Below are 57,671 nucleotides of genomic sequence, written 5' to 3'. Positions count from 1 at the left end.
CCTTTAGCTAAGGCTTGATTTCCTAAATTTACAACAAATAATTTTTCTTTTTGCACAATAATAGGATTTGCCCCTTTTAAAACAAGAACACAATCATAATTTTGCGAAAATTTTCTAGCGTAAAAAAAGCGATTTTTTTGCAATGTTTCTATATCTAAATCCTTATCAAAGCACATTTTATAAAGTCTTATAAATTCTTTTGGATGAGGGGTTATAACAACATCTTTTCTGTTTAAATACCAAAGCAAAGCTTCACTTAAAAAACAATTTGCATCCAAGATCAAAGGAGTGTTTTGCAAAATTTCATCTTTTAGGAAATCCAAATTTTCAAGCCCCATGCCTAAAGCAATAGCACTTGCATTATTTTCAATTTTTTCTTTTGACATCAAAAGAGGCGAGAAGCTTTTTTGTGCTACTAAAGAAACAAGACCTGCTCCAAAATTTAAGGCACCAAGTCCTGCTAAAGTTCCAGCGCTTGCATTGGCAACTATATAAATATGGCCAAAATTTCCTTTATTGGCATTGATTTTTCTATCTATAATTTTTAAATCTTTTTTTTCAAGCAAAAAAGCTTGAGAATTAGGGTGAAATTTCTTAGAGCTAATGCCTAAATTGGCTATTTTAATCTTTCCTACAAATTCCTTAGCAAAATCCTCAAATAAAATTTCCTTTAAAGCTCCCATACAAAGTGTAATATCAGCTTTAAAACAAGGATAAAATCCCAAATTTGTAGGTATATCACAAGCTATTTTTAAAGCCTTGCTTTGATTAACTTTTTGAATTATTAAACTTGTTTTTTCATCTAAACAACGATTTGAACCTGTGCCTAAAATACAATCAATGATAATATGAAATTTTTTAAAATTAGGCTCTTTTTGACAAAATTTAAAAGCATAATTTTGTAAAATTTGCTCTTGTTTTTTAAAAAGAGTATTTTCTTTAAAGCCTATTTTATAAGCTTTGGTATGTTTTAAATTTCTTAAAGCCACCAAGCCATCTGAAGCATTTTTACCCCCACCTAATAAAAAAAGTATTTTTACTTTTTTAATCTTGCGTTGAATACGGATCTTTTTAGCTTCTTTTTTAATCAGTTTAGCTAAATTTAATCCCGCATTTTCCATTAAAATAAGCTCATCTAAGCCTTTATTTATAGCATTTTGTTCTAAAATTTTTATATTATCAATAATAGCTTTCATAGTCTTTTTTCACCAAAAAATATATATTTTTTTCTCTTTCTTCTTCAAATTTTTTCATTTTGGGTAAAAATTTCTGGATCAAAGCGCGAAAATTCTTAAAACCATAATTTTGCGGATGAAAATCCGAGTATTTGCGGTTCATATTAGTGCGGATTTGTGCGTATTCAGCACGCCCTTTTTCATCGATGAGTTGTTCGGTGATATTGATTAAAGCTCTTAAATAATCCTTGCTTAAAATATCTTCTTTTTTACTCTCGTCTTTATCTAAATAAAAAAATTCACTAAAAGCATTTACATAGGATTTTATAGATTTTTCAAGCCCCATTCCTATAATTTGTTTTTTATTTTCTCTTAATTTTTGAATGAGTGAAGTATAATCACTATCGCTTGAAACAATAACAAAAATGTCTATATTTTTTTCATAAAATATAGACATGATTTCAGTGATTAAATACATATCGCTTGAGTTTTTGTTGGCTGCAAAATTAAATTGTTGCATAGCGATTAAAGAATATTCAGCAATTTGCTCTCTCCAACCTTGTATATTTTTTTGAGTCCAGTCTCCATAAATGCGTTTAATGATAACTTCTCCGTAATCTGAAGCAATATCAAAAATACTTTTAGCGTATTTTGCAGGGATATTTTCTGCATCTATAAAAATAGCTATACTTTTATTTTCCATTTTAATTCCTTGCTCTAAAGCTTAAAGCTTCTAAAATATGGGTTTTGTTAATATTAAGACTTTGTTCTAAATCTGCTATACTTCTTGAAACTTTTAAAATTTTATTGAGTGATCGCAAAGAAAGATTATAACGTGAAATTGCTAAATCTAGCGTATCTTTAGCATCTTTTTCCAATACACAAAAACGACTCAAATCTTCATCTTTTAATTTCCCATTAAATTCTTTTTGCCCCCGTTTTTTACCAAAAATAAAAGCTTGTAAAATTTTTTCACTCATTTCTTTAGAACTTATACTTACTTTATCATCCTTGCTGATCTCATCCATAGCTACATAAAGATCAATCCTATCCATAATAGGAGCTGAAATGTGATTTTTATACTTTTTAATCTCATTTTCGCTACAAACGCAAGAAAGATTTTTGGAGAATAAATTTCCACAAGGACAAGGATTTTGGGCAGCTATAAAGCTAAATTTTGTTTCATAAGTGATTTTAGAATTTACTCTTGAAATATGAATTTTATAATCCTCCAAAGGTTCTCTTAAACTCTCTATGATTTGCTTGTTAAAATGTGGAAATTCATCAAAAAACAATACTCCACCATTTGCAAGTGCTACTTCTCCAATTCTGGCATTTTTTGTTCCTCCGCCAAAAATACTTGCTCTTGTAGAAGTATGATGAGGATGGCGAAAAGCACGAATTTTAGTAAATTCACAATCTTTTGAATCTAAAGACATATAAGCATTTTGCATTAAAATTTCACTTAAACTTTGAGGGGGCATGATATAAACAAGGCGTTTGGCACACATGCTTTTACCACTTCCTGGACTTCCTTCAAATAAGATATTATGCATACCTAAAGCAGCTATCATACAAGCTCTTTTGGCTTTTTCCTGCCCTTTGATATCTTTAAAATCAAGTTTAAAATCCATATTTTGTAAAAAAATTTCATTTTCTATTTGTAAAGGGTTTGCAAATAAAGGATGATTGTGAGAAAAGCGAAAATTTTCATAATTTTTTTCTTTAAAAAACTCTATTGCTTCATTTAAATTTTCAAGTCCATAAACCTCTAAATTTGGTATCATGGAAGCTTTTTGTGCTATACTTTTTGGAACAACAATCTTAGCTTTTTTAATTTTAGTAGAGAGAAACAAAAGCAAAGAAAAAAGCTCATTTGTGCTTTTAATACTTCCATCAAGTCCTAATTCTCCTACTACAAAAAAGTCATCTAATTCTTCATTTTGCAAAAGGATTAATAAAGCGATAGCCAAATCAAAATGCGATCCCTTTTTTGGGATGCCTGAAGGACTAAGATTGATAGTGATTTTTTTAGCAGGAAAAGCAAAATCACAACTTAAAAGTGTGGCTTTGATGCGTTCGACACTTTCCTTAATCGCTGTACTTGCAAGCCCTACTATGCTTAAATTTGGCAAACCTCTTGTAAAAGTGGATTCTACCTCTATAATGTCTAAGCCTTCATGAAAGCTTATGCACTTTAGTTTTTTCATTTCTCTTTTTTATGATTTTTCTTCTTTTTCTTAAATTCTTTATCGAATTTTTGACGCTTAGCAAAGGAAATTTTTTCTATAAATAAATGTCCATTTAAATGATCATTTTCGTGTTGAATAGCCACAGCTAAAAAACCTTTTGCTTCAAGTTCTTTAAATTCTCCAAAGCGATCTTGATATTTAAGCAAGACATGATTATAGCGTTTCACTTCTTCAAAAAAATCTGGCACACTCAAACACCCTTCTGTGCAAGTGATCATTTCTTCATCTAAAGGAATAATTTCAGGATTGATAATCTCTAGCAAATCTTCTTTTTTTTGTTCATCGTTTTCATCAAAAATATTTACAAGTAAAACACGCAAAGGAATATCCACTTGAATAGCTGCTAAACCTACTCCATTACTTGCTATCATAGTTTCATACATATCATCAAGCAAGGTGTGAAGTTCTGTATCAAATTTATTTACAATTTCAGAGTTTAAAAAAAGTCTAGGATTGGGATAGGTGATAATTTTTCTAACCATTAAAAAACCTTTGTTTTAAATGATCTCCAAAGAAATCATTTAAAACTTTTTTCCAAAACCTTATCAATCAGCCCATATTCTTTAGCTTCTTGTGCTGACATGAAAAAATCTCTTTCTGTATCTTTTGCTATTTTTGCAACTTTTTGCTTAGTATTTTTTGCCAAAATATCATTAAGTATAGTTTTGAGTCTTAAAATTTCTTTGGCTTGAATTTCAATATCTGTGGCTTGACCTCTAGCTCCACCTAAAGGTTGATGAATCATAATACGTGAATTAGGCAAAGCAAAACGTTTTCCTTCTGCGCCACAACTAAGCAAAAATGCTCCCATAGAAGCAGCTTGTCCTATACAAATCGTACAAACATCAGGTTTGATATAGTTCATAGTATCATAAATACTAAAACCACTTGTAATTACACCACCTGGAGAATTGATATAAAGATAAATATCTTTTGTAGGATCTTCAGCTTCTAAAAAAAGAAGTTGTGCTACGATAGAAGCGGCAAGTTCATCATGAATTTCACCACTTAGCATAATAATTCTATCTTTTAAAAGGCGTGAATAAATGTCATAACTTCTTTCACCACGACTAGATTTTTCAATAACATAAGGAATAAACATTATTTATCTTCTTTCTCTTTTTTGCTCACTTTTTCCGATTTTTCTGTTTTTGGCATAAAAATATCATTAAAAAGTTTTTCTTCAATTAAAGCCATTTTCACAGCAGGCAAAGCTCCTTGTTTTTTATAGTTTTCTAAATGCTCTTTTGGATTCATACCATAGCGATATGCTTCAAAATAAATCGCTTGAATCAATTCTTGATCATTTACTTCAATCTTACGCAATTTTGCAAGTTCATCAATGATAAAAGTAAGTTTTACACTTTTTTGTGCTTCTTCTTTAAAAGAATCACGTTTTTCTTGATATTTTTCTTTACTTGCTTTAAGCTCTTCAATTTCTTTTTCGCTAAAAGTATTAAAAGCCGCACGCATCTGCATATCAGTTTCTTGTTCTACTATGCCTTTAGGTAAATCAAAATTATATTTTTCAATCAAAGCATCTGCAAATTTGCCTTTTAATTCATCATTTACAAGTTTGAAAAGTTTTTCATTTTTGATTTGCTCTTTTAATTTTTCATCTAAAACTTCAACACTAGCTTTTTCTTCTCCTGGTAAAAGTTTTTTAAGCATTTCATCATCAAGTTCTGGAATTTTAAGCTCTTGAATTTCATGTAGTTTTACTTTAAATACTGCATCTTTACCCGCTAAATGCGCTGCGCCGTATTCTTTAGGGAAAGTTACTTTGATATCTTTTTCTTCACCTATTTTCATTCCCACCATACCATCTTCAAAACCTGGAATAAATTGCTTAGAACCAATTTCTAAAACATAATTTTCAGCTTTACCACCTTCAAAAGCTTTATCATCTACAAAACCTTCAAAATCAAATTTTGCAAAATCACCTTCTTTTAAAGCTCTTTTTGTTTTTATAGCTTCAGGAGTAGCAAAACGCTTTAAAAGTTCATCTTTTTTCTCATCAATTTCTTTTTTACTTACTTTTGGAGTTTGATATTCAGGGATGAGTTTTTCATAACCCTCAAGTTTGATTTCAGGTTTAAAAGAAAGTATTAATTCAGCAATAATTTCTCCATCTTTACGATCAAATTTTTCAAAATATGGCTCACCTACAAGCTCTTTATTTTCTTTTTTAAGTTCTTGTAAAGCGCTATTTACAGCGGATTTAAAAAGATTTTGTTCTGCATCTTGAGTGAGCTCTCTTTCATATCTTTTAAGTACGGCACTTACAGGAACTTTTCCTGGTCTAAACCCATCCATTTTTACACTTTTAGAAGCTTTTTTTGCTAAATTTTCTACTTCACTTTTGATCATTCCTGAAGGAATTTTTACACTAGCAGTCGCATTAACAGAATCTAGTTGCTTTGCCTTTACTTCCATAGTTTTTTTCCTTATAAAATAAAATTTGCCTTCAATGATAGCAAATTTTTCCTTATTACTTGCATAAAATTTTAAAGTAATTTATGATAAAATTGCAATATTACATTATTATTAAAATATAAAAAATATTTTTGGAGAAAAATTTGCAAAAAAAATTTGAAGATTGTGTTAAAACCATACTTGAAATTATAGGAGAAAATCCAAATCGTGAAGGGCTTATTAAAACGCCAAATCGTGTTTTTAAAGCTTATGAATTTCTTACTAGTGGTTATACGCAAAATGTCAAAGAAATTTTAAATGACGCTTTATTTGAAAGTTCTAATAATGAAATGGTTTTAGTGCGTGATATAGAATTTTACAGTCTTTGCGAACATCATCTTTTGCCTTTTTTTGGGCGTGCTCATGTAGCCTATATCCCTAATAAAAAAGTAGTAGGTTTAAGCAAAATTCCACGCCTTGTAGAAGTGTTTGCAAGAAGACTTCAAATTCAAGAACAACTTACTGAACAAATCGCACAAGCTTTAATGGAAAATGTTGATGCAAAAGGTGTAGGTGTAGTCATAGAAGCAAGACATATGTGTGTTGAAATGCGTGGAGTGCAAAAAGCTAATTCCACCACTACAACTTCAGCTTTGCGTGGAATTTTCTTGAAAAATGAAAAAACCAGAGAGGAATTTTTTTCTCTCATAAACTCTGCTAAAGAGGTAAGATTTTAATGAATCTTGAAAAACTACGCTCCAAACTTGGTAAAGAAAATTTAAGTGCTATCTTTGGAGAGATTACAAAAATTTCTGCTACGAGTATAGAAATTCGTGGGCTTAAAACAGGGGTTGGAGATATAGTGAAGCTAGTTTCCAATGAAAATGAAAATTTAAACACTCTAGCTATGGTCGTAGAAATCAAGGAACAATTTAGCTATTTAAGCCCTTTTTCTTTTATAGAAGGTTTCAAAATAGGCGATCGTGCTTTCATAAGTGATGCAGGTATGCAAATAGGCGTTAGCGATGAACTTTTAGGCAGAGTAGTAGATCCTTTTATGCGCCCAAAAGATGGTAAAGGAGCTATAGAAGTAACCAAATATATGCCTATAATGCGTGCACCTATTGATGCCATGAAAAGAGGGCTTATAGAAGAAGTTTTTCCCGTGGGTGTTAAAACCATAGACGCGCTTTTAACTTGTGGTGTAGGACAAAAACTTGGTATTTTTGCAGGAAGTGGGGTAGGAAAATCCACTCTTATGGGAATGATAGTTAAAAATTCCAAAGCTCCTATAAAAGTAGTGGCTCTCATAGGAGAAAGGGGGCGTGAAATTCCTGAATTTATACAAAAAAATTTAGGCGGAAAGCTCGATGATACAGTGATTATTGTTGCTACAAGTGATGATAGTGCTTTGATGCGTAAATACGGTGCTTTTTGTGCAATGAGTGTGGCAGAATATTTTAAAGAACAAGGTAAAGATGTACTCTTTATCATGGATAGTGTAACGCGTTTTGCTATGGCGCAAAGAGAAATAGGACTAGCTCTTGGGGAGCCTCCTACAACCAAAGGTTATCCGCCAAGTGTTTTAAGTCTTTTGCCTCAACTCATGGAAAGAACGGGTAAAGAAGAAGGTAAAGGCACTATAACAGCCTTTTTTACCGTTTTAGTAGATGGAGATGATATGAGCGATCCAATCGCCGATCAAAGTCGTTCTATCTTAGATGGACACATTGTTTTAAGTCGTGAATTAACAGACTTTGGAATTTATCCTCCTATTAATATACAAAACTCCGCTTCAAGGGTAATGAGCGATATTATAAGTCCTGAACACAAACTTTGGGCAAGAAAATTTAAGCGTTTAAACTCGCTTTTAAAAGAAAATGAAGTATTGCTTCGTATCGGTGCCTATCAAAAAGGAAGTGATAAAGAACTTGATGAAGCTATTTCTAAAAAAGAATTTATGCAAAAATTCTTAGGACAAAATCCTGAAGAAAGCTTCGAATTTAATCAAACTTTAGAGCTTTTAAGTCAAATTGATGCACCAAATACTCCTTTGCTACCAACTCAAAATATAAATGTAGGAAGTGCAAGTGCAACCTTGCCTAATCCTAATTTAAAATAAAATTATTTAATAAAATAATCTCCATCAAAACTGATTAAAGAATATTTTCTTTCATCGCCTATGCTTTGAGTTAGCTCTTCTATGCTTAAAAAACTTAGCGTATCAGCTTCTACATATTCACGCACTTCTTCAGCATTTTTATTTGCGCTGATAAGTTCTTCAAAAGTTGGAGTATCTATACCATAAGTATCAGGAAATTTGATCTCAGGACAAGCTATGGCAAGATGGATTTTGCTCGCTCCTGCAGCACGAAGTAAGGAAATTATTTTTTTAGAAGTAGTGCCACGCACCAAGCTATCATCAATAACTACGATTTCTTTACCTTCTAAAACTTTACGCATAGGGTTGAGCTTTAGTTTTACTTTTAAATTTCTAAGCTCTTGAGTTGGCTCTATAAAAGTTCTTCCTACATAATGATTTCTTACTATTGCCATTTCAAGAGGGATTTGTAAATATTGAGCAAAACCTATAGCTGCACTTACTCCACTATCTGGCACAGGCACGACAAAGTCTGCTTTATAAGCAAATTTTTTAGCTAAAGCTTCGCCCATTTTTTTACGCACTTCATACACGCTTTTACCTTCTACTATGCTATCAGGTCTAGCAAAATAAATGTATTCAAAAGCGCAAATTCTAGGAGTTTGAGAAAAAAGTTCTATGCTTTCAAATTTATCATTTCCCTGAGTAAAAATAAGCATTTCCCCTGGTTTAACATCACGAATAAATTCAGCCTCTATAAGATCAAAAGCACAAGTTTCACTAGCAACTATATAGCCTCCATCTTTTAAACGCCCTAAAGACAAAGGACGCACCCCATGAGGATCTCTTACAATATAAAGTTTATCTTTGCTTGCTAAAACAAAACAATAAGCTCCTATACATTCTTTTAAACTCTCAATAAATCTATCTTTTAGACTTTCTTGCTTACTTCTTGCGATAAGATGAACAACATTTTCTGTGTCCATATTGGTTTGAAAAATAGCCCCATCTTGAATAAGTCTTAATCTTACTTCTTCTTTATTGACTAAATTTCCATTATGCGCTAAAGCAATATCACCTAAAACCGAAGTGGCTGCTATGGGTTGGGCATCGTTTAAACTTGAATTTCCTGCTGTAGAATAGCGATTATGCCCTATAGCGATTTCACCTTCTAAAGTTTTTAAATTATCGGGATTAAAAATTTGACTCACTTCACCTTTAGCTTTAATAGTCTTAATATTTTTACCATTACTCACACTAATACCACTTGCCTCTTGCCCACGGTGTTGCATAGCAAAAAGCGCATAATACGCATAAGTACTAGCATTTTTTGAATTAATAACTCCTACAACTGCACACATTTTAAATTCCTAAAAAATCATTGATTGAATACATTTTTGCTTCTTGCTTACTAAGCCAAATAGCGATTTTAATCGCACCTTTAGCAAAAGTCGCCCTTGAAGTAGCGGTATGATTAAGTTCTAAAAATTCTCCATCTTCATAAAAACCTACTGTATGACGTCCTACTATATCGCCACCCCTTAAACTCATCACGGCAATTTCATCTTTGCTTCTTTCACCTATAATACCATCTCTTCCACTTACTCTTACTTTTTCAAGTTCTAAATTTCTAGCTTTTGCTACACTTTGAGCTAAAGTCATAGCTGTACCACTTGGTGCATCTTTTTTATGGCGATGATGCATTTCTAAAATTTCTATATCAAAATTTCTTAGCATTTGACTGGCTTTACTAGCAAGATAGTTTAAAACCGCAACACCTAAAGACATATTGGTCGCATAAAAAATCGGCATCACTTCACTAGTACTTTGCATCAAATGTAAAATTTTCTCATCAAGCCCTGTTGTACCTATTACCAAAGGTTTAGGTATAGTTCTTGCATAATTTAAAAGCTCATGAGTTCCACTTGGGGAAGAAAAATCAATAATCACATCGCTTTTTTCAAAAAGCTCTCCTAAATTTCCACCCTTATCATAAAGTATCGAAATTTGTGCTTGTGTTTCGCTTTTTAAACATTCTTCAATCTGTTTTCCCATTCGTCCTTTAGCGCCATAAATTCCTATTTTAATCATCTTTTTCCTTGAAAATAAAATATTGATTTTAGCATTTATTTTGTAAATTTTAAATAATAAAATTAAGCTTTATGGTTTTTTAATTTATATAAATTATCTAACAATTTTGCTTCTTCTCCTAAGCCCTTGCTATGATAAAATTTTAAATTTTTACTAAGATATTTTTGCTCTACCCAGCCACCAAAATCATGTGGATAAAGATAGTTTTGTTTTTCTTGATGATTGTTGTTAAGATAATTAGGTATTTCTAAAGCTTCATTATTTTTTACATAGTTTAAAGCTTCATTGATAGCTTTGTAGCTTGCATTAGATTTGATTGTGCTTGCTAAATAAACTACGCATTGGGCTAGGATAATTCTTGCTTCAGGATAACCTATATTTTTAACAGCCTCTAGAGTCGAAACCGCTAAATTTAAAGCATTTGGATCGGCATTTCCGATATCTTCACTTGAAAAAATCACCAAACGCCTAGCGATAAAATCCGCACTTTCTCCTGCATCAATAAGTCTTGCAAGATAATAAATAGCTGCATCAACGTCACTTCCGCGTAAACTTTTTATCATTGCACTTGCTAAAATATAATGTGTATCTTTTGAGCTAACACCTTCACTATTTATGGTGTTGCGAAGTTTTTTAAGATTTTCAAGACTGATATGTTTTTCATCTAAAACCAAGACAAATTCAAGCAAATTTAGCATAGCTCTTGCATCAGCACTTTTCAGTAGAAAATCTTTAGCTTCTTTATCAATACTAAATTTCATTTTTTCTTGTACACGCAAGAGTAAAGTTTCAAGTTCCTTTACCCCTAAAGATTTAAATTCAAAAAGCATGGAACGACTTCTTATACCAGAACTTAAAACAAAATAGGGATTTTCAGTGCTTGCGCCGATTAAAATTAAACGGTAATTTTCCATAGGAATTAAAAGCATTTCTTGTTGGGTTTTGCTAAGGCGGTGAATTTCATCAATAAAAATTAAAGGCTTATAAAGACTATTTTTATAATTATCTAAAATTTTTCTTAGTTCTTCGAGTTTAAAATTTCCTCCATCAAATTCATAAAAATCTAAGCCAAATTCTTTGGCTACAACTCTAGCAAAAGTTGTTTTTCCAGAACCTGCCGTTCCAAAAAAAATACTATGAGGAAGTTTTTGTAAAGCAGTAAATTTTTTGAAAATTTCTATAAGCTCATATTGTCCTAAAATATCATCAAAATTTTCAGGGCGAAAGGTCAAAGCTAGGCTCATTAATTTAAATCCATATTTGAAAATTCACTACCATTAATTTTTAGTTGAGGATTGGCTAAGCTATCATAAGATAAATTTAGAAAAAAGTTATTATTTTCTTTTAAAAAATATTGATTTAAACCTCCATAATCTTTTGTCCAAGGAAAAATTTCATCGGGCTCATCTGAACTGATAACTTGTAATTTTGCTTGATAAGAGTTGTTAATATTTAAATTGCCTTGTAGACTGATATTTTGTTTATTTTTTTCAAGAATTAAATTTTGTATTTCTAGATCAATATTTTTTTGAATAAAATGAGAGATATTGAAATTTGAGTTAAGAAATTTATTTATGGTTATATTAAATTTTGTTTTGTCAAAATTTAAATTCTGACCCAATAAAGATTTAAGATCAATATCAATTTCATTGGATTTTCCTTGTATGTTTAAGTTTATTGTTGAATTTTCTTCATTAAAATTTACTAGATTTTTGCTATAAAAAGAATTGATTTTATTGTTATCTAACACAAGATAATCAAAGTTGATTTGTTGTTGGCTTTTGCTAAATAAATTTAATTCATAAAATTGTACAGGATTGTTAAAAAATTGTTCGTAATTTAAATTTTGCAACACAAATTTAGTATAAAATTGAGAAAAATTAATCATATCAAAATGTATTTTAATGTTTTTAATTTCTAAATTTTTATTCATTAAAGCTTCAATATATCCGCCGTTTATGATGGTATCTCCACCTTCATTGCTTAAATTTATATCTTTAATATTTAGAAATATTTTAGAGTTGTTATCGTGTAATTTGAGAGTAAAAGTTCCTAATTTATTGTTTTTTAACACTTCATCTAAAAAATCAAAAGGATTTGTAAAATTTCCTTTTATAATTTTATTTAAGAAAAAATAATTATTAAATTTAAGGTTGATTTTGGTTGAAAGCTGTGTATGAGAGTGATTTAAAGTAAAACTTCCTTTAGAGGTTAAAAAACCTTTTTTGAAGTAAATATCTGTAATTGTATAATCAGGATTGCTGTTTTTAATAAATTTATTAAATAAAAGTTCGTTAGTGTATCCTATATAAAATATATGAATAATAAAACCTAATATAAAACAAAAAACAATAAAAATCCATTTTTTCATTATTTGCCTTAGATGAAAATATAAGTGTTATTTTATAAATTGCTTGTTAAAAAAGAGTTTAAATTTTTATTTAAGAGTAATGAAGTAGTTTGCCGAAGAATGATTTTTATAAATCCCTTGTTAAGGGATTTATATTAATAAGCTTTTTTATAACATTGAATTTCAATTTTTCTAGCTACTGGAATAGCCTGAGTATTTGGTGTAGCAGGTATTCCATAAGAAATTTTACTTTCTAAAAAATTTCCAACCTGTAAATCTTTAAAAGTTCCATCTTTATCTGTTCCAAAAATACCACAATCATCCATTTCTATTTCGGTATTTGGTAGAACTTTTATAGCCATTTGTCCGCCATAAATAGAGTCAATAAGCAAGGTTTTATTGTTATCATAAATTTGTGCAATAGTACCTTCAAGTTTTAGACTATCTGCAAAAAGCATTGAGCTAGCTAAAAGTGCTGATGCGAATAAAATACTTTTTTTCATAATTATTTCTCCTTAATGTAAAGTGATGACATTATAAAATTTTTAAGTGAAGTGAATGTGAAATTAAAAATTTTTGACTTTCATAAAATTAATACGCTTTAATTATTTTCAAAAAAAGCTTGTGGAAAAAGATATAAACCTTCATTAAAAGGAGCTTTGATTAGAGTATATTGAAGATGAAATGGGGTAATGGAGTTAATAGATTGTTCTAAAAAAGTAGTGCAGTAAAAAGCATCTTTATCTGTACTTATGATAAATTTTCTGCCTAAATGTTCCAAAGCTTTAGCAACTATTTTTTGTTTGGTTTTTTCATCAAATTTTAATTTTTTAATAGCAATTTTATGACTCAGTTTTAAAAAATCATCCATAGAGCTTAAGATAACTTGGTTTTTAGCATTTTTGTCATCATCTGTTGTAGCATGTATGAGTATAGTTGGAGAAGTTTTAACTACTATAGCGATATGAGAATAAGGACTTTGACTTAAATTTTCTATTAAAAAACTTTCACTTCCTATTCCTGCACGAAAGACAAGATCACCTATTTCAAGAAAAGGTAGATAGGGTTTTTTGATGATTTGATTTGAAGGATTGGAATTTATAAAGAAACCCAAAATTCCAATCAATAAAAATAAAATTAAGAAAAAATATAAAATTTTATTTAAGTAAAACAAGCCATTTTCTATCTTTTTTAGCAAGAAAAACATTGCTGCTTTGATTATTATCATTGTTAAATAACACTAAAACTCTGATTTTAGCAGAATCTTTATTGATTGTTTTTTCTTCAATTTGAATATCTTTAACACCACCCATTCTTTTTGCTTTGGCTGCATTTTCAGCAACAACTTGAGTGATTTTATCACTAACAAATGTTTTTTCTTCATCGCTTTTAGCTTTGCTAAGATCAATGTAACTCATAACAGATTTAGTATCACCACTATAAAGATCTTTTGTAAAATTTTTAGCTAAATCTTCAGGATTTGAAGAACCGCAAGCCACTAAAAAAAGGCAACTAAAGCCAAGAAAGAAAGTTTAAAAATTTCATTTTTTTCTTTTGATAGTATAAATTAAAATATTCATAATTATAGCAAAATAATTCAAAATTATTTTTTTATTCTTGTTTATAATGGTTACATTAGAAAATATATTTTTTTTAAAAAGCTATAAATTTAAACACATATAAGTTGGAGTTAAAATATCCTATTTTATTATCGAATAAAAATGATACAAAAGGATAGGATATGGAAATTTTTTTAGCTTTATTGGGTTTTTTCTCGTTAGGATTGATAGTTTGGCTTTTGCTAAAAGATTATACTACTCCAGCATTAGCTTTTATAAGTGTAAGTATTAGTGTAGCTTGTATTTTACTTATTCTTGAACGGCTTGGTTTTGGCGTGGGTGTAGCTTTAGGGGTTAAAGGAGGTGTTTTTGATATTAAAACATTGGTTGTTTTTATTAAAGATGGAGTCAAAAGCGTAACGGATACGGCAGCTTTGTTTGTTTTTTCTATACTCTTTTTTAGTGTTTTAAATGCAAGTGGTTTTTTTACCAAAATTTTAAATGCATTTTTATCAAAAATGAAAGCTAATGTATATCAAGTTTGCATTCTTACTGTTTTTATTGCTGCTGCTGTACATTTAGATGGTTCGGGTGCTTCTACTTTTCTTATTGTAATACCTGCATTATTACCTATTTATGAGCGTTTAAGTATAAGAAAGACTTCAATGTTATTGATTATTACTTCAGCTATGGGGGTTATGAATGTTATTCCTTGGGGTGGTCCTACTTTAAGAGCGGCTACTAATATAGGAATGGATGCAAATTTGCTTTGGCACCATATTATACCTATTCAGATTGTAGGTTTGGTATTATCCCTTCTTTTGGCAATTTGGATTGCTAAGATAGAAATAAAAAGAGGTGCAGGCGTAGGTAACTTGTCGGGAATAAATTTAAATATAGAAAAAAGCGAACACCATAATGAAAAATGGTTTTGGGTAAATTTACTTGTAACTATTGGGGTTATTGGGCTTTTAATTAGTGGTATTATTCCTAGTTATATTTGCTTTATGATAGGACTTGCAATAATTTTACCGCTTAATTATCCTAATTTGAAAATAGCTAAAAAAGTTTTAGATCGTGCAAGTGGTGGTGCAATGCTTATGTATATTACTTTAATTGGTGCTGGGATATTAATAGGCGTATTTGATAAAAGTGGTATTATGGAGAAAATGGGTGTTTTGATTTTAAATTTCGTTCCAGATTATTTAGGTACTTATATTCCTTTAATAGTAGGGATATTGGCTGTTCCAATGGCAATTATTTTTTGTACGGATTCTTATTTTTATGGAGTGATGCCTATAGTTTTGAGTGTAACTAAGGCTTTTGGTGCTGAACCTTTGACTATAGCTATTATCATGGTGATAGCAAGAAATTGTGCGACATTTATTTCTCCTGTTGTGCCTGCAACTTTGCTAGGTTGTGGTTTAGCAGAGGTTAATATTAGAGATCATATCAAAAGAAGCTTTTTTTATATATGGGGTATAAGTATTATTTGCTTGATTTTTGCTGAGGTAGTTGGGATAATATAATTAAAATAAAAGAACTTTTGATTTTTCAATGATTAGTTCATTGTTTTATGATATTTTTGAGTCAAAAATTTATAAAAATATAAGCGTTTTTTTGTATTATTTTATTTTGCTTTAGAGAAAAATTATAAATTTAAACTTATAAGAATATTTTTTAAGTTGAAAGTAAAATTTTAAAACGGAGAAATGATGTACAAAAAACAAAATTTACCAGAACTTACCTTAAGGGGTTTGGTTTTGGGAAGTATTTTAACTATTATTTTTACAGCTTCAAATGTATATTTAGGGTTAAAAGTGGGACTTACTTTTTCATCATCAATTCCAGCTGTGGTCATCTCCATGGCGGTTTTGAGTCTTTTTAAGACTTCAAATATTTTAGAAAATAATATGGTTCAAACTCAAGCTTCAGCAGCAGGAACTTTATCATCAGTTATTTTTGTTATCCCAGGGCTTTTTATGTGTGGGTATTGGAGTGAATTTCCACTTTGGCAAACTTTTATGATATGTCTTTGTGGTGGCGGACTTGGAGTGCTTTTTACTATACCATTAAGAAGGGCTATGGTGGTTGAAAGCAAGCTTGCTTATCCTGAAGGTAGAGCTGCAGCTGAAATTTTAAAAGTAGCCAATAAAGATCAGAGTAGTAAAAAAGGAAAACAAGGCATTAAAGAAATAGCATTAGGCTCTTTTATAGCTGCTATTTTTAGTTTGTTAAGCAATGGTTTCAAGCTCGCTGCAAGTGAGAGTAATTTTGCTTTTATTTGGAATAAAATGGCTTTTGGTTTTTCTATGGGATATTCTTTGGCACTTTTAGGGGCAGGTTATTTAGTTGGTTTAGCAGGTGCTATAGCTCTTTTTGTAGGTATGTTTTTAGCTTGGGGTATTTTTACTCCCTATCTTTCAAATTTTGAATTCGATAGTGCAAAAAATGCCGTAGATTTAGCTTCTAGTGTATGGAGTTCTAAAGTAAGGCTTATAGGAACAGGAGCTATTGCTATAGCAGCGCTTTGGACTTTAATAGAACTTTTAAAACCCGTTATTGAAGGTATTAAAGAAATTGTTAAAAATGTTAAAATTACTAATCAAGAAAAAAATGAAAGAACAAATATAGACCTTTCTTTAAAAAGTATTTTTATACTTTTTGTTTTAATGGTTGTGGGTTTATTTATTACTTTTTATAGTTTTGTTGAAGATGCTAACTTAAGTATTTATTATCAAATGCTATTTTCATTTGTTGGAACTTTAGTTTCTGTTTTAATAGGTTTTTTTGTTGCAGCAGCTTGTGGATATATGGCAGGACTTGTAGGATCTTCTTCTAGTCCTATTTCTGGAATCGGACTTATTGGTGTTATTATTTCTTCTATTGTTTTTTTGGTTTTAGGTGTGGAACTTTTTCAAGATCCTATGCTTTCTAAATTTGCAGTAGCATTAGCTATTTTTACTACTAGTGTTATTTTAGCTACAGCTGCTATTTCGAATGATAATTTACAAGATTTAAAGACAGGACATTTAGTCGGAGCTACTCCTTGGAAACAACAAGTTGCTTTACTTGTAGGCTGTGTTTTTGGTGCTTTGGCTATAGTTCCTGTTTTAAATTTGCTTTATCAAGCCTATGGTTTTGTCGGAGCAATGCCAAGAGAAGGTATGGATGCTTCATCAGCTTTAGCAGCACCGCAAGCAAATTTAATGAGTACTATCGCCCAAGGAATTTTTCATCACAATATAGAGTGGGGTTATATGGCTTTTGGTGTATTTGTAGGAATTTTAATGATTATTATAGATAAAATTTTAAAAGGAACACAGAAAATGTCTTTGCCGCCTTTAGCCGTTGGAATAGGTATTTACCTTCCACCTGCTGTAAATATACCTTTAGTTATAGGTGGAATTTTAAAATATATTGTAATGCAATACTTGACTAAAAAATATGCAAAAAATTCTCATAAAGAAGAAAAACTTGCAAGTTGTGAGCAAAGAGGCACGCTTTTTGCTTCAGGGCTTATAGTGGGTGAAAGTATTTTTGGGGTAATTATCGCAGGAATTACTGTATTTTCAGTAAGTATGGGTGGTAGTGAAAATCCTTTAGCTTTAAATTTAGCAAATTTTCATGATAGCGAGCTTTTCGCACTTATCTTTTTTGTGGGAGTTGTATTATATTTCATTAAGCGTATTGTTAAAAAAGATGCTTAATTTTTGGGGTTAAAACCCCATTTAATCCATTCTGATATAATTTTTCTTTTGCAATTATCATTCAAGGATTAAAATGGAAAATTTATATGCTTTAATACTTGGAATTATAGAAGGTCTGACTGAGTTTTTACCTATTTCTTCAACAGGACATATGATTTTAGGTACGACTATTTTAGGTATCGATATAGATGAGTTTTGGAAAAGCTTTTTGATTATTATCCAGCTTGGTTCTATTTTGGCGGTCATTTTTGTATTTTGGCGTAAATTGTTTCAAGGGCTTGATATTTGGTTAAAACTTGCAGTGGGATTTTTTCCTACTGGAGTTATAGGGCTTTTTGTGGCAAAATACTTAAATGCTTTATTTAATGGTTGGGTTGTGGTTGGAATGCTCATTTTTGGCGGTGTTGTGTTCATTCTTATAGAACTTGCGCATAAAAATAAACAATATCGTATCAATTCTTTAGAAGAAATAAGTTTTAAACAAGCTTTTTGCATAGGTATTTTTCAATCTTTAGCCATGATTCCTGGTACTTCAAGAAGTGGAGCAAGTATTATTGGTGGACTTTTGCTAGGATTTAATAGAAAAGTTGCGGCTGAATTTAGCTTTTTACTTGCTATTCCAACGATGATTATCGCTACAGCTTATAGCATTTATAAAGAGCCTGAGCTTCTTAGCAATGCAAATTCTTTAATTCCTTTAGGCATTGGTTTTATCACTGCTTTTATTGTTGCAGTTTTAGTTATAAAATTTTTCTTAAAATTTATTTCTAAATTCGACTTTACCCCTTTTGGAATTTATCGTATTATTTTAGGATTTGTTTTCTTTTATTTGTATTATAGTGGGATTTTAAATGCTGGAAGTGAATTTAAGCTATAAATAAATATTAAATTTATTCTAAGATTTTTTTAAAAATAAGCTGAATTTCAAAAATAATTAAGTCTTAGAAAGTTAAAATTAGAACTTTATAAACACTCACAGGGTAAGTGAGCGACAAAGGGTTAAAAATATGGAAAAAGAAGTTATTGCGTATTTGGACAATGAGACAATAATTGACTCTCAAAGTGTGAAAAATACAAATTTAAAAGAAATTTATTTTGATAATTCTAAAGAAAGTTTAGAAGTAATCCGTCATTCTTGTGCGCATTTAATGGCACAGGCGATTAAGAGTTTGTATCCTGAAGCTAAATTTTTCGTTGGTCCTGTTATAGAAGATGGATTTTATTATGATTTTCGTGTGGAAAGTAAGATTGGCGAAGAAGATTTAGTAAAAATTGAAAAAAAGATGAAAGAGCTTGCTGAAGCAAAGATTGAAATTTCAAAATATGAAATCACAAAAAGCGAAGCTTTGGCTAAATTTCAAAATGATGATTTAAAACAAGAAGTTTTATTGCGTATTCCTGATGGAGCTGTAAGTATTTATAAACAAGGTGAATTTGAAGATTTGTGTCGTGGTCCTCATGTGCCAAATACGAAATTTTTACGCTTTTTTAAACTCACTCGTGTTGCAGGAGCATATTTGGGTGGCGATGAAAAAAGAGAAATGCTTACTCGAATTTATGGAACTGCTTTTGCAGATAAGGAAAGTTTAAAAGAGTATTTAACCATTATTGAAGAAGCTAAAAAACGCGATCATAGAAAGCTTGGAACAGAGCTTAAGCTTTTTACTTTTGATGATGAGATCGGAGGAGGTCTTCCTATTTGGTTGAGTAATGGTGCAAGACTTAGATCTAAACTTGAACATATGCTTTATAAAATTCATCGTTTACGTGGTTATGAACCTGTGCGCGGGCCTGAACTTTTAAAAGCAGATGCATGGAAAATCAGCGGGCATTATGCAAACTATAAAGAAAATATGTATTTTACACAAATTGATGAACAAGAATATGGCATTAAGCCTATGAACTGTGTGGGGCATATTAAAATTTATCAAAGTGATGTAAGAAGTTATCGTGATTTGCCTTTGAAATTTTTTGAATACGGCGTGGTGCATCGTCATGAAAAAAGTGGGGTTTTGCATGGACTTTTTAGAGTGAGAGAATTCACTCAAGATGATGCACATATTTTTTGTATGCCAAGTCAGATTAAAGAGCAGGTTTTAGAAATTTTAGCTTTTGTGGATAATTTGATGAAATTATTTGATTTTAGCTATGAAATGGAAATTTCAACTAAACCTGAAAAAGCCATAGGTGATGATGAAATTTGGGAAGTAGCGACTAAGGCTTTAAAAGAAGCTTTAGATGAACAAGGTTTAAAATACGGTATTGATGAAGGTGGCGGGGCTTTTTATGGGCCAAAGATTGATATTAAAATCACCGATGCTTTAAAAAGAAAGTGGCAATGCGGAACCATACAAGTAGATTTTAACCTGCCAAGTCGTTTTAAACTTGAATACACTGATAGTGATAATGAAAAAAAACAACCTGTAATGTTGCATCGTGCGATTTTAGGTTCTTTTGAAAGATTTATAGGAATTTTAACCGAGCATTGTGCGGGTGAGTTTCCATTTTTTATCGCACCAACTGCGGTGGGTATAGTGCCAATAGGCGAAGCACATATTGCTTACGCAAAAGAAATTCAAAAAGAATTATTAGAGCTTAATATCGATAGCGAGGTGTATGAAAAAAATGAGAGCTTAAGTAAGAAAATTCGTATCGCTGAAAAACAAAAATTACCTATGATTTTAGTTTTAGGCGATGATGAGGTGGCAAAGCGTAGCGTTGCTTTAAGAGATAGAAGAGCTAAAGAACAAAAAAATCTTAGCTTGGACGAATTTATTAAATTAGTTAAGGAGAAAATGAGTGAGGTACACTTTTGAGTAAAGAAAAAGAAGTATTGCTCAATGAAGAAATAAGAGCGGATGAAATCAGATGTGTTGGCGATGATGGCAAAGTTTATGGTATTATCAGTAGTGATGAAGCTTTAGAAATTGCAAATCGTTTAGGACTTGATCTTGTAATGATAGCTGCAGATGCTAAGCCACCTGTTTGCAAGATCATGGACTATGGTAAATTCCGTTATCAACAAGAGAAAAAACAAAAAGAAGCAAAGAAAAAACAAAAAGTGATTGATATAAAAGAAATCAAACTTTCTGTAAAAATTGCTCAAAATGATATTAACTACAAGGTGAAACATGCTTTAGAATTTTTAGAACAAGGTAAGCATGTGAGATTTCGTGTGTTCTTAAAAGGACGTGAAATGGCAACTCCTGAAGCAGGTGTAGCTTTGCTTGAAAAAATTTGGACTATGATAGAAAATGAAGCTAATCGTGACAAAGAGCCAAATTTTGAAGGTCGTTATGTAAATATGCTTGTAACTCCAAAAAAAGCTTAATCCACTTTTGTGGATAAGGCTTTTAAAGGTTTTAAATTTTGAAAGAAAATCCTTCTTTTTTAAAAGAGCAAATTATAACTTATCTTGGAAATAAAAGAGCACTTTTAAGTTTTTTAAATAATGGCTTTAAGGTAGCTAAAAAAGAACTTGGTAAAGATAAATTTAGTTTTTGTGATATATTTAGTGGCTCAGGTGTTGTAAGTCGTTTTGCAAAAGCACACTCAAATTATATTTTAGCTAATGATTTAGAAGATTATTCAAAACTCATCAATGAGTGTTATCTTGCTAATAAAGACAAAGATTTACTTCAAAATATCAAAAAGTATTATAAAAATTTAATCCAAAATTTAGATTTTCAAAAAGGTTTTATCAGTGAGCTTTATGCTCCAAAAGATGATGATGATATTAAAAAAAATGAAAGGGTTTTTTATACTTTTAAAAATGCTTTATATCTTGATACTATAAGGCAAAAAATCGAAAATGAAATTCCAAAAGAATTGAGGCATTTCTTTATAGCTCCTTTGATTTATGAAGCTAGTGTGCATTCAAATACTAGTGGGGTTTTTAAGGGTTTTTATAAGGGTAAGGATGGCATCGGAAAATTTGGTGGCGAAGGACAAAATGCACTTAAACGCATTAAAGGAGAAATAGAGCTTAAAATGCCTATTTTTTCAAATTTTTCTTGTGAATTTGAAGTGATGCAAAAGGATGCAAATATGCTTGCAAAAGAACTTGATTTTTTTGATGTAGCGTATCTTGACCCCCCTTATAATCAGCACCCTTATAGTTCTAATTATTTTATGCTAAATTTAATTGCAAATTATAAAAAACCTGAAGAAATTTCTAAAATCAGTGGCATTCCAAAGGATTGGAACCGCAGTACTTTTAATAAGTCAAAATTTGCCCAAGATGCTTTATTTGAACTTATTAATGATTTAAAAGCAAGAGTGATTTTACTTTCTTATAATTGTGAAGGTTTTGTAAAAAAAGAAATTTTTTTAAAGCGTTTAAGTACTCTTGGAAAATGCCGGATTTTAGAACAAAAATATAATACTTTTAGAGCTTCTCGCAATCTTAAAAATCGTAATATCCATCTTCATGAACAACTTTATATTTTAGTTAAAAATTAAATTTTGTGCTAAAATTATATTTATAAAAAGGAGGGATTTATGAAGCTAAAATTATCTTTTTGTGCATTAATGGCATTTGGTTTTTCTAACTATCTTTTTGCTTCAGCTATTGATCCAAAGTTATTTTCAAGAATATCTTGATTTTGCCAGTAATAAAGGCAAATTTCAAGTAGGTCAAAGTAGCTTTGAAATTTTAGCAAAAAATCCTAGTCAAAATATCTCTTTTAATGTGCCTATGATTGATTTTTCTACTTCAAATCGTGGAGGAAAATTCCAAGGAGAATTTACCAATATAGGACAATCTTATATAGTCAGTGCTTCTCATATGAGTACAAGTTCAAATACCGGAAAGTAAATAAAAGTTATGTGAAACAAGGTAGTGTTTTACCTTTGGAGGTGTAGCAAATAGAATCGTAAGCTCAAGTGATAATTTTACTTATAAAAAAGAAAATGTGGATTTTACTGTTTTAAAAATGAGTAAGATTAGTCTCAATAAAAGTGCAAATTTAAGTAAAGATTTAAATCTTATTGAAAAAGATTCTAGCGATGGTGGAGATATTTATGAATACAAGGATCCATTTTGGGATAGTTGCCAAAGTAGAAAAAAGGTAAAGGCAAGCTTTTTGATAGTTCGCGTTATGAGTACTTTGCAAGAGAGGGAAGTGGTATTGTAGCTTTAGGTTTTGAAGATACAAATAAAGTACCCATTAAGATTTTTGATTCTAATGAAATCAATTTAGGAGGTTTTGTCAGTTTAACTCCTAAAAATACTGAAGATAAGCGTTTTAAGTTGCAATTTCTTCATTATACCAATGATAAAAGAAATTCTTTTACAAGTTCTTCAATATCCTGGGATTCTGGAAGTGGAGTTTATGTTTATGATAAGATGGATAAAAATGGTATTTAGTGGGTGTGGTAAGTACGAGTAATTGTAATGTCCATTTTACTATGGATATACTTGTTTACAGGTTGATTATGCTTTGATCAATCAAGTAAAGATCAATGAATTTTAAAATGCTCATAAAATAGTCATAGGATCTGGAACTTATACACTTAGTAGCGATGGTTCGGTGAAAGATGGTAAAAAAATAGAAAATGTAAGTTTGATTTCTAAGATTAATGTGGGTTATGTAAGCTATAAAAATTCTTTTGATGATAAAAATAATTGTGATAAGAGAATTGAAGAAATGCAAAATAGCAAGGATTTGTATTTTTCTCAAAATGGAAGTATAAATTTAAATAGCGATGTGGATTTAGGCGCTAGTGTTTTAAATTTGATAAAAATTCAAATTGGCAAATAACAGGCGATAAATGGCTTATACATGGCGGAATTTATGCTGATAAGGGTTCAAGGTAGAATATAATGTTAAAACCAAAAAAGATGATTTTCTTTATAAAATGGGCGAAGGAGAGCTTGTTGTCAAAAGTCAAAGTGTGGATACAGGACTTAGAATGGGTGAGGGCAAGGTAAGTCTCGAGGGTGAAGGTTTAAGTTTTGGCGAAATTTATATGAATGGCAGAACTTTGGATTTATCAGGCTTAACATTAAATTTTGATCAAATTAAAACTAACTCTAATAATGTTTTTATCACAAGTTCTTAATCAGGAATACATTTAAATTTAGAAAACAAGCAAGATTATCTTTATCATGGCAATATCTTTTCAGATGAAGCTATAACAATGAGTGCCAATACAGACAAAGCTTTGATTTTTGATGGTAATATTTACAATAAAGAAGGTGTTTTTAGGGCAGAAAATGCCAATAAATTTTCAAGGACATGCTAGAATACACGCTTATGTAGCAAAGAACAAGCTAAAAAACTTCAAAACATGGTTTAAGTGTTTTAACTAAGCCTGTAAGTTTTACACAAGAAGATTGGGAAGATAGGGTTTTTGTTTTAAAAGAGCTTAATTTAGAAAAAAGCGAGTTTTATTTAGGGCGTAATGTAAGCTTAAAAGTAGAAAACCTTAATGCTAAAAATTCCAAAATAGAGCTTGGAAGTAAAAATTTGTGGATCGATGAAAAAGATGGGGAAAATATTATTGATAAGACTGATGATTATTCTTATGGAGATGTTGTATAAACAGGAGTTGGCAAAGAAATGGCTTTTGAGCAAAAGCTTTAAAATACCCAAAATACTAAGATAGAAAAGGTTTATTTTAGTGTAAATTTAAATCTTGATCATTCTGATGTTACTTTCAAAACACAGTTTTTAGTGGTAATATCAAAGGTATCAATGATACGCAAAAAAAATCTTGCGATTAAAGATTCTTTGCTTGAGTCTCATATACAAATGAGCAATCTTCAAGTAGAAAAAAGTGCTATTTATAGGAAAGTTGATGCAAAAAAATTAAGTGCAAATAATACAATATTTAAAATCAATGTGGATTTTGAAAATTCTAAAGCAGATTATATTAATTCTAAGGAAAGCACACAAGGAGTAAATAATACTTTAGTATTAATTTTTCTTAATAATCCTAGTAAAAAGCGGGTTTAAATATCTTACTAGCTCATTTAAAAGATGAAAATAAACATTTAACAAAGGAATTTTTTACTATGCCAAATGTGAGCAAGGTTTTAGTACGTATACCCCAAATGTTGTTTTTTCTCATAATGAGGAAAATTTTGCCCAGAGTGGAATTTAGAAAAAATTGATTCTAAGATTAAAGATGAATATTTTTTTACTAATGATAATACTCAAGCTATTGTAAAAACTAAATCTATACTTGCTCAAGCTATTTTAGGCTCCATGATAGAATGGAATAATATGCATAAAAGAATGGGGGAATTACGCAATAATCCTTATGAAAGTGGTGTATGGTTAAGAATTTTTGGATGGGGTACGAGTGATGAGTATAATAGTGGAAAATACTTTGAAATTCAAAGCGGACATGATAAATTAAACGAGTATTCGAATTTCGAGCTTTACAGTGGAGTAAGGTTTTTATAGTGATTTTGTTTTAGATATATTTATTATCAAAATGAAATAAATGCAAATTTTATTCCAGGAAATCAAGGTAGATTAGATGATAATGATGGTTCGCATAATATTATCTTAAGTGCTGAGTTAGGTTATAGAAAAGCTTATGATAAATTTTATCTTGAGCCGAGTTTGGAATTTATCAGTGGTTATGTAGGAGCTATGGATCTAAAAGGAGATATTGCTAGTTTAAAACGATTTTCTTATATTCCTTTAGTCGTAAAAACAGCATTTTTCATAGGAAGTCAAAATTAAAATTTAAATTTTAGAACAGGACTTGGTTTGTATGCGGATCCGATTAAAGCAGGAGATCAAATCTTGGAGGATCAAGCAAGTCAGAGAAGATATGAAGGAAAAAAGATCAAAGAATGTTTATAAATTTAGGAAATGATTATAAGCTTAACGATAAAACACGCTTTAGTTTTGAATTTGAAAAGACATTTTTTGGCGATTTAAATGTAGATTGGAGTGCAAATGCTAATTTAAGATATAGTTTTTAAATAAAAAATAATTTAAAAATTGTATTTTTATTTTAAGCTTTTTTGTTTATAATACTTGCTTTTACATTTAAAGGATAAAGATGAAAATAAAAGTTGGGATTTTAGGAGCGAGTGGTTATGCGGGAAATGAACTTGTTCGCATTTTGCTTAATCATCCCAAGGTTGAAATTTCTTATTTGGGTTCGAGTTCTAGCGTGGGGCAAAATTATCAAGATCTTTATCCTAACACCCCTTTAAATTTATGTTTTGAAAATAAAAATTTAGATGAACTTGAACTTGATCTTTTGTTTTTGGCTACTCCGCATGAATTTAGTGCTAAACTTTTAAATGAGAATTTATTAAAAAAGATGAAAATCATTGATTTAAGCGCGGATTTTCGTCTTAAAAATCCTAAAGATTATGAGCTTTGGTATAAATTCACTCATCCTAATCAAGAGCTTTTGCAAAATGCGGTTTATGGACTTTGTGAGCTTTATAAAGAAGAGATAAAAAAAGCAAGTTTAGTGGCAAATCCAGGTTGTTATACCACTTGTTCTATCTTAAGTCTTTATCCGCTTTTTAAAGAAAAGATCATTGATTTTAGCTCAGTTATTATTGATGCAAAAAGTGGAGTAAGTGGAGCAGGAAGAAGTGCAAAGGTGGAAAATCTTTTTTGTGAAGTTAATGAAAATATCAAAGCTTATAATTTAGCTTTGCATCGCCATACTCCTGAAATTGAAGAGCATTTAAGCTATGCAGCCAAAAAGAAAATCACTCTACAATTTACCCCTCATCTTGTGTCTATGCAAAGAGGAATTTTAATCAGTGCTTATGCAAATTTAAAAGAGGATTTGCAAGAACAAGATATACGCGATATTTATACAAAATACTATCAAAACAATAAATTCATAAGGCTTTTACCGCCGCAGTCGCTTCCGCAGACTCGGTGGGTTAAATCAAGCAATTTTGCGGATATAAATTTTAGTGTAGATCAACGCACAAAGCGTGTTATTGTGCTTGGTGCTATTGATAATTTAATCAAAGGTGCAGCAGGACAAGCTGTTCAAAATATGAATTTAATGTTTGATTTTGATGAAGATGAAGGACTTAAATTCTTTGCAAATTTGTAAAGGATAAAAATGTTAATACGAGCTATGCAAAAAAGCGATTATGAAGCCGTTTATAAGCTTTGGTGTGAGATAAAAGGCTTTGGGATAAGAAGCATTGATGATAGCAAAGAAAATATAGAAAATTTTTTAGATAGAAACCCAAATCTTAGCGTTGTAGCAGTGATTGATGAAGAAATTGTAGGAAGTATACTTTGTGGGCATGATGGACGCACAGGAGGATTTTATCATGTATGTGTACATAAAGATCATAGAAAAAAGGGCATAGCGCACGAGATGACAAAATTTTGTCTTGAGGCTTTAAAAGCTCAAAAAATCAATAAAATCGCCCTGATCGCTTTTAAAAACAATGATTTAGGCAATGAGTTTTGGAAACATTATGGTTTTACTTTAAGAGAAGATGCGAATTATTACGATCTTTCTTTAAATGAGTATAATCAAACTAGCTTTAATGCTTAAGGAATGATCATGCAAAAATATTTAGAAAAAGCTAATGTCTTAATCGAAGCTTTGCCTTATATACGCAAATTTAATTCTAAGATTATACTTATAAAATACGGCGGATCAGCTATGGAAAATGAAGAGCTAAAGCATTGTGTGATGCAAGATATAGCTCTTTTAAAACTCGTGGGTTTAAAGCCTATTATTGTACATGGTGGGGGAAAAGATATTTCTGCTATGTGTGAAAAATTAGGCGTAAAGAGTGAGTTTAAAAACGGTCTTAGGGTTAGTGATAAAGCCACTACTGAAGTAGCCAGCATGGTTTTAAATCATATCAATAAAAATTTAGTCCATAGTTTGCAAAATTTAGGAGTTAAAGCCATAGGGCTTTGTGGTAAAGATGGCGCGCTTTTAGAATGTGTGAAAAAAGATGAAAATTTAGCTTTTGTTGGCACGATACAAAAGGTAAATTCGAAAATTTTAGAAGAGCTTTTAGAGAAAGATTTTTTACCTATCATTGCTCCTATTGGCATGGATGAGGATTTTAATACTTATAATATTAACGCTGATGACGTAGCTTGTGCGATCGCCAAGGCTTTAAGGGCTGAAAAACTTGCTTTTTTAACCGATACCGCAGGGCTTTATGAGGATTTTAGTGATAAAAATTCTTTGATTTCTAAAATTAGCCTTGAACAAGCTAAAATTTTAGCTCCTAAAATAGAAGGTGGTATGCATGTAAAATTAAAATCCTGTATTGATGCTTGTGAAAATGGAGTCAAAAAGGTGCATATTTTAGATGGACGCGTGAAGCATTCTTTATTGCTTGAGTTTTTTACTGATGAAGGTATAGGCACTTTGGTGGGTTAAAGGATGAAAATGGATTATAAAGAACAAAGTCATATTGTCCCTACTTATAAGCGTTTTGATATAGTTTTAGAAAAAGGGCAGGGGGTTTATCTTTTTGATGATAAGGCTAAAAAATATCTTGATTTTTCAAGTGGTATAGGTGTTTGTGCTTTAGGATATAATCATGCTAAATTTAATGCTAAAATCAAAGCTCAAGTGGATAAACTTTTACATACTAGCAATTTATATTATAATGAAAACATAGCCGCTGCAGCTAAAAATTTAGCCAAAGCTAGTGCTTTAGAGCGTGTTTTTTTTACAAATTCTGGTACAGAAAGTATAGAAGGAGCGATGAAAACAGCTAGAAAATACGCCTTTAACAAAGGTATTAAGGGTGGACAATTTATCGCTTTTAAGCATTCTTTTCATGGGCGTACTTTAGGGGCTTTATCGCTTACTGCTAATGAAAAATATCAAAAGCCTTTTAAACCTTTAATTTCAGGGGTTAAATTTGCAAAATATAATGATATTTCAAGCGTTGAAAAACTGGTGAATGAAAAAACTTGTGCCATTATCTTAGAAAGCGTGCAAGGAGAAGGTGGAATAAATCCTGCAAATAAAGATTTTTACAAAGCCTTAAGAAAGCTTTGCGATGAAAAAGATATATTATTAATCGCTGATGAAATTCAATGTGGCATGGGTAGAAGTGGAAAATTTTTTGCCTATGAGCACGCACAAATTTTGCCTGATATCATGACTTCAGCTAAGGCCTTAGGTTGTGGGCTTAGTGTGGGTGCTTTTGTAATAAATCAAAAGGTAGCAAGCAATTCTTTAGAATCAGGCGATCATGGTAGTACTTATGGTGGAAATCCTTTAGTTTGTGCAGGAGTGAATGCAGTTTTTGAAATTTTTAAAGAAGAAAAAATTTTAGAAAATGTCAATAAACTCACGCCTTATTTAGAGCAAAGTTTAGATGAGTTGATAAATGAATTTGATTTTTGTAAAAAACGCAAAGGCTTAGGGTTTATGCAAGGGCTGAGTCTTGATAAAAGTGTAAAAGTAGCTAAGGTCATTCAAAAATGTCAAGAAAATGCACTTTTATTAATAAGTTGCGGGGAGAATGATTTGAGATTTTTACCTCCTTTGATTTTACAAAAAGAACATATTGATGAAATGAGTGAAAAGTTAAGAAAGGCTCTAAAGAGTTTTTAATAAATTTTGTAAAAAATTTATTCTTTTCCATCTACTATAGGCACAAATAAACATTCTTCTAAAATTTCTTTTTGTAAATTTGTGCCATTTTTTCTAAGGCGTGTGATGAATTGTTTGCCATTGTGTAAAATAGGAGCGACTAAAATACCGTCATCGCTTAATTGATCAAGTAAAATTTCAGGAATTTGTGTCGCATAAGCAGAAAATAAAATCCTATCATAAGGAGCATAATTTTTCCAGCCATTTTGTCCATCATCAAATTTTACATTGATATTAAAAAGTTCTAATTCTCTGAAAGTTTGAGCGGCTTTTTTGGCTAAATTTTCTATGCGTTCTATGGTAAAAACACGCCTTATGACTTTGCTTAAAATCGCAGCTTGATAGCCACTTCCACAACCTATCTCTAAAATACTATCAGCATTTTTAAAATCTAAAGCCATAGTCATTTTAGCTACAGTTAAAGGTGAACTAATCCATTGAGAATTTGCTAAAGGCAAAGCATCAAGGCGATAAGCATGGGCTTTTAAAGGAGAAAAAATTTCACGTGGAATTTGACAAAAAGCATTAAAAAGTTCTTCATTGATAAAAACTTTTTGTGCAATTTCTTCAGCCATATTTTGACATCTTTTTTGTTCAAATGTGTTCATTACTTCTCCTATAAATTTAAATAAAAATTGTAACTAAAAAAGTTGAAATAGAGTTAAACTTAGCTATACTTAAATAAAAAGGAAAAAAATGCTTATAAAATTTAAAAATCATAGTCCCAAACTAGGTCAAAATGTTTTTGTTGCAGAGGGCGCTAAAATCATAGGAGAAATAGAAATAGGAGATGAAAGTAGTATTTGGTTTAATTGTGTTTTAAGAGCCGATGTTAATTTTATAAAAATTGGCAAAAGAACTAATATTCAAGATCTTAGCACGGTACATGTTTGGCATAGGGAATTTGATAAAAAAGGAAAGTTAAAAGATGCTGGTTTTCCTACGATAATAGGAGATGATGTAACTATAGGACATAATTGCGTTATACATGCTTGTGTGATAAAAAATCGTGTTTTAATCGGAATGAATGCTGTTATCATGGATAGTGCTTTGATAGAAGAAGATAGCATAGTGGGTGCTGGAAGCGTTGTAACAAAGGGTAAAAAATTTCCGCCACGCTCTTTGATACTTGGGAATCCTGCAAAATTTGTGCGTGAATTAAATAATGAAGAAATAAACTTTCTAAAACAATCCGCTTTAAATTATGTGGATTTTAAAAACGAGTTTTTAAAAGATCTTCAGTGATATTTTGAAGTTTAGGCGAGAGTTTTACTTCAAATTTCACAAAACGATCAAGATCTAAAAAATTCTCATCGAGTTTTGAAATTTGCTCTTTTGTATAATCTTGAATAGTATTTAAAGATGACTTTTTAAGAAGTCTTTTTTCTTTGTAGACTAATTCTAAAAGTTCTTTGCGTTCTAAATTTTCATCTTGATTTGGGTTTTCGTCAAAAACATAAAGTTCATCAAAAAGGATTTTTTGCGTGTTTTTATCATAAACCCTAAAAAGCTTTTTAAAATGAGGTAGGGTTGATTTTTCGTTATTTTCGCTGATTTTGATTTTAGGTTTTATGCCTTGATCTTCTAAGGCTGCGAGTTTATAAACGCAACTAAAAATAGGATCGCTTGAAGCAGTGATCAATCTTTCACCTACACCAAAGATATCAATAGGTGCATTTTGTTCTTTGAGTTTTTTAATACTCCATTCATCAAGGGCGTTAGAAACTATGATTTTACATTTTTGAAGTCCTGCTTGATCAAGTTCTTGTCTGATTTTCAAACTCAACTTAAGTAAATTTCCAGAATCTATTCTGACACCGCCTTCTTGGATACCAAATTCTTTAAAAACTTTAATCGCATTTTTAAGTCCGCTATTTAGACAATCATAAGTATCGATCAAAAAAACAGGATTTTTTGGATAAATTTTCACATAAGCTTTAAAAGCTTCAAGTTCATTTTCAAACATTTGCACCCAAGAATGTGCCATAGTTCCATTGATAGGGATATTATAAATTTTTCCTGCTAAAGTACAAGCACTTCCTATGCAACCTCCTATAAAAGCTGCTCTTGCTCCTTTTAAGGCTGCTTCACTTCCTTGTGCTCTGCGTGAACCAAATTCTAAAATTTTACTGTCTTTAGCTGCACGCACGATACGATTGGTTTTGGTAGCAATAAGGCTTTGGTGGTTTAAACTTAAAAGTAAAAAAGTTTCTAAAAGCTGTGCTTCTATAGTTGTAGCTTTAACGCAAAGTAAAGGTTCGTTTGGAAAAATCACTTCTCCTTCACGCATGGCATAAATTTCACCTTTAAATTTAAAGCTGGCTAAAAAATCTAAAAATTCTGTATCAAAAATACCTTGTTTTCTTAAAAATTCTATATCTTCTGTATCAAAACTCAAATTTTCAACAAAGTCTAAAATATCTTCAAGACCTGCAAAAATAGCAAAAGAACCTGAATCTGGAATTTTTCTAAAAAATATATCAAAATAACAAATTTGATCTTTTTTATTGTTTTTGAAATAGCCTTGAGACATTGTAAATTCATAAAAATCACAAAGCAAGGCTAAAGAAGTTTTAGAAGTCATCAAAGCTTATACTACCCTTAGAATAATTCGTTACTTTGCTTTCAAAGAAATTGCTCTTTTGATCGTTAAATTTTGAAAAATCATCTACCCATTTAATAGGATGTTTTGCATTGTATAACTTATCTAAATTGATCGCGCTTAATCTTTGATCTACAAGATAATGGATATATTCTTCTATGATATCATCAGTAAAGCCCATGATTTGATTTTGAGTGATGTATTTACCCCATTTGATCTCAAGATCTCCAGCTTTTTTAAACATATCATAAATTTTATTGATATTTTCATCATGGAATAAATCAGGTCTTTCTTTGCGTACTGAATTGATCATATTTTGAAATAATAAAAGATGTGTGATTTCATCTCTTTGGATAAAGCGGATCATTTGTGCTGAACCTAGCATTTTTCCTGCACGTGCAAGTGCGTAAATGGCAGTAAAACCACTATAAAAATATACTCCTTCTAAAATTTGATTTGCCACCATAGCCAAAAGGAGTTTATTATCATCTACATCGCCTGCTAATTCTTCATAAATGCTTGAAATAAAGTCATTTTTTTCACGCAAAGTTTCATCATGCTTTTCCATTTCATAAATCAAATCTGTATTATCGCAAATCGCTTCTACCATAACAGCGTAAGATTTTGAATGGTTTGCCTCTTCATAAGCTTGGCGTGCTAAAACCGCATTGATTTCAGGAGCTGTGATGTAAGGATTGATATTATCTGCTAAATTATTGGTTTGAAAACTATCCATAGAAATAAGCTGACTCCAAACCAAATCATACATTCTTTTTTCACCTGCAGTTAAATTACAGCGATAATCAAGTGCATCTTTAGTTGTATCCACTTCTTTTGGAAACCAAGTATTTGCCTCCATTAAATCCCAAAGTTTTAAAGCCCAAGTATATTTTGCCTTAGTGAAATTTAAAATTCCATGTGGGTTACCATCAAAAACTTTACGATCTCCTAGGGTTTCGTTTGAGCTTGGATTGTAAATTCTTTTTCTTTGCATTTTTAACCTTTCTTTATGCTTTGGTAGCTATACAACTTTGAGTTAAAATATCGTGTAAATTTAAACGATCTTTTCTTACAAAACTGACAAATAAACCAAAGAGTAAGCCAAAACTTATAATAAATATCACATATCTTAGTAAAATTCTAAGAAAACTTAGTTTCTTTCCCGTTTTTATATCAATAAGATATAAATCATATGCTTTAAGACCTGGGCTTTGTGCCTTTTTTGTTAAAAAAATAGCTTGAATCAAGCCAAATAAAAAAGTACATAAAGTTGTGATAAAATGGTTGTTTAAAAAAGCTTCTTTAGAGCCTAATAGAAAATAAAATAAATACAAAATAGGAATATAAATAAGAAAAATATCTATAAGCAAAGCTCTAAATCTTAGCCATCTAGAGCTAATTTTTGCTTTAGTTTTCATTTAATTTCCACGACTTCCTGGTTTTATAGCTTTACTCCCTTTTTTACAAAGTGGACAATTTGTTTCATCATAAATTTCAAATTCAAAATTTCCTAGAGTAAAGAGTGGTAAATTTTCAGGTAATTTCGCATTATCTTTTCTTGGAGATTTTAAATTTTCTACTGCACAAAAACCACGATTTGCCAATGCTGCAAAACCTACAACAATACCACCTAAACTTTCAATGATTTTTGCACTCTCTAAAGCACTACCACCTGTAGTAATGATATCTTCACAAATTATAAATTTTTCACCCTTTTTTACTTCAAAACCACGTCTTAAAGTCATTTCTTTATTTACTCTTTCAGTGAAGATAAAACGTTTACTACAAGCTCTTGCAAGCTCATAACCTGCTAAAATTCCACCTAAAGCAGGAGAACAAATGTTATCAAATTCTATCTTATAGCTTGCAATAATCTTTGCAAGTTCATCACAAAGTTTTGCTGCTAATTTTGGATCCTCTAAAACTTTTGCACTTTGAAGATAAAACTGCGAATGTTTGCCTGAACTTAGTAAAAAATGCCCTTCTAAATAAGCACCACAATCTTTATAAATTTGCTCTAAATTCATCGTTAAACCTTTAAAAGTTCACTTTCTTTGTTTTTTACACTCTCATCAATTTTTGTTGTATAGGTGTCGGTAAGTTTTTGCACTTCATCATAAGCTTTTTTTGCTTCATCTTCGCTTATTGCCTTATCTTTTTCTAGTTTTTTAACTGCATCGTTGGCATCTTTGCGTATATTTCTTATAGAAACTTTTGCCTTTTCACCCATAGCTTTAGCTTGTTTTACATTTTCTTCTCTTTGCTCTCTAGTCATCGGAGGGAAAAATAATTTTACACTTTCGCCGTCATTGTTTGGATTTACACCGATATTTGCAGCTGCAATAGCGCTTTCTATGGTTTTTAGTAAAGGTTTTTCCCAAGGAGTGATGCTAATAGTTGAAGCATCACTTGCTAAAACAGTTGCTACTTGATTTAAAGGAGTTTGAGTTCCATAATAATCCACTGTAATATGATCTAAAATATGGGTATTAACTTTTCCAGTTCTTAAAGTGGTGAAGTCTTTTTTTAAGGCTTCTAAAGATTTTTCACTTTGGGTTTTTTGTTTGTTAAAAATTTCATTTAGCATTATCATTTCCTTTAATTATTTACTTGAATTAACATCGCTTGGAAGTTGTGGTGCACTTGGAGCGATAGAATTTGTGTTTGGGGTAGCAGGCACAATAGGAGCACTTGGAATAGTAGTATTGTTGTTTTCTACTTTAATTTTCTCTGCTAGAGAGTCTTTGCTAACTTTATTGTATAAATAACCAAGACCAATAGTATTTGCAATAAGTAAAATTCCCATAACAAAGGTAAATTTTGCCAAAAATCCAGCTGGTCCTTTGGCGCCAAATAAACTTTCATTGCTTCCACTATAAGCTCCAAGTCCTATACTTGAACTTTTTTGAAGTAAAACTGCTATACAAATAACTACAACGATGATAAATTGTAAAATGATTAAAAGAGTGATCATTGAAAATTCCTAAAAGTTAATTTTTAAATGATTATTTTAGCTAAATAAAACTTGAAAAGTTTTGAAACTTGAAAAGTTTTTGTGAGAAAAATCCCACAAAAATTTATCTGCTATTGAAGCTTCTTAAGATATTAAGTAAAGATACGAAAAGATTAACAAAATCAAGATAAAGTGCTACTGCACCTTCGATTGGAGTTTCATAATTTCCGCGGATAATATTCTGCGTATCATAAAGAATGTAAAATGAAAATAATATTGCAGCTACTGCTGAAATAGCTAGATTAACTATACTGCTTTGGAAGAAAAGGTTTAGTAAAGATGCTGCTACAATAACGATCAATACTATAAATAAAGCTTTGCCCATAACAGTAAAATCTTTTTTTGTATTCATAGCAAATACGCTAAGTCCTGCAAAAGCAACCGTTGTTAAAGCAAAAGCTTGAGCGATGATAATTCCTCCAGCTGGTAGAGCTAAAACTGAAATAAGCAAAGGTGTAAGAGTTAAACCTGAGCAGAAAGTAAAACCAAAAAGTAAAACAAGATTTAATGGAGCCTCTCTTTTTTTCCATTGCAAAGCAAATAAAAGTCCGATTTCAACAGCAAAAAGGATCCAAAAAGTTACTTGTGATTGTATAAAAAATGATGCTAAAGCAAAAATTCCTACATACGCACCTACTGTTGCAGCTAATAATGAAGCAGCAAAAAGTTGATAAGTTTGTTTAATAAAAATACTTAATTCGCTTGAGCGTGTATTTTCAAATTCTTTTGATCTTGAGTAGTCTCTATCATAAAGACTCATAAAATTCTCCTTGCAAAATTGTTAGATTTTTTAAAATCTTGAGTGAAATCTAACATATTAGACTAAATAAAAAGTTAATTTATATAATATCTATATGATTAAATGAAATCTTTGCTGAAATTTTGTTATAATTTCAAGATTTTAGTTTCAGGTTGGTTTTATGGAAAATCTTATTAGTGGTGCGATTAAGTTTATGCAAGAAGACTTTAAGGAGCATGAAGAACTTTTTGAAAGTCTAAAAAATAAGCAAAATCCCCATACTCTTTTTATAGGTTGTTCTGATTCTAGAGTAATTCCAAATTTGATCACTAATACGGGTCCAGGTGAGCTTTTTGTAATACGAAATATTGCAAATATAGTTCCACCTTATCGCATTGGGGAAGATTACTTAGCGACAACTTCAGCAATAGAGTATGCTTTAAATTCATTGCATATTAAAAATATCGTCGTTTGTGGCCATAGTAATTGTGGAGGTTGCAATGCTCTTTATTATTCTGATGAAGAGTTAAATAAAATTCCTAATGTGAAAAAATGGCTTACTATGTTAGATCCGATAAAAAAAGATGTAATGATTTTTGCAAGAGACGATTTGGCTATGCGTTCATGGCTTACAGAAAAATTAAATTTAGTAAATTCTTTGCAAAATATACTTACTTATCCAGGCGTGCAAGAAGCTTTAGATGAAGGAAAAATAGAAGTACATGCTTGGTATTATATTATAGAGACAGGTGAAATTTATGAGTATGATTTTAAAGCAAAAATTTTTACTTTAATACAGGATAGGAAAGTTCAATGAAGAAAATTATTTTTAGTTTATGTTTTTTTATTTTATACCTTGGAGCACAAGAATTTAAATTTATTGATGCGAATATTAGTAAAGAGGATGAAGGAATTTATGCTTTAGTTGAAAAATATGTTGATCTTAACAATCAAATTAAAGAATTTAAGAAAAACAATGATGAAAATTCAAGCACTTTTAATGGTATTTTAAGTGAATTTGAAAAAGACAAAAAGACTATTTTAGCAAAAATACCCGATATGATAGTAGGACAAAAGATTAATGAAGAGGCAGTGGCTAGATTTTTAAAAGCAAAAGAAAAATTACTAGATGTTCAAAAAAAGAATATTAATAAGCCTTATATTTATACAGATGCCACTCTTAATCTAGTTTATTTTAATATTGTGGAAAGTTTTTATTCTTCTTTGTTTGAAGTGGAAAAACTTTTTAAAAATACAGCAAGCAGTGAAGATTTGATTGCTACTGTTGATAAGGCAATGGAAAATTTACAAAATTCTTCTAATGTTAATTTAGATAGTTTTAAAAGCAAAATTACAAATCCAGAAGAATTAGAAAAAATTACCCTAAAAGAAAGATATATCAGTAATGCTGTAGATTCTTATTCTGAAATTCTTAAGTATTTACGCTCAAATGCAGATTTGCTTGAAAGTAATTATATTTTTTCATTACTCGAGCTTCAAGTTTGGATAGATCGTATAAATGAGGCAATTGGGGTAAGTTTTGTTAATATCGGAAAAATAGTAATTTCTGCTTTGGTTTTAGTATTTTTTACATCTTTAAGACGTTTTTTTGCAAATATAGTATATTTTTTCCTTGTTCAGTTTTTTTATAGAAATAAAAATGATGTAGATGATATTAAAGTCATTTTTATTGAGAATATTAAAAAACCCGTAGGCTTCTTGTTGATTGTCTATGCTATTTCTCTTTGTCTTACTATAGCAACTTATCCTGCACCTTTGAGTGTAAATTTAAGTAATTTTTTTCATATAGTTTATGCAGTTTTAATTGCATGGCTTATTTTAAGAATGCTTGATGGTTATGGCGTGGTATTGGTTTCTAAACTTGCTCAAAAAAGTGGAAAAAAAGAAGTTGTAAATTTAATTATTAAAATTTTATATTTTGTCATTATTATTATAGCTTTATTATATATTCTTGCTCAACTTGGTTTTAATATTTCGGCTATTATTGCATCTTTGGGAATTGGTGGTTTAGCTGTTGCTTTAGCGGCGAAAGATATCATTGCAAATTTCTTTGCTTCTATACTCTTACTTTTTGATAATAGCTTTAATCAAGGAGATTGGGTAGAGGTTTCAGGCATAGAAGGAACAGTGGTTGAAACAGGACTTAGAAAAACTACTATTAGAACTTTTGATAATTGTCTTGTATTTTTACCAAATTCAACTATTATGGGAGCTAATATCAAAAATTGGAGTAAAAGACGCATGGGTCGCCATGTTAGAATGTATTTGGGTGTTGGTTATGATGCTACTCCTGAAAAACTAGAACAATGCGTAAAAGATCTAAGAGAATTTTTGCATACAAGTGATTTAGTAGCTCACGATGAGGATAGCGCATTAAAATATGGCGATCATACAACAAAATATCGTCAAAATCTTGTATCTATTAATGATTTAGAAGGCTATAAAAATGCTTGTTATGTGGCTTTAAGTGAATTTGCAGATAGTAGTATTAATATAGAGCTTTATTTTTATACCAAAGAAATAGGCGGAAAAGATTTTAGAGAAGCTAGACAAAGTTTAATGCTTGAGTTTATGCGTATAATTGAAAAAAATGGTTTAACTTTTGCTTTCCCAAGTCGTAGTATTTATATAGAAAATTTACCACCCCTTGATTTGCAAGCAAAAGCTATAAAATAGCAAGGATTTTATCTTGCTATTTTATTAAACCGGCATAACGCGTATATTTGGACTTAATTCTTCTTGTAAAATTGTTTCAATAGCATAAAGTGTTGCGCCACTTCCACTAGAACAACCGCTACAAGCACCAAGATAACGAATATAAACATCAATTGCTGTACCTTCAGCCTTTTGTATATCAATCACTTCCAAATCTCCACCATCATTATGAAGCATAGGGCGAATTTCAGCATCTAAAACACTCTCAACCGCTTTTAATTGTCCCACTACGGTCATTTCATCAAAAGCCACATCGCTTTTCATTGTATTTTTGAGTTTTTCTCTATCTATTTCAGCTCTAGTTTCAGCTAAAATATCTACAAGGTAATAATCTCTTTTTTCATGTCCGCCTGGTTTGATACAGGATTTACAAAAAGCACCCGCTTTAGTGTATTGTGTGATTTCTTCTACGCTATGCAAATCATTAAGTTTAATCACTTCTTTAATAGTTCCAAGACTTACCCTAGCACATTCACAAACTATAATTTGATCTTCAAAATCTTCAGGACTTATGCCTTTATAATGTGCTGCTGCTTGTTTGATTACATCATAAGCCATAACCGAACAGTGCATTTTTTGAGGTGGAACAGCTGGAGTTTCTGGATTATCACGCATAGCAAATTCCACATCTAAATTTGTGATTTTTACTGCTTCATCTACAGTTTTTCCTATACAAAGATCCACCATAGTATCACTACTTGCTATAGCTGTACCACAACCAAAACTTTTAAATTTTGCATCGATAATTTTATCAGTTTTTTCATCTACAAGCCAAAAAAGTCTTACCGCATCGCCGCAACTTTCTGCGCCAAAATCAGCTACGATCAATTTTGCATTGCGTGCTTTAGCATCTTCTTCACTAAATTCTCCCATATGTTGAGGATTATTCATTCTATCTTGAACTTTTTGTGAATACTCATCCCAAATGGATCCACCAATTAAACTATTTTTTCCCATTTTTCATCCTTATTTGTAATTATTTGGATTATAAGCATAAGTACAAGAAATTGCTCTTAATCTCTGTGTTGCATTTTTAATTTGTTTTGCTGCATAATCAATTTCTTCTTCAGTGTTAAAACGTGACAAAGAAAGCCTTAAAGCTGTATGCGCTAAATCATGCTCCGCACCGATAGCTTCCATAATAGGATTGCTTTCTAAAGCTTCACTTGCACAGGCTGAGCCCGTACTTGCAGCTATACCATTTTTATTTAAATCCCAAAGCATTGCTTCGCCTTCAACTCCTTTAATACTTGCTAAGATTGTATTAGGCACACGGTGTTCCCTTTTTCCAACTACTGTTGTATCAGGCAAGGCTAAAATTTGATCTTCTAGTTTATCTCTTAAACGGCGTATATGAGAATCTTCAAAATCAAGCATAGTATTTGCAATACGCAAAGCCTCGCCCATAGCCACTATATAAGGTACATTTAAAGTTCCGCTTCTACGACCACCCATGTGTTCTCCACCGTGTAAAAGTGGAGTAAGCTTAAGTCCTTTTTTTATAAAAAGTCCACCCACACCCTTTGGTCCATGAAATTTATGTGCCGAAAATGAAGCAAAATCAACTCCTACTTGAGTTAAATTAACCTTTATTTTACCTACTGCTTGAGTAGCATCTGTATGAAAAAGAGCACCAAATTCATGCGCAAGTTCTGCCATCGCTTTAATATCAAAAATCATACCTGTTTCATTATTTGCCCACATAACACTTACAAGTGCTGTTTTATCGCTAATCACTTTACGCAAATCTTCTACAGTAGAAACTCCTTCTTCGTTTACAGGAAGTTCTATGACTTTTACTCCAAGACTTTTTAAAAAATGAGCAGCAGCAGCAACAGCAGGGTGTTCTACGCTAGAAACAATCACTTCATTGCGCTCTCTATCTAAAATATGATCAAAATACACACCCTTAAGCACCCAGTTAATGCTTTCTGTCGCACAGGAGGTTATAACTATGTCATCTAAGTCATTTGCTCCAAGCCCTGCATAAAGTTTATCTAAAGCTTCTCTTAAAGCAGGATGTGTTGCGCTTCCATATTGATGAAGGCTATTTGGATTTCCATATATATCCTTTAAAAAAGGTAGCATCAACTCATAAGCATTAGGATCAAGCATTGTCGTTGCGTTGTTATCTAAATATACTTTCACTTTAAAATCCTTAATTTATCCTTAATTTTAATTAGGATATTTTTTATCTTTATTTGAAAACGGATAATAACAAAAATTTATAAAAATTAGGTTAAAAATTATAACAAAAATAAAATGCTAAAGTAAAATTTTAAAGTGAAATATTTTGTGAATTTTATATAGCAAAAATGAGAAATACTATTTCTTAAATTTTTCTTCGTAATACTTTACTATTTTTGAATCTTCTTTGGCTGTATGTTTAAAGATAAAATCTTGAACAACGAGATTTAATTTTTCGGTCATTATATTTACAAATTTAGCTTCACTGATGATAATTTCTTCAATTTCTAAGATAATTTTTCTGTGAATTCTTGTATGATGGTTGATATAAGGATATTCTATTTTTCTCATAAAGGCTTCTTCATCTGAAAAATGTCTATTGATCATTATCAACAACTCTCTTAAGACAATTTTTAATTCTTTTGTTCCAACATGACATTGGTTCATTAAAGAGAGTTTTTTAGAAATTTCAAAAAGTTCTTTATGTTGATGATCTAAAATATCATTATTCATTGAAATAATTTTTTCATTATAAATCATGGTTTTGAGTACTTTTATATTTATATTTTTCGAGAGCGGATTATAATGCTATAATACTTAAAATTTTATTAATTAATTATATAAAAATTATTATTATTAAAGTATTTATAATTTATATATTTTTTAAAAAATTATTTTAAACCATCACAGACATATAAGAGTTTAAAATTTTATTTATATTTGCTTGTTTTTGACGACGATCTAAAAAATTTTCTATAGAGCTAGAACGTAGTTGATTTGCTTCTTCTAATCTTTGCGTATCTTGACTTTGGTTTTGATATTGTTTTTTAAGAGCATCAAAATCATTGCGATTTTGATCGATATAAATTTGAAATATTGAACTTGAATTTGCAAATTCTCTTAAATCCATATCTTTTTGGTAGTTAATATATTGTTGAAAAAATACAGATAGTTTATCTTGAGTACTTGTTTTTTTATCTACGCCATTCACATAAAGATAAAGATCAAAACTCATCTTTTTTTCATTTTCTTTTTTGATGTAATCTTCTATATCTGTTTCACCCTTGAGAATTTTTTGTAAATTTTGATGAGAGCTTAGTTCTAAAGTGGCAGGTTTCATAAAAAAGTTAAATTCTTGTTCGTTTTGAGTTTTTATATCATGGTAGATAAAATTCATTAAAAGACCAGATTTTGATACTTCTGCATTTTTAGTTAAATAAGGTTTTAAAATTTCATTAGAAGAAGTGTTTTCTATGGCTTTATCAAAGTGAAAATTAGTTATTTTATTATCTAACATTAAAGTATTTAAATTTGTGATATTACTTAATGCCAAATCAATTTCTTCTTGATTGTTGTAAATTCTTGAAATTTGGCCTAAAAATTCTCCATTATCTGTTGAAAAACCTGATGATAGTTTCGAAATAAGATCGCGACTTAAATAAGCATTATCATCTTGTAAAAATTCTGAATTTATAGATTTTAATGAACTATGATAGCTATTTAAAAGATAAGGTAGATCAATTTTATTGTAGTTTAAATTTTCATCTTGTTTTGCGAGTTCTTTCGCTATGCTTCTAACGCTTTTAATGTTGATATCATAAGATTCTGGTATATTTGCAATTTTATTTAAATCTTTATCAAAAAAACCTTCTTCATTGATTCTAAATCCAAATTCACTAGCATAAGTGATATTGTTAAAAATATAACTTAATTGTTCTAAGCTATTTTCATTTCCTTTTTGATCTAAGGCTTTGCTATCTTTAATCAAATTTAGAGCAGAGCTATTCTGCAAAGGATTAGATAAGGTTAAATTTTGATATGGATTTGCCGAATTTATAGTCATTTTAAATCTTTCCAAAATATTGCTGATTTTTTTATAAGCAAAATGTGTGCCAAGTTTTTTAAAAATTAAATTCAGTCAAAAATTAGAAAAAATTTGATAGTATTTATCTTTTCTTTTAAAGTTTGAAAAATAAAAATTTATCTAAATAAAGGAAAGCGTATGCCAAAGATGAAAAGCGTTAAAAGCGCAGTTAAACGCTTCAAAGTAGGTAAAAATAAAATCAAAAGAGGCTCAGCTTTTAGAAGTCATATTTTGACTAAAAAACCTGCAAAAAGAATGCGTGATCTTCGCACAGCTAAATATGTGCATAGCACAAATGTAAAAGCTGTTGAAAAAATGCTAGGAATTTAAGTTTTTGACTAAAAGTCATTCAAACTCCCCTCTGAGATAAAATTTCAAGGGCAAGCTCCAAATTTGGACGCCACTTTATGAAAGGAAATAAAAATGGCAAGAGTAAAAACAGGTGTTGTTAGACGCCGCAGACATAAAAAAGTTTTAAAATTAGCGCGTGGTTTTTATAGTGGACGACGCAAACATTTTAGAAAAGCAAAAGAACAATTAGAAAGAAGTCTAGTCTATGCTTATCGTGATAGACGCCGTAAAAAAAGAGACTTCCGCCGTCTTTGGATTGTGCGTATCAATGCTGCTTGCAGACTCAATGATTTAAGTTATTCAAGATTTATCAATGGTCTTAAAAAAGCAGGTATTGAACTTGATAGAAAAATTCTAGCAGATTTAGCTATGAATGATGCTGCTGCTTTTGCAAAAATTGCAGAGGCCGCAAAAAAAGCACTTTAATTTTTAGTGTAAGAATTTCAAGATTTTTGATTCTTGAAATTCTTAATTTTTTAGTATTAATTTAATTTAACTAGAACATCTTCATAACATTTGAGTTGATTTAAGATTATTTTATTAATCTCATTTGTCATTTCTAGTTTTTGACCTTTTATATTAAGATAATAGTATTTAAAATCACTGTATTTTTGTATGAAAGTTTTTAAATATCTAAGTTTGAAATCATTAAAATTTTCAACTTCATAAAAAAATATTGCCACTAAACTTTTTGCAATTCCCGCTCCATAAATTTCTCCAAAACTAGAAAAACCAACTATAGGAAAATCATTAAAATGGATTTGATTTAAATGTTCTTTGTTGTGAAGTCTTCTTAAGATACAATCGTTAAAAATTGCTCCTAGTGGTTTTGGTTCATTAAGAGAAAATTTTTCATAATCTTTTTTATAGCTTCAATAAAATTTGTTTTTTTAAGCCAAGCTTAATTCCTGAGCGCTTTCTATATCACAATAACTAAATAATGTTTTATTTGGGTTGATTTCCATAGGGGAAATAAGACAGTCTTCTCCAATTTTTAAAGCAAAAGTATATTCTTGCATTTTATTTTTAAGTTCTTCAAAAGTACAGTTAAAATAATTACATAAAGCTTCAACCGCGTTGATGGATTGAAAGGTTTTTTATTAATCAATTCGCGTAAGGTTTTATCATATAAGCTTACATCAAGTATGGTAAAGGTAATGTTGCTTTTGAGGATTGAAATTTTGAGACTTCATTAAATTAAAACGGTATTTAGGTTTAAATTGAACATGTATGCTTAAAGCTTGATTTTTAATATTTCTCCGTTATAAAATATAAATGCTCCGCTAAAGTCTATGTTTCCGCTAGACCCACCCCCTACTAAAGCACAAGGATAGGGGTTGTGTTTGTACAAAAGTTCTAAAAGAGAACTTTCGCTTTGACTTAAACCATCATAAATTAAATAATGCAAAGTATTTATGCAGTGTGCTTCAAAAGGTATATTTATAAATAAAACTTCTTTTTCTATCAGTTTTTTTCTTTCTGTATAATCTTTTATATCACTAAAAAGCTTGATTTTATTTGTGCAAAGATTTTCTATCATATCTTCACTAAAAAGTATCAAGCTTATTCCTTGGATATTTTGTTTATAAGGACTGTTTTCAATGTTTGAGTTAGAATCAAGGTTGCATAATAAATCAGTAGAACTGCTTAAGATGATATCACATTGCTCATTTATAGAATTTTGAATCTTATTGCTTATGATCGCTAGATTAAGTTGATTGACGCAAAGCCTATAATTAATTTTGGCTTGATGTTTATTGTTTTTAATTTTTCTTCAAGTTCATTTTATTGAAGATATAGAGCTTCTAAAACTTTTTTACTTCTTCTTTTTTTGTTGAGCTTTTATTTTTAAAATTAAAAAAACATCAATTTAACTCCATTAAAACTATTTTTTAATTACTAGTTAACTAAATCAAGACACCATAAATTAGGCATTTATTTGTAATTTTTATTATACCTTAAGTCATAAAAAATGCAATAAGTAAATTAAAATTTAGATATAATTGCAAATTATAATAATATTAATTAAGGATAAATTAAATATGATTGGAGATATGAATGAGCTTTTATTAAAAAGCGTTGAAGTATTGCCACCTTTACCTGATACTGTAAGTAAGTTAAGAAAATATGTGAGCGAGGCTAATTCAAATATAGAAACTATGAAAGTTGCTGAAATCATTTCAAGCGATCCGTTGATGACGGCTAAGCTTTTGCAATTAGCAAATTCTCCTTATTATGGTTTTACAAGAGAAATTACAACCATAAATCAAGTGATTACTTTATTAGGCGTTGGTAATATCATCAATATAGTTATGGCTGACTCCATTAGAGATAATTTTAAAATAGACGTTTCACCTTATGGTTTAAATACTCAAAATTTTTTAAAAACGTGCAATGACGAGGCAACTTTTATCGCAAATTGGCTTAATGATGAAGATAAAAAACTTTCTCATCTTTTAGTTCCTTGTGCAATGCTTTTAAGGCTTGGTATTGTTATTTTTTCAAATTTTCTTATACAAAATCATAAGGATAAGGATTTTTTAGCTTTTTTAAATAAAAATGAAAATCTTGCTTTAGCGGAGAATGAATTTTTAGGCGTAGATCATATTTCTTTCTTGGGATTTTTGTTACATCGTTGGAATTTTGATGATGTTTTGATTGAAAGTATATGTTTTGTTCGCACTCCTCATGCTGCTCGTGAAAAAGTGAAAAAATCCGCTTATGCTTTAGCAATAACAGATCATCTTTTTGCTCCGCATGATGGTTCTTCTCCATTTAACGCAAAAGCTGCAGTTGCTTTACTTAAAGAGGCAAAAACTCAAGGAATTAATTTTGATTTAAACAATCTTTTATCTAAGCTTCCTAACAAAGCTAAGGAAAATTTAAACAAAGAAGATTAAAGAGCCTTTTTAAGGCTCTAAATTGTAGTGATGAAAAGTTTAATCTTACCTCCTAATGAATTTTTAGATCACTATATTTTAAACGCTGAATTTCATCGTTTTGCTGGAATTTCAAAAAATGCTTATAAATTTTGGAAAAATGCAGAAATAGGTAGATATCAAGGAACAAGAATTATATTTTTGCATAGAAATTGCATTTTAGAAAAACATCAGCAAGCTTTAAGGCAATGTAGTGGTTTAAATGGTTTTGTATTGGCAAGTGCTTTTTGTTCTTTTACTGGATTAGCTCCCTCTCATTTAGTGGAAAAAAATAATTCTTCTATTTATAAACTTTTAGAGCTTAAGGAAATTTGTGGGATTAAATTTGTTAATTTAAAAAAATTTTATGATTTTTTAGGGCTAAATTATCATCAGCATATTTATATAGAAAAATGCCATTTTTTTAGCCCAGCTCCTTTTGAAAAGCGTATTAAAATCACTGAGAGTATGTGCGTTGGGTATTATTAAGATAAGAAAAAATAAATGCACATAGCAAAGCTATAATAGCCAAAAAGAAAACATAAAGTCCCAAAGAAAAACGCCAAAAATTACTTAAATTATTTAAGGCAAAACTATGCAAGAAAAAAGCAAGTTGCGGAGTTAAACCTCCAGCTATAGCATAAGCAATATTATATGAAAAAGAAAGTCCTGAAAATTTAATTTTTGCATCAAATACTTCACTCATTATTAAAGGGCAAAAATTCATCACTCCGCTAAAAAAACATACAAGTAAATATAAGCAAGCTACTAGGTTAAAATCAGCATTTTGTCTATATAAAGTATTAAAATAAAGCAAGCTTGCAATTCCAAAAAAAACACTAAAAAATACACAAGATTTAATAACGCCTATTTTATCCGCTAAAATTCCACTTATAATACACCCTAGGCAAATAAGCAAAATTCCACCTATTTGAAGATAGGTTTGTATAGAAGTATTAATTTGAAGTATTTTTGCCATATAACTAGGCATAAGCAAAATCATTACAACAATACAACCTGTCAAAACCCAAGTAATCATCATAGAAAGAACAATTCCCATTTTAGCTTTTTTAAACACTTCTTTTAAAGGAAATTTTTCTAAAGCCTTGTCTTTTTTCATTTGTTCAAAAACAGGAGTTTCTCTTAAAAATTTTCTCAAATAAGCAGAAATAATCCCAAAAATTCCACCTAAAAAGAATGGAATTCTCCAAGCCCATTCATGAAGTTCTTCTTGGGTATAAATTTTATTCATAATTAAAAAAACCAAACTACCTAATAAAATTCCACCTACAACCGAAGCGGTTAAAATTCCCAAATAAGTTCTTTTTTGACCTTGTGGTGCGTGTTCGTATACAAAAACCCAAGCTCCAGGGAGTTCCCCGCCTATAGCTATACCTTGACAAATGCGTATAAAAACTAAAAGCACAATACAAAGAAAACCTATACTTTCATAATTTGGAATAAAAGCTAGAGTAAAAGTTGGAATAACCATTAACAAAATACTAATCATAAACATTCTTTTGCGTCCAAATTTATCTCCAAAATGTGCCAGTATCACACCCCCTAAAGGACGTGCTAAATATCCAGCTGCAAATATTCCATAAGTATTAAACATTTGCCAAAAACTACTTAAATCTTTTGGAAAAAAGTTTGTTGAAATATAATTTGCAAAAAATACAAAAATAATAAAATCATAAAATTCTAAAGTTCCACCTAATGATGAAAGTCCTAAAACTTTTATATCTTTTTGGTTAAGGGTTTTGCTCATTCTTAATCCATCTCATAAAAATCATCATCATTGTTATCATCATTGTATTCATAATCATCATCATCGTAATTATAATTTTTATGGTGATTTTGTGGATATTCTTCATCTTCGTTTTCATAATCATCGTAATTTAAATCTTCTTCATCTTCATAAGTCATTGTTTCCTCCTTAAATAAAAATACAAAGCTTATTTTATCTTAAATTTGTTTGGTTTTGCTATAATTTTTATAATTTTTTAAAAGGTGAATTTATGAAATTAAGTCATTTAGATGAAAAAAATCATCCTAAAATGGTAGATGTAAGCGATAAAAATATTACTTTAAGAATAGCCACAGCTAGTGGTATAATATATATGAGTCAAGAAGCTTTTGATGTAATTAAAAACAATACCGCAAAAAAAGGTCCTGTTCTTCAAACAGCTATTGTTGCGGCTATAATGGGGGCTAAAAAAACAAGTGAAATTATTCCTATGTGCCATCCTTTGATGCTTTCTAAAGTTGAAACTAATATTGTGGAATTTGTTAAAGAATGTGCATTTAAGCTTATTGTAACAGTTAAGTGTGAAGGTAAAACAGGTGTTGAAATGGAAGCTTTAAGTGGAGTTAGTATAGGACTTTTAACTATATATGATATGATCAAGGCTATAGATAAATCAATGAGAATTACGGATATAGTGCTTGAAAGCAAAGAAGGAGGTAAAAGTGGTAAATTTGTGCGATCTTAAAAAAGAACCTCAGATCAATTATCCTACTTTTTGGGATTATAAGGTGATTTTTGAGGTGCATGTTAAGGCAAGTGAAATTTTTGAAGAAATTTTAGGTCAAAGAGAATATAAATTTAAACATTCGAATTCAAGTGCGAGTGGAAAATATCAAAGTTATTTGTTAAATGTTTATGTTGATAGCAAAAAAGATCGTTTGGATATATTTGATAAATTAAAAGCTAAAGCAAAATTTGTACTTTAAGAAAGAAGGAAAAATGAAAAATACTTTAATTATTTTTGAAAATTCTTTATCAAATCTCGGTAAAGATGAAGCAAGTGATTTACTTGAAGACTTGAGTTTTAATCTTGCGTATAAGCAAATTTCACATAATCCTCATGAAACAAAAAAAGTTTTAAATTCTCTTTTGGTTGAATTTTTAACTATTTTAAAAAAACTTGATTTTTTTGATGATGAAAATGTTACAAAGGTTATCAAAGCTTTGGTTAAGGCGAGTATTGTAGATGCTCAAAATTCGCTTTATGAGTATATTAGCGAAGCTGAATTATTAAACAAACAGATTGAAAATCAAAAGAATTTGATTAAAAATCAAATCAGCGATAATTTTTTTGAATTTGAGAATATTTTACAAGAATGTTCTTTTTGTGATGAATTTAGCGGTGGTTTAAATGATGCTATTTTATTTGATATAGAAATTCTTGGAATTTTAAAAGAAACCGCTGAAAGTGCTTTTTTAACTACATTAGAAAAGGCTGAAGATATAGAACTTACAAGTAGTGAAATAGCTAAAAATCTCGTATATAATGCCATTTGTGAAGCTCATTTTGAAAAAGAAAGAATTTTAAAAATTTCAAGTATTATTTTAAATACCGCTTTTGAAATAGCTAATGAATCTATGGCTTATGCAAAAGATCTTTGTTTAGGCGTGATTAAAGGCACAAGGGATGGTATTGTTTTGGCAATGGAAAAATTTAAAGCTTCATTAACTTATGCAAATTTTGAAGAAGATGTTAGTTTAAAAAGCAAAGAACTAATAGGTATAGAAGATGATTTTATTGCTCTTTTAAAAAAAGAGATTCAATTACAAAATGATCCTTGTAAGAGTATAGTTGAGAATTTGCTAGAACATGAACTTGATAATCTTTTTGCTAAATTTAGACGTCTTGCAGGTGAAAGCAGAGAGCAACTAATATTAGTTTTAAATGATATTAAGAAAAATCCAAAGATTAATGATTTTAACAAACTTACTCAAAGAAAATTAAATCGTTTTAAACAAGAAATTTTTGAATTAGAAAAAATTGCTAGTGAAAAATACAAAGATTTAAATTCCAAAAAAGCTAAAAAGCTCGGTGTAAGACTTTGGGAAAAAGCAAAAAAATTCGTTAAAAAATAATATCCCATTTTTGGGATATTAAATATCTATTTCTATACCTACAGGTGCGTGATCAGAGCCAAAAATATCGTCTCTTATGAAAGCGTTTTTAAGTTTATCTTTTAAACCCTTTGAAATGAAAAAATAATCAATCCTCCAGCCTACATTTCTTTCTCTTGCTTTCATTCTATAGCTCCACCATGAGTATTTTTCTTTGATTTCACCATTAATTTCTCTAAAAGTATCTATAAAACCAAGCTTTAGCAAATCATCAATCCAAGCTCTTTCTATAGGTAAAAAACCTGAAGTGTTGGCATTGGCTTTTGGATGAGTAAGATCGATTTCTTTATGAGCGGTATTGACATCACCACAAATGATAATTTCAAATCCATCCTTTAAAAGCTTATCCAAATACACTAAAAAATCTGCATAAAATTTCATCTTAAAATTTAAACGCTCTTCATCTTTTTGACCATTTGGAAAATAGATATTAAAAAGTGCAATATTTTTAAAGCGGTGTTCTAAAACCCTACCTTCTTCATCATCAAAAAATTCGCATTTTTTTACTTCGCTATTAAAATTACAAAGACTCATTACCCCAGAATACCCCGCTCTTTTAGCAGAATTAAAATACATGTGTTTAAAAGGATATTCATAAATTTTTTTAGGAAATTTATCTTCATGTGCTTTGATTTCTTGAAAACCTATAAAATCAATTTGTTCTTGTGCTATCCAATCAAGTGCATTTTTATCACAAATAGCTCTTAAGCCATTGACATTCCATGAAAGTAGTTTCATTATTTTCCTTAAAATTTTCATTAAAAGTGTAAATCATAACATAAAAAGATTTAAAACTACAATCCATTTAAAAAAATTCAATAAAATTAAAAGCTTAAATTTGGAGGTGGGATTTATATGCTTAGATTAACTTGGCTTCAGTTTACTTTTTTTAATTCTTTGATGATTGTATTGTTGAATTTTAATTTATTTTATTTTGTGTATGAAAAAAATACACAAAACTGGTTTATAACTTTTGTTTTTATTGTGGCCTATTTTGCCCTTGTTCACGTGATTTGCTCTTTGCTTTTTATAAAGTTTTTTACTAAATTTTTTTCTATATTATTTATAATATCATCTTTTTTAAGTGTTTACTTTATGAGTTTTTATGGGGTGCTTATAGATTCTGATATGATACAAAATGTTGTTCAAACAGATATCAAAGAAGTAAAAGATTTGTTAAATTTAAAATTAATCTTATTTGTTGTTTTGGCTTTATTGTTGGTTTTTTATGTTGTTAAAGTAAAAATTGATTATTATGGTAGTTTTAAATCCCATCTAAAAATTAAAATTATCAATATAATATCAGGTTTGATTGTTGTTTGTGCGGTTTTAATCCCTTTAAGTAAAACTTTCTTGCCTTTTTTTAGAAACTATAATGAAATAAGAATGTATAATACCCCTTTTTATCAAATTTATGCCGTATATCGCTATTATGTTCGTTTTGTAAAAGCTAAGCCAGAATTTAAAACTATAGCTAATGATGCTTATAGAGAAAACAATCACACTAAAAAACTTTTAGTTTTGGTAGTGGGTGAAACCGCTAGAGCGGCAAATTACTCTTTGGGTGGATATGCTAAAAATGATACCAATTTTTATACCAAAAAAGATAATGTAGTGTTTTTTGATAATTTTTCATCATGTGGAACAGCAACAGCGGTAAGTTTACCTTGTATGTTTTCTATTTCTAAGCGTGAAAATTATTCAAGTTCAGAATTTCAAGAAAATGCGATGGATGTGCTTTATAAAACAGGTGTAGATACTGCATGGTTTGATAATAATTCTGGTGGTTGTAAAGGGGTTTGTGATAGATTAGCTTATAAGCAAAAGCTTTCTAGTGATTTGGATGAAAATTTACTCGCTCCTTTTAAAGAAAAATTAAATCATTTAAGTGATCAAAATATAATAGTTCTTCATTTGCAAGGTTCTCATGGGCCAACTTATTATAAACGCTATCCAAGTGAATTTAAAAAATTCACTCCAACTTGTGATACTAATGAGCTTTCAAAATGTGATAGCGAGGCTTTAATCAACACTTATGACAATACTTTACTTTATACAGATTATCTTTTAAGTGAGATTATAAAACTATTAAAAGAGCAAAAAAACTATGAAAGTTCTTTGTTTTATCTTTCAGATCATGGCGAAAGTTTGGGTGAAAATAATATTTATCTTCATGGTATGCCTTATGCTATAGCGCCAAGTTATCAAACCCATATCCCTGCTATTTTTTGGAGTAATGATGAAAAATTAATGAATTTAGCTAAAGAGCATAAAGGTTTAAAACTTTCTCAAGATAATCTTTTTAGTACTCTTTTAGGATATTTTGATGTAAAAACAAGTGTTTATGAGCCAGAATATGATTTATTAAATCCTAAACTTAAGGCAAATCCATGAAGCCTAAATATCATTTTTTAAATAATGCAAGATATGCTTTAGAAGGGATTTTTGCTTTATTTAAAAATGAAACGGCATTTAGAATTGAACTTTGCATTATTATCCCAGCGATAATTTGTAGTTTTTTCTTAAAAGTTAGTTTTTTGGAGCATTTATTGTTGGTAAGTGTTTTAATGCTTATTTTAATTATCGAGGCTTTAAATTCGGCTATTGAAGCTTGTGTTGATTTGATTACAAATGAATGGCATGAAAAGGCAAAAATTGCTAAAGATTGTGCGAGTGCGGCAGTGTTTTTTAGTGTGCTTTTAGCTCTTTTTGTTTGGAGTTTTATTTTATATAGCATTTACTTATGAAATTTGAAAATTTAATACAAGAAATTTTGGGAAAAAAGCGTTTTGAATTGTTAAAATTTTTATGCGAAAATGCTGATGAAAATGGTTTTATTATGATTAAAATCAGTGAGCTTGAAGAAAAATTAAACCAAAGCAAGCCCACTATCATCGCTACTTTTAAATTTTTAGAAGAAAAAAAGCTTTTTAAGCGTCTTAAAAATGGATTTTATCAGCTAAAAATATAGGAGATGATTATGAAAATTAAAAATCCACTTGATATGCATTTACATTTACGCGATGAAAGTATGCTTGAGCTTGTAGCTCCTTTTAGTGCAAAAGACTTTAAGGCAGGGGTTATCATGCCAAATTTAATCACCCCACTTACTGAAATAGATGTATTAAAAGCTTATAAAGAACGCATTTTAAAAGCATGTAAAAATGAAGATTTTACGCCTTTGATGACTTTATTTTTCAAAGACTATGATGAGCAATTTTTAGAAAAAGCTAAAGACGAGCTTTTTGCTATCAAGCTTTATCCTGCAGGCATCACTACCAACTCAGATAATGGAATTTCAAGTTTTGATATAGAAAAGTTAAAACCTACATTAAATACTATGAGCGAATTAAACATACCCTTACTTGTGCATGGAGAAACCAATGATTTTGTCATGGATAGAGAAGCAAATTTTGCCAAAATATATGAAAAATTAGCTAAAAACTTTCCAAAATTAAAAATTGTAATGGAGCATATTACCACTAAGGTTTTGTGTGATTTATTAAAAGATTATGAAAATTTATACGCAACTATCACTTTGCATCATTTGATGATAACGCTTGATGATGTAGTGGGTGGTAAAATGGATCCACATTTATTTTGCAAGCCTATTGCAAAACGCTATGAAGATAAAGATGCTTTATGTGAGCTTGCTTTTAGTGGCTATGAAAAGGCTATGTTTGGAAGCGATAGCGCGCCTCATCCATTGCACACTAAAGAATGTTGTGGTTGTGCGGCTGGAGTTTTTAGCGCACCGGTGATTTTACCTGTATTAGTTGAACTTTTTGAAAAACATTCAAATGAAACAAATTTACAAAAATTTATTTCAGATAATGCTTGCAAAATCCATAATCTTAAATTTGAAAAAGATAAAATCGTCATCTTAGAAAAACAAGAATGGCAAGTAGCGCAAAAATACGGCGATGTAGTGCCATTTATGGCAGGGAAAACTTTAAATTTCAAAGTCGCAAATTAAAGGAAATTAATGCTAAAAGCTTATCTAGAAAACATAAAAGATATTTCTACAAATGATAAAGAACACACGCATAGAACAGCTTTGCAAAATTTATTGCAAGCTATAAAAGATAATCAAGACAAGCAAAATAAAATCTCTATCAAACAAGAACCAAATAACGACAAAGAAGGTAGAGGTGCTCCGGATTTTTTGATTACAAAAGATTTTTTAACTTTAGGTTATATTGAAAACAAAAGAGTAAATGCAAATCTTGATAACATCATAAAAAGCGATCAAATTTTAAAATACACAAAATTAAGCCCAAATATCATTCTCACAGATTATTTAAGATTTATATTATTAAGTTTAAATGATAAAAATGAAATTATCATTTGTAAAGAAGTAAAAATTTGCTCTCTTGATGAGATAAAAAGAGTTATTAAAAATCAATCTTTGCTAGATACTAAAACACAAGAGTTAAACGAACTTTTTAGCATATTTTTTTCTAAAATCCCAAATCCCATAAATTCAGCTTTAGATTTTGCAAACCATCTAAGCCTAAGAACAAGAATTTTAAAAGATGAGCTTTTATTATCAAGCAAAAATGAAACTTTATTAAGTTTATTTAACACCTTCAAAGAAACACTTTATAAAGAATTATCCTATGAAGAATTTTGCGATTCTTTTGCGCAAACTTTAACTTATAGCTTATTCTTAGCAAAATTAAATAACGATACCGCAAAAGAAATAGATCTAAACAATGCTAAAAAATTCATACCAAAATCATTTCCATTGATTCGTTCTATGAGTGGATTTTTAGATGATAGTTTTGAAAATTTAGAAAATATAAAATGGCTTTTAGAAGAAATCATAAACATTATAAATCATATAGACATTACAAGCATTATTAAAGAATTAAACAAAACAGGCGAGAAAGACTTATTTAATCGTCCTACTATTTTATCTACTCACAAAGATCCTTATTTGCACTTTTATGAAACATTTTTAGCAAGCTATGATCCAAAGCTTAGAGAAGTAAGGGGAGTATATTATACTCCTGCGCCTGTAGTAATTTTCATCATAAATGCCATAGATGAAATTTTAAAACAAGATTTCAATCACAAAAAAGGATTAAGTGAAGCTTTAGATAAAAATATAACCTTACTTGATTTTGCCACAGGCACTGGCACCTTTTTACTTGAAGCTTTTAGAAAAGCTTTAGAACCTATAAGTAAAAATAGCGTTAATTACAATCCAAAAGCTTTGATAGATAAATTTTGCGGTTTTGAATTTTTAATAGCCCCTTACACCATAGCACATTTAAAAATTTCTCAAAGTTTTAAAGAAGAATTTAACTCTCCATTAAACGATGATGAAAGTCTTAAAATAGCACTAACAAATACTTTATATTTTAAAAGCATATCCAAAGAACAAAATGATCAAAACACGCTTTTTACTCTCATTGATCTAACAAGAGAATTTAAAAAAGCACAAAAAATAAAAGAAGAACAAATTCTAATCATCACAGGCAATCCGCCTTATAGTGGAGCAAGTAGCAACAAAGGCTTATACGAAGATGAGATTAAAATAAGCTATGGTTTAGAACCAAGCAAAGCAAATCTTAGCAAAGAACAAAAAAAATATATAAATTTATATTTTCAAGAAAAAACTAAGCAAAACACAAACACTTTTAAAGCTATATATGAAAAACACAAACTAGAAAATGAAAAAAATCCAAAATGGCTTTTAGATGATTATGTAAAATTCATACGCTTTGCCCAAAGCAAAATAGACTCTCAAGAAAGTGGAATTTTTGCTTTTATTTCAAATAATAGCTTTTTAGATAATCCTACCTTTAGAGGTATGAGATATTCTTTAATGCAAAGCTTTGATAAAATTTATATACTTAATTTACACGGCGATACTAGAAAAAAAGAAAAAGCCCCTGATGGAAGCAAAGATGATAATGTCTTTGATATCATGCAAGGTGTGAGTATAAATATCTTTATAAAACAAAATTCAAAAGCTCAAAATACAAAAATTTATTATCATGATTTATACGGCAAAAGAAAAGATAAATACGAATTTTTATATGAAAATGACTTAAATTCTATAAAATGGACTTTGGTAAAAAACAACGAGCCTTTTTATCTTTTTTTACCACAAAATAATGATTTATTAGAAGAATACAACAAAGGCATAAGCGTAAAAGATATGTTTATGTTATCAGGTGTAGGAATTTGCTCAAAAAGAGATAATATAGTTTTTCATAATAACAAAGAAAATCTAACGCAACTACTTAAAGACTTTAATACAAAAACTAAAGATGAGTTATATAAAATTTATGATATTGGTGAAGATTCTAGGGATTGGAAATTAGATTCTGCTATAAAAGCGGTTAATAAAAATTGCGATAATTTAGAAAATTTTATAAAAAAATGTCATTATCGTCCTTTTGATAAAAAATGGACTTATTATATAGAAAATTCAAAAGCCTTTATGGCTTATCCTGTTTATGATATTTTTGAGCATTTTTTAGAAAATGAAAATATAGGATTAATTTGCGACAGAGGAACAAAATTAAATAATATTGATAATATTTTTATTAGTAGCAAAATCATAGATTTACATTTAGTGGGTAGTGGTAGCTATATTTATCCACTTTATCTTTACCCTACAACTAGAAGTAAAAAATTCCTAAAAAAAGAAAATCCAAATTTTAACGAAGAAAATTTCACCTCAAAAATAGAAAATTTCAAAGAAAGCTTTAGAACTTTCATAGATGAGTTTTATAAAGAAAAATTCTCACCAGAAGACATACTAGGCTATATCTATGCTGTGCTTTTTCATAAAATTTATAGAGAAAAATACTTTGATTTTTTAAAAATTGATTTTCCAAAAATTCCTTTTACAAAAGATAAAAATACTTTTAAAAATTTAAGCAAACTAGGCTTAAAACTTATAAATTTACATTTATTGAAAAATGATGAGTTAGATTTTAATGTAGGTGAAGCCTTGTTTAAAGACATTAAAAATAAAAATTTAAAAATACAAAAAATCAAATACAACAAAGACACAAAAGAACTTTTCATAAACGAAAGCTTGTATTTTACTAAAGTAAGTCTTGAAATTTATGAGTTTAAAATAGGCGGTTATGCTGTGCTAGATAAATACTTAAAAAGCCACAAAGAAGAAGACATAGATCATAAGCATTTTACCTTAATCATACAAACTTTAGATGAAACTTTAAAAATTCAAGATGAAATTTCAAAAATCAATCTTAGCTAGTATATACTAGCTAATGATTAAAAGTTTTATCTTAGCCTCTATAATCTCTTCTACTTCATCTTTTACAAAGCTTTCTAACTCTTGTTTGTTTGTATTAATACCATTCATACTTAAATGCCACAAAGCATTTTCTATCGCACTTTGTTTGTCTCTTTTTACCACTCTAGTTTCGTTAAAAATTTCATACTCATAAGGGATATTTTGTGTATTTAAAAAACCTTGCAAATCACTTTCATAAAAACCTTTAAAATGCGTGTTAAAATGCTCAAATATAGGATCTAAAAAGCTACTTTTACGCCTACTTGCCCAGCCTAAATACACTTTTTTAGAAGCTAAGTTTAAAAAAGCTTTATAGTCTTTTTCATTTTGTAAAGCAGGAGACATACTTAAAAAGGCTAAGTCAAATTTTGTGTTATTATTTTTATAAAAGCTTTCAAAGTCTAAATTCAGGGTTTTTACATTTGATATGGTATGAGTTTTTGCATCTTCTTGTAAAATTTCAAGCATAACATTTGCACTATCTAGAGCTAAAATTTCTTTAGCTTCTTTGGCTAAATGTAAAGTCCAAACCCCAGTTCCACATCCTATATCTATAATACTTTTATCTTGAAAGGAAATCTTTAAATTTTGTAAATATTCAAAAGTTTGTTTTTGCATAGTGTTTAAAGTGTTTTGATATCTTGCGTAAGTTTTAGCCTTTTTATCCCATAAATTCATATACTTTCCTTTATAAAATATACAAAATCATAGCATAAATTTTTAAAATTCAAGCCCAAAGAAAGGGCTTGAATGATTAATTAAAACCTTTTCTTCTTAACATCTTCTAAGATATTATTAGCTATATCACTTACTGTACT

At 29.7% G+C, this 57,671-nt stretch carries 56 protein-coding genes and 3 pseudogenes (1 of these 59 running past the window's edge); 28 read left to right on the top strand and 31 right to left on the bottom strand.

The window, feature by feature from the left end:
- The 6 genes in view from BGS40_RS00665 to tig are tightly spaced (at most 35 nt apart) and all read right to left on the bottom strand, a layout consistent with a single transcriptional unit that may run on beyond the window.
- Positions 1 to 1,196: the 5' portion of an NAD(P)H-hydrate dehydratase gene (locus tag BGS40_RS00665; protein ID WP_086031995.1), read on the bottom strand. 175 nt of this gene lie to the left of the window's left edge; 1,196 of the gene's 1,371 nt are visible here — the first part of the coding sequence; the start codon lies at positions 1,194 to 1,196; its stop codon lies beyond the left edge, outside the window.
- Positions 1,180 to 1,878, bottom strand: coding sequence for an NYN domain-containing protein (locus BGS40_RS00660; RefSeq protein WP_044260743.1), 699 nt, complete (start codon positions 1,876 to 1,878; stop codon positions 1,180 to 1,182). Before BGS40_RS00660 ends, BGS40_RS00665 begins: the two co-directional genes overlap by 17 nt.
- 1 nt (position 1,879) lies before the next feature.
- On the bottom strand, positions 1,880 to 3,385 hold the full coding sequence (locus tag BGS40_RS00655; RefSeq protein WP_058001065.1) for a YifB family Mg chelatase-like AAA ATPase: 1,506 nt from the start codon (positions 3,383 to 3,385) through the stop codon (positions 1,880 to 1,882).
- Positions 3,382 to 3,909: a peptide deformylase gene (def, locus tag BGS40_RS00650; protein WP_096738225.1), complete on the bottom strand. Its 528-nt coding sequence runs from the start codon at positions 3,907 to 3,909 to the stop codon at positions 3,382 to 3,384. The genes BGS40_RS00655 and def overlap by 4 nt, the downstream gene beginning before the upstream one ends.
- Before the next feature lie 35 nt (positions 3,910 to 3,944).
- On the bottom strand, positions 3,945 to 4,529 hold the full coding sequence (gene clpP, locus BGS40_RS00645) for an ATP-dependent Clp endopeptidase proteolytic subunit ClpP (RefSeq protein WP_002806309.1): 585 nt from the start codon (positions 4,527 to 4,529) through the stop codon (positions 3,945 to 3,947).
- Positions 4,529 to 5,863: a trigger factor gene (tig, locus tag BGS40_RS00640; protein ID WP_044260745.1), complete on the bottom strand. Its 1,335-nt coding sequence runs from the start codon at positions 5,861 to 5,863 to the stop codon at positions 4,529 to 4,531. The genes clpP and tig overlap by 1 nt, the downstream gene beginning before the upstream one ends.
- A 143-nt stretch (positions 5,864 to 6,006) precedes the next feature.
- Between tig and folE the strand changes: the two genes are divergently transcribed.
- Together folE and fliI are read left to right on the top strand one after the other, a co-directional pair.
- Entirely contained in the window at positions 6,007 to 6,579 is a 573-nt protein-coding gene (folE, locus tag BGS40_RS00635; RefSeq protein ID WP_052782236.1) for a GTP cyclohydrolase I FolE, read from the top strand.
- Positions 6,579 to 7,964, top strand: coding sequence for a flagellar protein export ATPase FliI (gene fliI, locus BGS40_RS00630; protein ID WP_002900770.1), 1,386 nt, complete (start codon positions 6,579 to 6,581; stop codon positions 7,962 to 7,964). The genes folE and fliI overlap by 1 nt, the downstream gene beginning before the upstream one ends.
- A gap of 2 nt (positions 7,965 to 7,966) precedes the next feature.
- Here fliI and purF read toward each other — a convergent pair whose 3' ends face one another.
- The 7 genes from purF to BGS40_RS00595 all read right to left on the bottom strand — a co-directional run bounded on the left by purF (position 7,967) and on the right by BGS40_RS00595 (position 13,883).
- The gene (gene purF, locus BGS40_RS00625) at positions 7,967 to 9,304 is read right to left on the bottom strand and encodes an amidophosphoribosyltransferase (RefSeq protein WP_087691752.1); all 1,338 of its coding nucleotides are present in this window, start codon (positions 9,302 to 9,304) and stop codon (positions 7,967 to 7,969) included.
- Between the two features lies 1 nt (position 9,305).
- Positions 9,306 to 10,034 (bottom strand): 4-hydroxy-tetrahydrodipicolinate reductase, encoded by a 729-nt coding sequence (gene dapB / locus BGS40_RS00620; protein WP_096738224.1) that lies wholly within the window; start codon positions 10,032 to 10,034, stop codon positions 9,306 to 9,308.
- Positions 10,035 to 10,096: 62 nt separating this feature from the next.
- Positions 10,097 to 11,278 carry a replication-associated recombination protein A gene (locus BGS40_RS00615; protein ID WP_002867115.1) on the bottom strand — a complete coding sequence of 394 codons (1,182 nt, stop codon included), beginning with the start codon at positions 11,276 to 11,278 and terminating at the stop codon, positions 10,097 to 10,099.
- Complete coding sequence (locus tag BGS40_RS00610; RefSeq protein WP_096738223.1) at positions 11,278 to 12,405, bottom strand: hypothetical protein; 1,128 nt, start codon at positions 12,403 to 12,405, stop codon at positions 11,278 to 11,280. The genes BGS40_RS00615 and BGS40_RS00610 overlap by 1 nt, the downstream gene beginning before the upstream one ends.
- Before the next feature lie 134 nt (positions 12,406 to 12,539).
- On the bottom strand, positions 12,540 to 12,887 hold the full coding sequence (locus BGS40_RS00605; RefSeq protein WP_002867117.1) for a hypothetical protein: 348 nt from the start codon (positions 12,885 to 12,887) through the stop codon (positions 12,540 to 12,542).
- Positions 12,888 to 12,985: 98 nt separating this feature from the next.
- Positions 12,986 to 13,558 carry a YiiX/YebB-like N1pC/P60 family cysteine hydrolase gene (locus BGS40_RS00600; protein ID WP_096738233.1) on the bottom strand — a complete coding sequence of 191 codons (573 nt, stop codon included), beginning with the start codon at positions 13,556 to 13,558 and terminating at the stop codon, positions 12,986 to 12,988.
- Positions 13,542 to 13,883: a DUF4878 domain-containing protein gene (locus BGS40_RS00595; protein ID WP_087704688.1), complete on the bottom strand. Its 342-nt coding sequence runs from the start codon at positions 13,881 to 13,883 to the stop codon at positions 13,542 to 13,544. The genes BGS40_RS00600 and BGS40_RS00595 overlap by 17 nt, the downstream gene beginning before the upstream one ends.
- 242 nt (positions 13,884 to 14,125) lie before the next feature.
- Here BGS40_RS00595 and BGS40_RS00590 point away from each other — a divergent pair, with 242 nt between their 5' ends.
- The 11 genes and pseudogenes from BGS40_RS00590 to BGS40_RS00505 all read left to right on the top strand — a co-directional run bounded on the left by BGS40_RS00590 (position 14,126) and on the right by BGS40_RS00505 (position 29,200).
- Complete coding sequence (locus tag BGS40_RS00590; protein ID WP_087691750.1) at positions 14,126 to 15,472, top strand: CitMHS family transporter; 1,347 nt, start codon at positions 14,126 to 14,128, stop codon at positions 15,470 to 15,472.
- A 183-nt stretch (positions 15,473 to 15,655) separates the two neighbouring features.
- A complete protein-coding gene (locus BGS40_RS00585) occupies positions 15,656 to 17,653 on the top strand; it encodes an OPT family oligopeptide transporter (protein ID WP_079460119.1) in 1,998 nt (665 codons plus the stop codon).
- A 73-nt stretch (positions 17,654 to 17,726) separates the two neighbouring features.
- On the top strand, positions 17,727 to 18,530 hold the full coding sequence (locus BGS40_RS00580) for an undecaprenyl-diphosphate phosphatase (RefSeq protein WP_002876835.1): 804 nt from the start codon (positions 17,727 to 17,729) through the stop codon (positions 18,528 to 18,530).
- A gap of 130 nt (positions 18,531 to 18,660) precedes the next feature.
- Positions 18,661 to 20,469, top strand: a complete 1,809-nt coding sequence (gene thrS / locus BGS40_RS00575) for a threonine--tRNA ligase (RefSeq protein ID WP_044260760.1) — start codon at positions 18,661 to 18,663, stop codon at positions 20,467 to 20,469.
- Positions 20,466 to 20,984: a translation initiation factor IF-3 gene (infC, locus tag BGS40_RS00570; RefSeq protein ID WP_002851726.1), complete on the top strand. Its 519-nt coding sequence runs from the start codon at positions 20,466 to 20,468 to the stop codon at positions 20,982 to 20,984. The genes thrS and infC overlap by 4 nt, the downstream gene beginning before the upstream one ends.
- Before the next feature lie 38 nt (positions 20,985 to 21,022).
- A complete protein-coding gene (locus BGS40_RS00565) occupies positions 21,023 to 22,114 on the top strand; it encodes a DNA adenine methylase (protein WP_096738222.1) in 1,092 nt (363 codons plus the stop codon).
- A 39-nt stretch (positions 22,115 to 22,153) separates the two neighbouring features.
- A pseudogene (locus BGS40_RS09550) lies at positions 22,154 to 25,595 on the top strand (S6 family peptidase).
- Positions 25,596 to 25,675: 80 nt separating this feature from the next.
- Complete coding sequence (gene argC, locus BGS40_RS00520; protein ID WP_002857251.1) at positions 25,676 to 26,704, top strand: N-acetyl-gamma-glutamyl-phosphate reductase; 1,029 nt, start codon at positions 25,676 to 25,678, stop codon at positions 26,702 to 26,704.
- A gap of 9 nt (positions 26,705 to 26,713) precedes the next feature.
- Positions 26,714 to 27,160: a GNAT family N-acetyltransferase gene (locus tag BGS40_RS00515; RefSeq protein WP_002860626.1), complete on the top strand. Its 447-nt coding sequence runs from the start codon at positions 26,714 to 26,716 to the stop codon at positions 27,158 to 27,160.
- A gap of 3 nt (positions 27,161 to 27,163) precedes the next feature.
- Positions 27,164 to 28,009: an acetylglutamate kinase gene (gene argB / locus BGS40_RS00510; RefSeq protein ID WP_079264061.1), complete on the top strand. Its 846-nt coding sequence runs from the start codon at positions 27,164 to 27,166 to the stop codon at positions 28,007 to 28,009.
- Positions 28,010 to 28,012: 3 nt separating this feature from the next.
- Positions 28,013 to 29,200 carry an aspartate aminotransferase family protein gene (locus BGS40_RS00505; protein WP_079480970.1) on the top strand — a complete coding sequence of 396 codons (1,188 nt, stop codon included), beginning with the start codon at positions 28,013 to 28,015 and terminating at the stop codon, positions 29,198 to 29,200.
- A gap of 17 nt (positions 29,201 to 29,217) precedes the next feature.
- Here BGS40_RS00505 and BGS40_RS00500 read toward each other — a convergent pair whose 3' ends face one another.
- Positions 29,218 to 29,847 (bottom strand): protein-L-isoaspartate(D-aspartate) O-methyltransferase, encoded by a 630-nt coding sequence (locus BGS40_RS00500; RefSeq protein ID WP_002874477.1) that lies wholly within the window; start codon positions 29,845 to 29,847, stop codon positions 29,218 to 29,220.
- Positions 29,848 to 29,935: 88 nt separating this feature from the next.
- Here BGS40_RS00500 and BGS40_RS00495 point away from each other — a divergent pair, with 88 nt between their 5' ends.
- The gene (locus BGS40_RS00495; RefSeq protein ID WP_002874478.1) at positions 29,936 to 30,484 is read left to right on the top strand and encodes a gamma carbonic anhydrase family protein; all 549 of its coding nucleotides are present in this window, start codon (positions 29,936 to 29,938) and stop codon (positions 30,482 to 30,484) included.
- Here the strand turns inward: BGS40_RS00495 and BGS40_RS00490 are convergent.
- From BGS40_RS00490 to BGS40_RS00460, 7 genes are all read right to left on the bottom strand, one after another.
- Positions 30,453 to 31,826, bottom strand: a complete 1,374-nt coding sequence (locus BGS40_RS00490; protein ID WP_096738221.1) for a nicotinate phosphoribosyltransferase — start codon at positions 31,824 to 31,826, stop codon at positions 30,453 to 30,455. The genes BGS40_RS00495 and BGS40_RS00490 overlap by 32 nt on opposite strands.
- On the bottom strand, positions 31,813 to 32,835 hold the full coding sequence (locus tag BGS40_RS00485; protein WP_002851758.1) for a ribonucleotide-diphosphate reductase subunit beta: 1,023 nt from the start codon (positions 32,833 to 32,835) through the stop codon (positions 31,813 to 31,815). The genes BGS40_RS00490 and BGS40_RS00485 overlap by 14 nt, the downstream gene beginning before the upstream one ends.
- A gap of 13 nt (positions 32,836 to 32,848) precedes the next feature.
- A complete protein-coding gene (locus tag BGS40_RS00480; protein WP_002892687.1) occupies positions 32,849 to 33,259 on the bottom strand; it encodes an RDD family protein in 411 nt (136 codons plus the stop codon).
- A complete protein-coding gene (gene pyrE / locus BGS40_RS00475; RefSeq protein ID WP_052803668.1) occupies positions 33,260 to 33,868 on the bottom strand; it encodes an orotate phosphoribosyltransferase in 609 nt (202 codons plus the stop codon).
- Between the two features lie 2 nt (positions 33,869 to 33,870).
- Entirely contained in the window at positions 33,871 to 34,434 is a 564-nt protein-coding gene (gene frr, locus BGS40_RS00470) for a ribosome recycling factor (RefSeq protein WP_021137781.1), read from the bottom strand.
- 9 nt (positions 34,435 to 34,443) lie between these two features.
- Complete coding sequence (secG, locus tag BGS40_RS00465; protein ID WP_052798008.1) at positions 34,444 to 34,815, bottom strand: preprotein translocase subunit SecG; 372 nt, start codon at positions 34,813 to 34,815, stop codon at positions 34,444 to 34,446.
- Between the two features lie 103 nt (positions 34,816 to 34,918).
- Positions 34,919 to 35,614, bottom strand: coding sequence for a Bax inhibitor-1/YccA family protein (locus tag BGS40_RS00460; RefSeq protein WP_002851668.1), 696 nt, complete (start codon positions 35,612 to 35,614; stop codon positions 34,919 to 34,921).
- Between the two features lie 160 nt (positions 35,615 to 35,774).
- On the opposite strand from BGS40_RS00460, the gene BGS40_RS00455 reads away from it, so the two are divergent.
- Positions 35,775 to 36,410 carry a carbonic anhydrase gene (locus tag BGS40_RS00455; protein ID WP_002859401.1) on the top strand — a complete coding sequence of 212 codons (636 nt, stop codon included), beginning with the start codon at positions 35,775 to 35,777 and terminating at the stop codon, positions 36,408 to 36,410.
- The gene (locus BGS40_RS00450; RefSeq protein WP_087691748.1) at positions 36,407 to 38,290 is read left to right on the top strand and encodes a mechanosensitive ion channel family protein; all 1,884 of its coding nucleotides are present in this window, start codon (positions 36,407 to 36,409) and stop codon (positions 38,288 to 38,290) included. Before BGS40_RS00455 ends, BGS40_RS00450 begins: the two co-directional genes overlap by 4 nt.
- A gap of 24 nt (positions 38,291 to 38,314) precedes the next feature.
- Here the strand turns inward: BGS40_RS00450 and BGS40_RS00445 are convergent, their stop codons facing one another.
- From BGS40_RS00445 to BGS40_RS00430, 4 genes are all read right to left on the bottom strand, one after another.
- Positions 38,315 to 39,286 (bottom strand): iron-sulfur cluster assembly scaffold protein NifU, encoded by a 972-nt coding sequence (locus BGS40_RS00445; RefSeq protein WP_002909264.1) that lies wholly within the window; start codon positions 39,284 to 39,286, stop codon positions 38,315 to 38,317.
- A gap of 9 nt (positions 39,287 to 39,295) precedes the next feature.
- Positions 39,296 to 40,477 carry a NifS family cysteine desulfurase gene (locus BGS40_RS00440; protein WP_096738220.1) on the bottom strand — a complete coding sequence of 394 codons (1,182 nt, stop codon included), beginning with the start codon at positions 40,475 to 40,477 and terminating at the stop codon, positions 39,296 to 39,298.
- 177 nt (positions 40,478 to 40,654) lie between these two features.
- Positions 40,655 to 41,056 carry a hemerythrin domain-containing protein gene (locus BGS40_RS00435; RefSeq protein ID WP_044305730.1) on the bottom strand — a complete coding sequence of 134 codons (402 nt, stop codon included), beginning with the start codon at positions 41,054 to 41,056 and terminating at the stop codon, positions 40,655 to 40,657.
- A 136-nt stretch (positions 41,057 to 41,192) separates the two neighbouring features.
- Positions 41,193 to 42,359, bottom strand: coding sequence for a hypothetical protein (locus tag BGS40_RS00430; protein ID WP_002872909.1), 1,167 nt, complete (start codon positions 42,357 to 42,359; stop codon positions 41,193 to 41,195).
- A gap of 159 nt (positions 42,360 to 42,518) precedes the next feature.
- Between BGS40_RS00430 and rpmI the strand changes: the two genes are divergently transcribed.
- Positions 42,519 to 42,710: a 50S ribosomal protein L35 gene (gene rpmI / locus BGS40_RS00425; protein WP_002777995.1), complete on the top strand. Its 192-nt coding sequence runs from the start codon at positions 42,519 to 42,521 to the stop codon at positions 42,708 to 42,710.
- Between the two features lie 93 nt (positions 42,711 to 42,803).
- Positions 42,804 to 43,157 (top strand): 50S ribosomal protein L20, encoded by a 354-nt coding sequence (rplT, locus tag BGS40_RS00420; protein ID WP_002851731.1) that lies wholly within the window; start codon positions 42,804 to 42,806, stop codon positions 43,155 to 43,157.
- A 56-nt stretch (positions 43,158 to 43,213) separates the two neighbouring features.
- Here rplT and BGS40_RS09320 read toward each other — a convergent pair whose 3' ends face one another.
- Together BGS40_RS09320 and BGS40_RS09865 are read right to left on the bottom strand one after the other, a co-directional pair.
- The gene (locus BGS40_RS09320) at positions 43,214 to 43,414 is read right to left on the bottom strand and encodes a hypothetical protein (RefSeq protein ID WP_002892691.1); all 201 of its coding nucleotides are present in this window, start codon (positions 43,412 to 43,414) and stop codon (positions 43,214 to 43,216) included.
- Positions 43,415 to 43,725: 311 nt separating this feature from the next.
- Positions 43,726 to 44,292, bottom strand: a pseudogene (locus BGS40_RS09865) (FIST N-terminal domain-containing protein).
- A 481-nt stretch (positions 44,293 to 44,773) separates the two neighbouring features.
- On the opposite strand from BGS40_RS09865, the gene cheP reads away from it, so the two are divergent.
- Both cheP and cheQ read left to right on the top strand, forming a co-directional pair.
- On the top strand, positions 44,774 to 45,631 hold the full coding sequence (gene cheP / locus BGS40_RS00410) for a cheVAW transcriptional regulator CheP (RefSeq protein ID WP_002872905.1): 858 nt from the start codon (positions 44,774 to 44,776) through the stop codon (positions 45,629 to 45,631).
- Positions 45,632 to 45,658: 27 nt separating this feature from the next.
- Positions 45,659 to 46,138 carry a cheVAW transcriptional regulator CheQ gene (cheQ, locus tag BGS40_RS00405; RefSeq protein WP_002851877.1) on the top strand — a complete coding sequence of 160 codons (480 nt, stop codon included), beginning with the start codon at positions 45,659 to 45,661 and terminating at the stop codon, positions 46,136 to 46,138.
- Here the strand turns inward: cheQ and BGS40_RS00400 are convergent.
- Together BGS40_RS00400 and BGS40_RS00395 are read right to left on the bottom strand one after the other, a co-directional pair.
- Positions 46,107 to 47,417: an MFS transporter gene (locus BGS40_RS00400; protein ID WP_002851616.1), complete on the bottom strand. Its 1,311-nt coding sequence runs from the start codon at positions 47,415 to 47,417 to the stop codon at positions 46,107 to 46,109. The genes cheQ and BGS40_RS00400 overlap by 32 nt on opposite strands.
- Before the next feature lie 2 nt (positions 47,418 to 47,419).
- On the bottom strand, positions 47,420 to 47,575 hold the full coding sequence (locus tag BGS40_RS00395) for a highly acidic protein (protein ID WP_096738219.1): 156 nt from the start codon (positions 47,573 to 47,575) through the stop codon (positions 47,420 to 47,422).
- Between the two features lie 92 nt (positions 47,576 to 47,667).
- Here BGS40_RS00395 and moaC point away from each other — a divergent pair, with 92 nt between their 5' ends.
- From moaC to BGS40_RS00380, 3 genes are read left to right on the top strand one after another with little or no spacing between them, the layout of a single operon-like run.
- Positions 47,668 to 48,141 (top strand): cyclic pyranopterin monophosphate synthase MoaC, encoded by a 474-nt coding sequence (gene moaC, locus BGS40_RS00390; protein ID WP_002886444.1) that lies wholly within the window; start codon positions 47,668 to 47,670, stop codon positions 48,139 to 48,141.
- Positions 48,119 to 48,382, top strand: coding sequence for an HP0495 family protein (locus BGS40_RS00385; protein WP_002852023.1), 264 nt, complete (start codon positions 48,119 to 48,121; stop codon positions 48,380 to 48,382). Before moaC ends, BGS40_RS00385 begins: the two co-directional genes overlap by 23 nt.
- Complete coding sequence (locus BGS40_RS00380) at positions 48,372 to 49,532, top strand: hypothetical protein (protein WP_079261538.1); 1,161 nt, start codon at positions 48,372 to 48,374, stop codon at positions 49,530 to 49,532. Before BGS40_RS00385 ends, BGS40_RS00380 begins: the two co-directional genes overlap by 11 nt.
- 18 nt (positions 49,533 to 49,550) lie before the next feature.
- On the opposite strand, the gene BGS40_RS00375 is transcribed toward BGS40_RS00380, so the two are convergent.
- A complete protein-coding gene (locus BGS40_RS00375) occupies positions 49,551 to 50,309 on the bottom strand; it encodes an exodeoxyribonuclease III (RefSeq protein ID WP_002867799.1) in 759 nt (252 codons plus the stop codon).
- Positions 50,310 to 50,426: 117 nt separating this feature from the next.
- Between BGS40_RS00375 and eptC the strand changes: the two genes are divergently transcribed.
- The 5 genes and pseudogenes from eptC (at position 50,427) to BGS40_RS00350 (ending at position 56,814) form a co-directional block, all read left to right on the top strand.
- Positions 50,427 to 51,965, top strand: a complete 1,539-nt coding sequence (gene eptC, locus BGS40_RS00370) for a lipid A/FlgG phosphoethanolamine transferase EptC (RefSeq protein ID WP_096738218.1) — start codon at positions 50,427 to 50,429, stop codon at positions 51,963 to 51,965.
- A complete protein-coding gene (locus tag BGS40_RS00365; protein ID WP_052782255.1) occupies positions 51,962 to 52,318 on the top strand; it encodes a diacylglycerol kinase in 357 nt (118 codons plus the stop codon). Before eptC ends, BGS40_RS00365 begins: the two co-directional genes overlap by 4 nt.
- Positions 52,315 to 52,562, top strand: a pseudogene (locus tag BGS40_RS00360) (replication/maintenance protein RepL). Before BGS40_RS00365 ends, BGS40_RS00360 begins: the two are co-directional and overlap by 4 nt.
- Entirely contained in the window at positions 52,552 to 53,547 is a 996-nt protein-coding gene (pyrC, locus tag BGS40_RS00355) for a dihydroorotase (RefSeq protein ID WP_096738217.1), read from the top strand. The pseudogene BGS40_RS00360 and the gene pyrC overlap by 11 nt, the downstream one beginning before the upstream one ends.
- Before the next feature lie 9 nt (positions 53,548 to 53,556).
- The gene (locus tag BGS40_RS00350) at positions 53,557 to 56,814 is read left to right on the top strand and encodes a type ISP restriction/modification enzyme (RefSeq protein WP_096738216.1); all 3,258 of its coding nucleotides are present in this window, start codon (positions 53,557 to 53,559) and stop codon (positions 56,812 to 56,814) included.
- A gap of 6 nt (positions 56,815 to 56,820) precedes the next feature.
- On the opposite strand, the gene BGS40_RS00345 is transcribed toward BGS40_RS00350, so the two are convergent.
- Positions 56,821 to 57,531 carry a class I SAM-dependent methyltransferase gene (locus tag BGS40_RS00345; RefSeq protein WP_096738215.1) on the bottom strand — a complete coding sequence of 237 codons (711 nt, stop codon included), beginning with the start codon at positions 57,529 to 57,531 and terminating at the stop codon, positions 56,821 to 56,823.
- Positions 57,532 to 57,671 lie beyond the last annotated feature (140 nt).

Source organism: Campylobacter sp. 107, from assembly GCF_002383835.1.
Taxonomy (GTDB): Bacteria; Campylobacterota; Campylobacteria; order Campylobacterales; family Campylobacteraceae; genus Campylobacter_D; species Campylobacter_D jejuni.
Note: the sequence above shows the minus strand (reverse complement) of the source record. Positions and strands in the feature narration are given on the sequence as shown.

Coding starts and splice junctions, on each gene's coding strand:
- BGS40_RS00505 (WP_079480970.1), top strand. CDS start 28,013: ATGAAAATGGATTATAAAGAACAAAGTCATATTGTCCCTACTTATAAG.
- pyrC (WP_096738217.1), top strand. CDS start 52,552: ATGAAAATTAAAAATCCACTTGATATGCATTTACATTTACGCGATGAA.
- pyrE (WP_052803668.1), bottom strand. CDS start 33,868: ATGAATTTAGAGCAAATTTATAAAGATTGTGGTGCTTATTTAGAAGGG.
- BGS40_RS00345 (WP_096738215.1), bottom strand. CDS start 57,531: ATGAATTTATGGGATAAAAAGGCTAAAACTTACGCAAGATATCAAAAC.
- BGS40_RS00435 (WP_044305730.1), bottom strand. CDS start 41,056: ATGATTTATAATGAAAAAATTATTTCAATGAATAATGATATTTTAGAT.
- frr (WP_021137781.1), bottom strand. CDS start 34,434: ATGATAATGCTAAATGAAATTTTTAACAAACAAAAAACCCAAAGTGAA.
- BGS40_RS00350 (WP_096738216.1), top strand. CDS start 53,557: ATGCTAAAAGCTTATCTAGAAAACATAAAAGATATTTCTACAAATGAT.
- dapB (WP_096738224.1), bottom strand. CDS start 10,034: ATGATTAAAATAGGAATTTATGGCGCTAAAGGACGAATGGGAAAACAG.
- BGS40_RS00585 (WP_079460119.1), top strand. CDS start 15,656: ATGATGTACAAAAAACAAAATTTACCAGAACTTACCTTAAGGGGTTTG.
- BGS40_RS00590 (WP_087691750.1), top strand. CDS start 14,126: ATGGAAATTTTTTTAGCTTTATTGGGTTTTTTCTCGTTAGGATTGATA.
- BGS40_RS00395 (WP_096738219.1), bottom strand. CDS start 47,575: ATGACTTATGAAGATGAAGAAGATTTAAATTACGATGATTATGAAAAC.
- BGS40_RS00580 (WP_002876835.1), top strand. CDS start 17,727: ATGGAAAATTTATATGCTTTAATACTTGGAATTATAGAAGGTCTGACT.
- tig (WP_044260745.1), bottom strand. CDS start 5,863: ATGGAAGTAAAGGCAAAGCAACTAGATTCTGTTAATGCGACTGCTAGT.
- BGS40_RS00375 (WP_002867799.1), bottom strand. CDS start 50,309: ATGAAACTACTTTCATGGAATGTCAATGGCTTAAGAGCTATTTGTGAT.
- argB (WP_079264061.1), top strand. CDS start 27,164: ATGATCATGCAAAAATATTTAGAAAAAGCTAATGTCTTAATCGAAGCT.
- purF (WP_087691752.1), bottom strand. CDS start 9,304: ATGTGTGCAGTTGTAGGAGTTATTAATTCAAAAAATGCTAGTACTTAT.
- BGS40_RS00445 (WP_002909264.1), bottom strand. CDS start 39,286: ATGGGAAAAAATAGTTTAATTGGTGGATCCATTTGGGATGAGTATTCA.
- rpmI (WP_002777995.1), top strand. CDS start 42,519: ATGCCAAAGATGAAAAGCGTTAAAAGCGCAGTTAAACGCTTCAAAGTA.
- BGS40_RS00605 (WP_002867117.1), bottom strand. CDS start 12,887: ATGAAAAAAAGTATTTTATTCGCATCAGCACTTTTAGCTAGCTCAATG.
- BGS40_RS00430 (WP_002872909.1), bottom strand. CDS start 42,359: ATGACTATAAATTCGGCAAATCCATATCAAAATTTAACCTTATCTAAT.
- BGS40_RS00455 (WP_002859401.1), top strand. CDS start 35,775: ATGGAAAATCTTATTAGTGGTGCGATTAAGTTTATGCAAGAAGACTTT.
- moaC (WP_002886444.1), top strand. CDS start 47,668: ATGAAATTAAGTCATTTAGATGAAAAAAATCATCCTAAAATGGTAGAT.
- eptC (WP_096738218.1), top strand. CDS start 50,427: ATGCTTAGATTAACTTGGCTTCAGTTTACTTTTTTTAATTCTTTGATG.
- BGS40_RS00450 (WP_087691748.1), top strand. CDS start 36,407: ATGAAGAAAATTATTTTTAGTTTATGTTTTTTTATTTTATACCTTGGA.
- BGS40_RS00495 (WP_002874478.1), top strand. CDS start 29,936: ATGCTTATAAAATTTAAAAATCATAGTCCCAAACTAGGTCAAAATGTT.
- secG (WP_052798008.1), bottom strand. CDS start 34,815: ATGATCACTCTTTTAATCATTTTACAATTTATCATCGTTGTAGTTATT.
- BGS40_RS00480 (WP_002892687.1), bottom strand. CDS start 33,259: ATGAAAACTAAAGCAAAAATTAGCTCTAGATGGCTAAGATTTAGAGCT.
- clpP (WP_002806309.1), bottom strand. CDS start 4,529: ATGTTTATTCCTTATGTTATTGAAAAATCTAGTCGTGGTGAAAGAAGT.
- BGS40_RS00615 (WP_002867115.1), bottom strand. CDS start 11,278: ATGAGCCTAGCTTTGACCTTTCGCCCTGAAAATTTTGATGATATTTTA.
- thrS (WP_044260760.1), top strand. CDS start 18,661: ATGGAAAAAGAAGTTATTGCGTATTTGGACAATGAGACAATAATTGAC.
- BGS40_RS00610 (WP_096738223.1), bottom strand. CDS start 12,405: ATGAAAAAATGGATTTTTATTGTTTTTTGTTTTATATTAGGTTTTATT.
- BGS40_RS00365 (WP_052782255.1), top strand. CDS start 51,962: ATGAAGCCTAAATATCATTTTTTAAATAATGCAAGATATGCTTTAGAA.
- fliI (WP_002900770.1), top strand. CDS start 6,579: ATGAATCTTGAAAAACTACGCTCCAAACTTGGTAAAGAAAATTTAAGT.
- BGS40_RS00400 (WP_002851616.1), bottom strand. CDS start 47,417: ATGAGCAAAACCCTTAACCAAAAAGATATAAAAGTTTTAGGACTTTCA.
- BGS40_RS00515 (WP_002860626.1), top strand. CDS start 26,714: ATGTTAATACGAGCTATGCAAAAAAGCGATTATGAAGCCGTTTATAAG.
- BGS40_RS00660 (WP_044260743.1), bottom strand. CDS start 1,878: ATGGAAAATAAAAGTATAGCTATTTTTATAGATGCAGAAAATATCCCT.
- BGS40_RS00485 (WP_002851758.1), bottom strand. CDS start 32,835: ATGCAAAGAAAAAGAATTTACAATCCAAGCTCAAACGAAACCCTAGGA.
- BGS40_RS00460 (WP_002851668.1), bottom strand. CDS start 35,614: ATGAGTCTTTATGATAGAGACTACTCAAGATCAAAAGAATTTGAAAAT.
- BGS40_RS00500 (WP_002874477.1), bottom strand. CDS start 29,847: ATGAACACATTTGAACAAAAAAGATGTCAAAATATGGCTGAAGAAATT.
- argC (WP_002857251.1), top strand. CDS start 25,676: ATGAAAATAAAAGTTGGGATTTTAGGAGCGAGTGGTTATGCGGGAAAT.
- def (WP_096738225.1), bottom strand. CDS start 3,909: ATGGTTAGAAAAATTATCACCTATCCCAATCCTAGACTTTTTTTAAAC.
- BGS40_RS00655 (WP_058001065.1), bottom strand. CDS start 3,385: ATGAAAAAACTAAAGTGCATAAGCTTTCATGAAGGCTTAGACATTATA.
- cheP (WP_002872905.1), top strand. CDS start 44,774: ATGATTGGAGATATGAATGAGCTTTTATTAAAAAGCGTTGAAGTATTG.
- rplT (WP_002851731.1), top strand. CDS start 42,804: ATGGCAAGAGTAAAAACAGGTGTTGTTAGACGCCGCAGACATAAAAAA.